Origin of the sequence: Agreia sp. Leaf210 (assembly GCF_001421485.1) — a bacterium.
GTDB lineage: Bacteria > Actinomycetota > Actinomycetes > Actinomycetales > Microbacteriaceae > Agreia.
On the sequence record NZ_LMKK01000005.1, the window covers coordinates 56,901 to 105,817 of the forward strand.

The 48,917-nt window shown below is 66.5% G+C and carries 40 protein-coding genes (1 of these 40 only partly in view); 19 read left to right on the forward strand and 21 right to left on the reverse strand.

All coding sequences use genetic code 11. The annotated features are described in order from the left end of the window. The 4 genes in view from ASE64_RS16810 to ASE64_RS16825 are tightly spaced (at most 30 nt apart) and all read right to left on the reverse strand, a layout consistent with a single transcriptional unit that may run on beyond the window. Positions 1-273: the beginning of an aldo/keto reductase gene (locus ASE64_RS16810; RefSeq protein ID WP_055783388.1), read on the reverse strand. It extends 564 nt beyond the left edge of the window; only the first 273 of its 837 coding nucleotides appear in the window; the start codon lies at positions 271-273; its stop codon lies beyond the left edge, outside the window. Then, complete coding sequence (locus ASE64_RS16815; RefSeq protein ID WP_055783391.1) at positions 270-1,694, reverse strand: aromatic amino acid ammonia-lyase; 1,425 nt, start codon at positions 1,692-1,694, stop codon at positions 270-272. Before ASE64_RS16815 ends, ASE64_RS16810 begins: the two co-directional genes overlap by 4 nt. Further along, positions 1,694-2,995, reverse strand: coding sequence for an NtaA/DmoA family FMN-dependent monooxygenase (locus tag ASE64_RS16820; RefSeq protein WP_055783394.1), 1,302 nt, complete (start codon positions 2,993-2,995; stop codon positions 1,694-1,696). Before ASE64_RS16820 ends, ASE64_RS16815 begins: the two co-directional genes overlap by 1 nt. A gap of 30 nt (positions 2,996-3,025) precedes the next feature. Continuing rightward, a complete protein-coding gene (locus ASE64_RS16825) occupies positions 3,026-4,072 on the reverse strand; it encodes a PLP-dependent cysteine synthase family protein (protein WP_082466492.1) in 1,047 nt (348 codons plus the stop codon). Positions 4,073-4,209: 137 nt separating this feature from the next. On the opposite strand from ASE64_RS16825, the gene ASE64_RS16830 reads away from it, so the two are divergent. Then, positions 4,210-5,073, forward strand: coding sequence for a patatin-like phospholipase family protein (locus ASE64_RS16830; RefSeq protein ID WP_055783396.1), 864 nt, complete (start codon positions 4,210-4,212; stop codon positions 5,071-5,073). A gap of 2 nt (positions 5,074-5,075) precedes the next feature. Then, positions 5,076-5,672, forward strand: coding sequence for a gamma carbonic anhydrase family protein (locus ASE64_RS16835; protein WP_055783398.1), 597 nt, complete (start codon positions 5,076-5,078; stop codon positions 5,670-5,672). Here ASE64_RS16835 and ASE64_RS16840 read toward each other — a convergent pair. Beyond that, positions 5,633-6,862 carry an MFS transporter gene (locus tag ASE64_RS16840; protein WP_055783400.1) on the reverse strand — a complete coding sequence of 410 codons (1,230 nt, stop codon included), beginning with the start codon at positions 6,860-6,862 and terminating at the stop codon, positions 5,633-5,635. The two genes, ASE64_RS16835 and ASE64_RS16840, sit on opposite strands and share 40 nt — an antisense overlap. Positions 6,863-6,901: 39 nt before the next feature. Here ASE64_RS16840 and ASE64_RS16845 point away from each other — a divergent pair, with 39 nt between their 5' ends. From ASE64_RS16845 to ASE64_RS16860, 4 genes are all read left to right on the forward strand, one after another. Further along, a complete protein-coding gene (locus ASE64_RS16845; RefSeq protein ID WP_200920269.1) occupies positions 6,902-7,894 on the forward strand; it encodes a LacI family DNA-binding transcriptional regulator in 993 nt (330 codons plus the stop codon). Between the two features lie 205 nt (positions 7,895-8,099). Beyond that, entirely contained in the window at positions 8,100-9,407 is a 1,308-nt protein-coding gene (locus ASE64_RS16850; RefSeq protein ID WP_055783401.1) for an HNH endonuclease signature motif containing protein, read from the forward strand. A 113-nt stretch (positions 9,408-9,520) separates the two neighbouring features. Then, positions 9,521-9,943 carry an SRPBCC family protein gene (locus ASE64_RS16855; RefSeq protein ID WP_055783403.1) on the forward strand — a complete coding sequence of 141 codons (423 nt, stop codon included), beginning with the start codon at positions 9,521-9,523 and terminating at the stop codon, positions 9,941-9,943. Between the two features lie 33 nt (positions 9,944-9,976). Then, entirely contained in the window at positions 9,977-10,717 is a 741-nt protein-coding gene (locus ASE64_RS16860) for a metallophosphoesterase (RefSeq protein ID WP_055783407.1), read from the forward strand. Between the two features lie 87 nt (positions 10,718-10,804). On the opposite strand, the gene ASE64_RS16865 is transcribed toward ASE64_RS16860, so the two are convergent. Continuing rightward, positions 10,805-11,335: a GNAT family N-acetyltransferase gene (locus tag ASE64_RS16865; RefSeq protein WP_055783410.1), complete on the reverse strand. Its 531-nt coding sequence runs from the start codon at positions 11,333-11,335 to the stop codon at positions 10,805-10,807. A 154-nt stretch (positions 11,336-11,489) separates the two neighbouring features. On the opposite strand from ASE64_RS16865, the gene ASE64_RS16870 reads away from it, so the two are divergent. Genes ASE64_RS16870 through ASE64_RS16900 form a run of 7 tightly spaced genes read left to right on the forward strand, consistent with a single transcriptional unit; the run spans position 11,490 to position 24,568 of the window. Further along, a complete protein-coding gene (locus ASE64_RS16870; protein ID WP_055783412.1) occupies positions 11,490-14,552 on the forward strand; it encodes an FtsX-like permease family protein in 3,063 nt (1,020 codons plus the stop codon). Then, entirely contained in the window at positions 14,549-17,227 is a 2,679-nt protein-coding gene (locus ASE64_RS16875) for an FtsX-like permease family protein (protein WP_055783415.1), read from the forward strand. The genes ASE64_RS16870 and ASE64_RS16875 overlap by 4 nt, the downstream gene beginning before the upstream one ends. After that, positions 17,224-18,123 (forward strand): ABC transporter ATP-binding protein, encoded by a 900-nt coding sequence (locus ASE64_RS16880; protein ID WP_055783418.1) that lies wholly within the window; start codon positions 17,224-17,226, stop codon positions 18,121-18,123. The genes ASE64_RS16875 and ASE64_RS16880 overlap by 4 nt, the downstream gene beginning before the upstream one ends. Continuing rightward, positions 18,120-18,839 (forward strand): ABC transporter ATP-binding protein, encoded by a 720-nt coding sequence (locus ASE64_RS16885; protein WP_055783421.1) that lies wholly within the window; start codon positions 18,120-18,122, stop codon positions 18,837-18,839. Before ASE64_RS16880 ends, ASE64_RS16885 begins: the two co-directional genes overlap by 4 nt. A 12-nt stretch (positions 18,840-18,851) precedes the next feature. Beyond that, positions 18,852-22,688 (forward strand): ATP-dependent RNA helicase HrpA, encoded by a 3,837-nt coding sequence (gene hrpA / locus ASE64_RS16890; protein WP_055783424.1) that lies wholly within the window; start codon positions 18,852-18,854, stop codon positions 22,686-22,688. A gap of 12 nt (positions 22,689-22,700) precedes the next feature. Further along, the gene (locus tag ASE64_RS16895) at positions 22,701-23,912 is read left to right on the forward strand and encodes an MFS transporter (RefSeq protein WP_055783427.1); all 1,212 of its coding nucleotides are present in this window, start codon (positions 22,701-22,703) and stop codon (positions 23,910-23,912) included. A gap of 2 nt (positions 23,913-23,914) precedes the next feature. Continuing rightward, positions 23,915-24,568: a pyridoxine/pyridoxamine 5'-phosphate oxidase gene (locus ASE64_RS16900; RefSeq protein ID WP_156352063.1), complete on the forward strand. Its 654-nt coding sequence runs from the start codon at positions 23,915-23,917 to the stop codon at positions 24,566-24,568. Positions 24,569-24,578: 10 nt separating this feature from the next. Here ASE64_RS16900 and ASE64_RS16905 read toward each other — a convergent pair whose 3' ends face one another. The 7 genes from ASE64_RS16905 to ASE64_RS16935 form a co-directional block, all read right to left on the reverse strand. Then, positions 24,579-25,751: a glycoside hydrolase family 1 protein gene (locus tag ASE64_RS16905; protein ID WP_055783431.1), complete on the reverse strand. Its 1,173-nt coding sequence runs from the start codon at positions 25,749-25,751 to the stop codon at positions 24,579-24,581. Further along, on the reverse strand, positions 25,751-26,602 hold the full coding sequence (locus ASE64_RS16910; RefSeq protein ID WP_055783433.1) for an alpha/beta fold hydrolase: 852 nt from the start codon (positions 26,600-26,602) through the stop codon (positions 25,751-25,753). The genes ASE64_RS16905 and ASE64_RS16910 overlap by 1 nt, the downstream gene beginning before the upstream one ends. Then, positions 26,599-28,269 (reverse strand): ABC transporter ATP-binding protein, encoded by a 1,671-nt coding sequence (locus ASE64_RS16915; RefSeq protein WP_055783438.1) that lies wholly within the window; start codon positions 28,267-28,269, stop codon positions 26,599-26,601. Before ASE64_RS16915 ends, ASE64_RS16910 begins: the two co-directional genes overlap by 4 nt. Next, positions 28,266-29,204, reverse strand: a complete 939-nt coding sequence (locus ASE64_RS16920) for an ABC transporter permease (protein ID WP_082466496.1) — start codon at positions 29,202-29,204, stop codon at positions 28,266-28,268. The genes ASE64_RS16915 and ASE64_RS16920 overlap by 4 nt, the downstream gene beginning before the upstream one ends. Then, positions 29,201-30,262: an ABC transporter permease gene (locus ASE64_RS16925; RefSeq protein ID WP_082466498.1), complete on the reverse strand. Its 1,062-nt coding sequence runs from the start codon at positions 30,260-30,262 to the stop codon at positions 29,201-29,203. Before ASE64_RS16925 ends, ASE64_RS16920 begins: the two co-directional genes overlap by 4 nt. Beyond that, on the reverse strand, positions 30,255-31,907 hold the full coding sequence (locus ASE64_RS16930) for an ABC transporter substrate-binding protein (protein WP_082466500.1): 1,653 nt from the start codon (positions 31,905-31,907) through the stop codon (positions 30,255-30,257). Before ASE64_RS16930 ends, ASE64_RS16925 begins: the two co-directional genes overlap by 8 nt. A 133-nt stretch (positions 31,908-32,040) precedes the next feature. After that, positions 32,041-33,105 (reverse strand): LacI family DNA-binding transcriptional regulator, encoded by a 1,065-nt coding sequence (locus tag ASE64_RS16935; protein WP_055783444.1) that lies wholly within the window; start codon positions 33,103-33,105, stop codon positions 32,041-32,043. A 72-nt stretch (positions 33,106-33,177) separates the two neighbouring features. Between ASE64_RS16935 and ASE64_RS16940 the strand changes: the two genes are divergently transcribed. Continuing rightward, the gene (locus ASE64_RS16940) at positions 33,178-34,002 is read left to right on the forward strand and encodes an aldo/keto reductase (protein WP_055783447.1); all 825 of its coding nucleotides are present in this window, start codon (positions 33,178-33,180) and stop codon (positions 34,000-34,002) included. A gap of 3 nt (positions 34,003-34,005) precedes the next feature. On the opposite strand, the gene ASE64_RS16945 is transcribed toward ASE64_RS16940, so the two are convergent. Continuing rightward, entirely contained in the window at positions 34,006-35,316 is a 1,311-nt protein-coding gene (locus ASE64_RS16945) for a coiled-coil domain-containing protein (RefSeq protein ID WP_055783450.1), read from the reverse strand. Between the two features lie 98 nt (positions 35,317-35,414). Next, positions 35,415-36,398, reverse strand: a complete 984-nt coding sequence (locus tag ASE64_RS16950; protein WP_055783453.1) for an aldo/keto reductase — start codon at positions 36,396-36,398, stop codon at positions 35,415-35,417. Between the two features lie 115 nt (positions 36,399-36,513). Between ASE64_RS16950 and ASE64_RS16955 the strand changes: the two genes are divergently transcribed. After that, the gene (locus ASE64_RS16955; protein ID WP_082466502.1) at positions 36,514-37,347 is read left to right on the forward strand and encodes a DUF4349 domain-containing protein; all 834 of its coding nucleotides are present in this window, start codon (positions 36,514-36,516) and stop codon (positions 37,345-37,347) included. Between the two features lie 60 nt (positions 37,348-37,407). Beyond that, positions 37,408-38,562, forward strand: a complete 1,155-nt coding sequence (locus tag ASE64_RS16960) for a bifunctional 2-methylcitrate synthase/citrate synthase (protein ID WP_055783456.1) — start codon at positions 37,408-37,410, stop codon at positions 38,560-38,562. A gap of 1 nt (position 38,563) precedes the next feature. Here the strand turns inward: ASE64_RS16960 and ASE64_RS16965 are convergent, their stop codons facing one another. The 3 genes from ASE64_RS16965 to ku are packed head-to-tail and all read right to left on the reverse strand — an operon-like array spanning position 38,564 to position 41,812. After that, on the reverse strand, positions 38,564-39,745 hold the full coding sequence (locus ASE64_RS16965; RefSeq protein ID WP_055783459.1) for a glycoside hydrolase family 3 N-terminal domain-containing protein: 1,182 nt from the start codon (positions 39,743-39,745) through the stop codon (positions 38,564-38,566). A 9-nt stretch (positions 39,746-39,754) separates the two neighbouring features. Further along, complete coding sequence (locus ASE64_RS16970; RefSeq protein WP_055783461.1) at positions 39,755-40,909, reverse strand: acyl-CoA dehydrogenase family protein; 1,155 nt, start codon at positions 40,907-40,909, stop codon at positions 39,755-39,757. A 9-nt stretch (positions 40,910-40,918) separates the two neighbouring features. Continuing rightward, complete coding sequence (ku, locus tag ASE64_RS16975) at positions 40,919-41,812, reverse strand: non-homologous end joining protein Ku (protein ID WP_055783464.1); 894 nt, start codon at positions 41,810-41,812, stop codon at positions 40,919-40,921. 71 nt (positions 41,813-41,883) lie between these two features. On the opposite strand from ku, the gene ASE64_RS16980 reads away from it, so the two are divergent. Together ASE64_RS16980 and ASE64_RS16985 are read left to right on the forward strand one after the other, a co-directional pair. Then, positions 41,884-44,331: an ATP-dependent DNA ligase gene (locus ASE64_RS16980; protein WP_055783467.1), complete on the forward strand. Its 2,448-nt coding sequence runs from the start codon at positions 41,884-41,886 to the stop codon at positions 44,329-44,331. Between the two features lie 17 nt (positions 44,332-44,348). Further along, positions 44,349-44,783, forward strand: a complete 435-nt coding sequence (locus tag ASE64_RS16985; protein WP_055783469.1) for a DUF3592 domain-containing protein — start codon at positions 44,349-44,351, stop codon at positions 44,781-44,783. Between the two features lie 21 nt (positions 44,784-44,804). Here ASE64_RS16985 and ASE64_RS16990 read toward each other — a convergent pair whose 3' ends face one another. Beyond that, positions 44,805-45,272, reverse strand: a complete 468-nt coding sequence (locus ASE64_RS16990; RefSeq protein ID WP_055783473.1) for an NUDIX hydrolase — start codon at positions 45,270-45,272, stop codon at positions 44,805-44,807. Between the two features lie 47 nt (positions 45,273-45,319). Between ASE64_RS16990 and ASE64_RS16995 the strand changes: the two genes are divergently transcribed. Further along, positions 45,320-46,816, forward strand: a complete 1,497-nt coding sequence (locus ASE64_RS16995) for an SDR family oxidoreductase (RefSeq protein ID WP_055783476.1) — start codon at positions 45,320-45,322, stop codon at positions 46,814-46,816. An 18-nt stretch (positions 46,817-46,834) separates the two neighbouring features. Here the strand turns inward: ASE64_RS16995 and ASE64_RS17000 are convergent, their stop codons facing one another. Both ASE64_RS17000 and ASE64_RS17005 read right to left on the reverse strand, forming a co-directional pair. Further along, the gene (locus ASE64_RS17000) at positions 46,835-47,014 is read right to left on the reverse strand and encodes a hypothetical protein (protein WP_055783479.1); all 180 of its coding nucleotides are present in this window, start codon (positions 47,012-47,014) and stop codon (positions 46,835-46,837) included. A 65-nt stretch (positions 47,015-47,079) separates the two neighbouring features. Continuing rightward, positions 47,080-48,786 (reverse strand): AMP-binding protein, encoded by a 1,707-nt coding sequence (locus tag ASE64_RS17005; RefSeq protein ID WP_055783481.1) that lies wholly within the window; start codon positions 48,784-48,786, stop codon positions 47,080-47,082. Positions 48,787-48,917: the final 131 nt, after the last annotated feature.

Genomic DNA, 48,917 nt, shown 5'->3' on the forward strand with positions numbered 1-48,917 from the left:
ACCCGATTCGTAGCCCTGGTCGGCGTTCCACAGCTTCGTGGTGATGAAGAGCTCGTCGCGGTCGATGCCGCTGGTCTTGATGGCGTGACCGACGCCCTCCTCGTTGCCGTAGATCTTGGCCGTGTCGATGTGCCGGTAGCCCACCTCGAATGCGTCTCTGACGATGCGCGACGTCTTGTCGGGGTCGACCTTGAAGACACCGAAGCCGAGCTGGGGAATGGTGTTGCCGTCGTTGAGGGTGACCAGGGGAACGGATGATTCGGAAATAGTCATTGATCAATCGTGTCACGTTCACCGGCCGACGCAACGGCCTTGACGGCATCGATCACGAGGTCACGGGCGGTGTCGAGACGCCCGATTCGTTCCACCAACTCGGCGGCCAGTCGACGGGTGCCGCGTCCGAGGCGAGGGGGCGTGTCGAGGCTGCGCACGAGCTCGGCGGCGTGCAGCGCCTCCACGGCGAAGATCTGTCGGCAGAGCCTGATCTGCCGCTGCAGCAGGCGCACGGCCAGGGGCGCGAACGAGGCCTGATCCTCGACCTGCGACAGCGTCGTTCCGGATGCCGACACCGGGTTCGCGAGGTGCCGCACCTCGGCGAGGCTGGCCGCCGCCGCATACCAGCTGAGGCCGGGCACGGCGTTGTCGCCAGAGCGACGGAGCGGGGTGGCGAGGCCTGAGAGCACGGCGATGCGCCGCTCCGAGATACCGGCCAGATGGGCGAGCGCCACGCGCAGGCTTTCGATAGACAACACCAGTCGGAGCGGCTCGAAGTTGCCGTTCGAGAGCATGGCGCCGTCGCCCTGCGTCACGACGAGCGGGTTGTCTCCCGGCGCGTTGAGCTCGTCTTCGATCACCGATGCCGCGAGCGCCGTCGCGTCGCGCACGGCGCCGTGAACCTGCGGCACTGTGCGAAACGACAGCGGATCCTGCACGGATGCGGCGTGCTCCGCGTCTTCGAGGAGTCCCCCGGAGACTCGAGCGCGGAGGCTCCGGGCCGCCTCCCGCTGCCCGGAGGACCGACGACGAGCGTGCACCCGATCATCGAACGGGCTGAGTGAGCCTCCCGACCCCGTGGCGCCCAGTGTTTCGAGCGACAACGCGGCCACCGCATCGGCCTCGCTCACGAGTGCGCGCAGCTCGGCCACGGCGAGGGCGCCCACGCCGATCGAATAGGAGTTCGCGCTGATCGCCGCGAGCGCCTCCCCCGCCGCGAAGGGCAGGCCCTGGCGCACACGGGCGGCGACCTCGGCGAGCAGGGCGAGATCGGATGCGCCGACCGAGCCCGTGGCATACACCTCGGGTAGCGGGCCGCCGTCGAGGAGCCGGGCGTACGCATCCGCGAGCTCTGGGCGCACGCCCGAGCTGCCGAGCGAGAAACCGACCACGCGGGCGAAGATGAGTGCGCGCACCTCGCGCGGGGCGAGCGGGTCACCGATACTGCCGCGGTGATTGTCGATGATCTGGTTCTGAAACGCGGTGATCTCGTCGGCGGAGACACGGGTGTCGCGACCGGCACCCAGGTGGGTGTTCAGGCCGTAGACGGCCGATCCCGATTTCTGCACCGACTCGACGACGCGACGTGCGCGGGCGATCGTGCCCACGACATCCGGTGTCAGCTCGATCGACGCGCCGTCGGCGACGGTCACCACATCGTCGATCGTGATCGGCTGCCCCTCGAGCCGGAGCACACCCATCAGAAGTCCAGGAGGTTGCCGCGCAGCCCGCTATCGCCGAACTCCCGACGGATCAGCCCTCGACGGCGCAGAACGGGAACGAGCGGATCGAGGGTGCGGTGCACGTTCGCGGGATGCACCTGGCCAGCGAAGAGAAAGCCGTCTCCCCCGCTGGCCTCGCCGAGCTCCTCGAGGTGGTCGACGATCTCGTCGGCTGTGCCGATCACGGCGAGCCCGTCTCGGTTCGCACGCACCTGGAGGATCTCGCGCAGCGTCGAGCCGGGGGGCGCAGACTTCACGAAGTTGTCGAGGGTGCCCTGGTTGCTGTTCGTGGTGAGCTCGGGCAGCGGAGCGTCGAGGTCGAAGGCCTTGAAGTCGACTCCGGAGAGGTACGAGATCGACTGCAGGGCTTCGTCGATCGCGGCCTGGTTGAGATCGGAGCGGCGGGCCTTGACGCTGGCCGTCTCCTCGGCGTTGGCGGTGACGATCGGCGTGACCGCGAAGAGCACCTTCACGTGATCGGGGTTGCGACCCGCTGCCAGTGCGATCTGGCGGATGCTGTCACGGAATTCGCGGTTGCGCTCGGGCGTCGACGACAGGGCGATGATCACGTCGGAGTTCTGGCCGGCGAAGTCGCGACCTCGGCCGGACGCGCCCGCCTGCACCATGACGGGTTCCTGCGACATCGGCACGGTGTTGATCGGGCCGCGGACCTTGAAGAACTGCCCCTCGTGGTTGATCGGCGCCACCTTCGTGAAGTCGGCGAACACCCCGCGCTCCGCGTCTTCGAGCACCGAACCCGGAGCCCAGCTGCGCCAGAGCTTGCGGATGACGCTGACCCACTCGTCGGCGCGGTCGTAGCGCAGGTCGTGCTCGATCTGCAAGGCGCGCCCGTAGTTCTGCGCCGCCAGGTCGCTGCCGCTGGTCACCACGTTCCAACCGAGTCGGCCATCGGCGAAGTGCTGCAGCGTCGCCAGGAGGCGAGCCGCCGTGAACGGTTCGTAGAACGACGCGCTGAGAGTCGGCACGATGCCGAGGTTCTCTGTCGCCGACAGCAGATAGGGCACCAGCGGCAGGGGGTCGTGCTTCGGAGCGAAGCGCGCGTTGGCGAGGTTGACCTCGCTCGTGCCGCCATAGGTGTCGGGAACGGTGACGCCGTCTTCGATGATCAGCAGGTCGAGGCCGCTGTGCTCGAACAGCCGCGCGGCGTCTTGGTAGATCTGGGGCTTCTTCCAGTCGTAGCCGATGCCGTAGCTGGGGTCGCCCCAGCCCTGCACGCCGAAACCGGCGCCGAGAAACCATCCGAAATGAAGCAGAGCCATAGCGATAAACCTTTGGAAAGAGAGCGTCGGTCAGATGGAATACGTGCCGACGCCGAGGTCGGTGAGCCACGCATCGTCGAACGCCTTGGTCAGATAGTTCGCACCGGTGTCGGGTGCGATCGCGACGACGACCGAACCCTGCGGGGCTTTCGCGGCCACCCGCAGAGCGACGGCCACGGCGAGCGCAGACGAGGGGCCGAGCAGCAGTGCCTCGGAAGCGGCGAGCGTGTGCACGGTGTCGTAGATCTCCTGATCCGACACCACGACGTACTCGTCGACGACCTCGTGGTGGTAGGTCTGCGGCCAATTCGACTGGGCCCATCTGTTGCCAGCGCCCTCGACGTTGATCTGGCCGGCCGCGTTGCCGCTGTAGGTCGACCCGGTCGGGTCGGCCCCGATGACCCGGATGCGATCGGCCGAGACATCCTTCAGGAAACGGCCCGTCCCACTGATCGTTCCGCCCGTGCCGACGGACGCGACGAGGTGGGTCACCTTGTGGGCGCTCTGGCGCCAGATCTCCGGCCCGGTGGTCTGGTAGTGGGCGCCCGGGTTGCTCTCGTTCTCGTACTGCGACGGACGCCACGCGTTGGGCAGCTCGGCCGCGATGCGATCGGCGATGGCACGAGCATTGTTCGGACTCTCGGGCGGAGCCTCCCAGTCGGCCTCGACCAGGCGGGCACCGTAGGCCTTGAGCACGGCCCGCTTCTCGTCGGAGATGTACGCGCTGTGGATGATCACGACAGGGTGCCCCGTGAGCCGCCCGACCAGCGCCAGGCCGATGCCCGTGTTGCCCGAACTCGACTCGACGATGGTGGCGCCCGGCTTCAGCGCGCCGCTCGCCTCGGCGGCACGGATCATGTGCAGGGCGATGCGATCCTTCGCCGACCCACCTGCGTTGCGACTCTCGAGCTTCACGAGGACTCGCGCCGGAAGGCCGTGCGCCAGGACGTTCAATTCGATCAGTGGCGTGTTGCCGATGAGCGAGACGACCGACGGTGTGATGTCTTCGACGAGGTCGTCACACTGGCCGTCTCCTGACGCCGGAGCGGCCAGGGGTCGTGTGTCGAGGTTCGTCATGAGCCGACACTACGACGACCAAGACGCTTCAGACCGTCGTGTGTCGTCCTGTTACACAGCGGCCCCGGAGGCTCCCGCTCGGCGGCAGGACTAGCATTGCTCGGGTCATTCGGAGTCAGCCAACTGGAGGTAGTCGCATGAGCCAAGGATCACTCGTCTTCGCGGGCGGCGGCGTCGCCGGAATCGCCTGGGAGGTCGGCGTCATGCAGGGACTCTTCGACGCAGATCCGCAGCTCTTCGAGAGGCTGCTCGCCGCCGACACCCGCATCGTCGGCACCTCGGCCGGATCTGCAGTCGGAGCCCAGCTGGCCGGAGACACCGGAATCGCTGAGTCATTCGCCTCGCAGATCGAGGAGGAGACGGCCGAGCTCGGAGCCGACATCGACGCGGTCGAGCTGCAGGCGAAGTTCGTCGCAGCGGTCGAGGGCGCCACGTCTCCAGAGGATGCGCGCCGCCGCATCGGCCGACTGGCTCTCGAGACCCCGTCGGTCGACGAGAGCGTGCGTATCGAGGTCATCCGCTCCCGGCTCGCCGATACCCGGTGGCCGCAGCGCGACCTCAGGGTCACCGCCGTCGAGGTCGAGTCCGGCGACTTCGTGGTCTTCGACCGCACGAGCGGGGTCGAGCTCGCCGACGCGGTCGCCGCGAGCTGCGCCGTTCCCGGCGTCTGGCCACCGGTCACGATCAACGGCTCGCGTTACATGGATGGCGGGGTCCGATCGGGCAGCAACGCCGATCTCGCGGCCGGCTCCGACTGGGTCGTCATCGTCACGCCTCTTCCCGGTGTGGGCGAGCCAGGCCTCGGCACGATTGCCACGGCCGAGCTCGACGCGCTCGGCGGCGTTCCCACCGTGATCATCTACGCCGACCCCGCATCGATCGCCGCCTTCGGCCCGAATCCCCTCGATCCTGCCACCCGCCGCGCATCGGCCGAGGCGGGCCGCGCGGTCGGCCGCGCATCCGCCGAGCGTGTCGCAGCTACGCTCGCGGCGGCGCTCTAGGGGTGCTCTACGAGAGCCGGGGCGCGCGTCCGCGCGTCGATCCGGATGCGCTGGTCGCGGCATCCGCTATCGTCTCTGGCGATGTGACAATCGGGCCGGGCTCACGCGTCATGCACGGCGCCGTGCTGACGGCCGAGGACGGCCCGATCGTGATCGGCGCTAACGTCGTGGTGCTGGAGAACGCGGTGATTCGCGGGCGAGCGGGTCACGCCGCGATTATAGGCGACGAGGTCATGGTCGGGCCGCACGCGCACGTCAACGGATGCACAGTCGGTTCCGGCGCGTTCATCGCCACGGGAGCATCCGTCTTTCCCGGCGCGGTCATCGGTGAGGGCGCCGAGGTGCGCATCAACGCCGTCGTTCAGGTCAACACCCGACTCGCGGCGGGCGCCGTCGTTCCCATCTCCTGGGTGGCCGTCGGCGATCCGGCCCAGCTGTTCTCGCCCGACCGACACGACGAGATCTGGGCCGTGCAGCGCACGCTCGACTTCGTGGGCACGGTGTACGGGGCAGGGAACGACGCGACGATGAAGGACATCATGCGATCCCAGTCCGAGTTCTACGGCGCGCACCGCGAAGACACCGAGCTGGCGGGCTGAGGCCGGTCGCTTTCTCTCAAGGCCCGGTATCGAAGCACGAGCGGTGAGAGCATGCCGAACGCGGCGACGAGCACTGTGACGCCGGTCATCGAGCCACGCAGCCCGACCGCGCTCGACAGCAGACCGACGAAGACAGGACCGAGGAGAAAGCCAATGTAGGCGGTCGTGGCGATGATCGACGTCGTGCTGCCGCGGATGTCGTCGTCGATGCCGCGCACCGCCTGACTCAGCAGAGTGGGGAACAACACGGATGTGCCCACTGCCGCCAGCGCGAGACCGAGGAGGGCGACACCGACGTTCTCGGCAGCCGCCACGATGAGAGTGCCGACGACGGCGGTGGCGGCACCTCCGACAAGGAGAGCGACAGCGGGAACCCTGGCGGAGAAGCCCACGACGAAACGGGTGATCGCCGCGCAGGCCGCAGAGGTCGCCGGAGCGATGGCGGCCAGAGCCGGCGACGCCTTCAGTTCGTCGACGAGGTAGATGGCGCCCCAGCTCTGGTGAGCGTTCTCTGCGGCAAAGCCGAGCGCCCCGACCAAGCCCACGATGATGAACGGCAGAAGCAGGGTCTGCCTGCTGCGCATGGTGTTCGTTGTGCGGCCGGTTCCGGATGCGGCTCGGGTTCCGGTTCTCGCATGGGTTCCGGTTGTCGTACGGGTTCCGCGGGCGAACACCACGACGCCGCTTGTGAGGATCACGAGGCCTGAGACGAGGAAAATCAGGGGCGCCCCACCGCCGCTGGCGAAGATCGCACCCGCTCCGAGACTGCCCACCACGACGAACGAAGAGAAGACGGCGTGTGCGAGCGTGATGATTCGACGGCCCGATCGGGCCTCCTCCCCGCCTGCGAGGGCGTTTGCGGCGACGTCGGATGCCCCCGATGTCGCGCCGACCAGAAGCATGCCGACGCACACGGCCACGATGTCGCGGGCAAATGCGGCCACGATGATGCCCGCTACCGCGAGGGTGACGAGGAGTAGACCGGTAATCCTGGTTCCGAATCGATCGACGGCTCGACCCGTGAACAGCATCGCCGGCAGCGCCCCGAGGCCGACGCAGAGCAGAGCGCCGCCGAGCTGAGCGTCGGACACCCCCGCCGTCTGTCTCAGCGCGGGCAGGGCCGCGCCCCACACACCCCAGAAGATGCCGAACCCGGCGAACGCGACGAACGAGAGCGGAAGTCGATTCATTTGTGTAACGATACACAATAGCAGCGGTAGGGTGGTGTCATGGCTTTGCAACGCGTCACGATGAGGCAGGTCGCCGCCCAGGCCGGCGTCGCCCCCATGACCGTGAGCTACACGTACACCCGGCCCGAGCGCGTCGCACCCGACACCCGCGCCCGAGTGCTCGCCGCCGCTCAGCACCTCGGCTACGCGGGTCCCGACCCGGTCGCGCGCTCTCTACGCAGCGGAGCGACCGGCAATCTCGGCGTGGTGTTAGGCGAGCATCTCAGCTACGCCTTCGAAGACCCCCAGGCCGCCCGATTCCTGGCCGGCGTATCGAGCGTCTGCGTCGAGAAACAGCTCGGGCTCGTTCTCATTCCCAGCACCGGAGCAGCCGACGACGTCGACCGCGTGCGCGAGGCTGCTGTCGATGGCTTTGTCCTCTGGACGACCGACGTTTCAGACCCCGTACTCGCGGCGGTCGCAAGAACGGGCCGCCCCGCGGCCATCCAGGGCGGTCCCTCCGCCCCGGGAGTCTCCGTCGTCTCCCCCGACGACCGGAGCGCGGCGCGGGCCATTGCGTCGCACATGCTCGCTGAAGCCACCTCACCGCTGATCCTGTCGTTTCCCCTCGACCGCGAGCGGAGTGCCGGCATCTGGCTCGGGCCTGATACGTCGGTGGGCTTTCCGATCACGCGAGCACGACTCGAGGGGTACCGAGACGCGATCGGCGAGTCTGGAAGGGCATGGAGCGATACACCCGTCGCCGTAGTGGGTCGAAACACTCGTGACGATGGTCGAGGGGCCATCCGCGATGCGCTCGTGCGCGCGCGCCCCGATGTCGTCATCGCGATGAGTGACCAACTCGCCGCCGGAGCCATCGACATCCTGGGGTCGAGCGCCGCCGTCAGCGGGTGGGACGACAGCGACCTCGCCCAGACGCTCGGGTTCTCGAGCGTGAGCCAATCGCTCTACGATCAGGGCGTCACGTGCGCTCGCATCGCCTCCGGGTCCGCCAGCCCCGAGTCCCCCGCCTGGAGCCTGACGCTGCGCTGACCGGTCGCCGCGTTCGGCGTCGGTGCGCACCCATCATCTGCGTTGATCGAGTAGGCCGCCCGCGGCCGTATCGAGACCCCATCCGGGGTCGCGACTGCTCCTTCACAGGGCACGCCTTCGGATCGTTATCCACAGCCTTATTACCTGATCAACCAACAAATGCCGGTTACTACTCGGTGTCGGTGGGTGCTGTTTGACTTCTCGTATGACATCCACAATCCCGCTCCTCGAACCCGACCCGTACGTGGTCGCGCTCGATGAGGTTGCCGCCCTCGATGCGCAGATAGCGATGCTGTCTGCGGTCAGGGCCAGGCGCGTCACCGAAGCGAGAAACCACCTCCATCGGCAAGCACCGTCAGATACCTCTACGGGCGGGCCGGTGTGGTCGACGGCCAGGGTAGAACGGGTCGAGCTCGTCACCGAGCTCGCACTCCTGACCCGCCGCACCGAACACCGCACCGCCACGCTGGTCGACACGAGCACGGCCCTCGTTGATCGGCTCCCAGCAACCCTCGCCGCGGTCACCTCCGGTGCGGTGTCGTGGGAGCACGCCGAGATGGTCGCGAAACACGCGGACGGCCTCGAAGGCGAGGCCCTTGCCACGTACGACGCGAAGCTGGCTTCTCTGGCCGTCGAGGTGAATCCTCGGCAACTCGAGAAGAAGGCCCGCCACGAAGTCGAACTCGTCCAACCATCGACCGCGGTGGAGCGCGCCGAGAATGCCGCAGCTACCCGGCGCATCTACGTCGACCCGGCTGCGGATGGCATGGCCTGCCTCACCCTGTTCGCCCCCGCCCCCGAGATCCACGCGATCGCGGACAGGGCTATCAGGCTCGCCGCCGGATTGAAGCAGGGTGGTGACCCGCGCAGCATGGGGCACCTGAAGGTCGACGTCCTCACCGACCTGCTCCTCAACGGTGAGACCTCGATACCCGGCGCGACCCGGGGTATTCGCGGCAGGGTGCACGTGATGGTCCCCGCGATGACACTGCTCGGCGTGGGTGACGAGGCCGCGATCCTCCGCAGCTATGGGCCGATCGACCCGGCGACCGCCGCGCAGTTGACGGCGGAGGCGACGTCGTGGCGACGCATTCTCACCGACCCGATAAGCGGGCGCATCCTGACAACTGACCCGCGGGACTACCGACCGACTGCGCGCATGATCGATCACGCAAGGCTCGTGCACCCGACGTGTGTGTTCCCGGGGTGCACGGTCCCGGCGGAACAGGCGGATATGGACCACACCGAGGATCATGCCTACGGCGGCGACACAATCCCTGAGAACCTCGCCCCGCTGAGCACGGAGCACCATCGCGTGAAGCACCACACCAGATGGCAGTTCATCCAGAACGTCGACGACACTCTCACCGCGACGTCACCGGCGGGTCACGCGTATCTCGTCCGCCCGCAAGGACAGATGAAACCTGCGCCCCGGCAACTCGTCGCCCTGGTCGCCGCCACGGCGGCTGCCGCCACCACCCCGGAAGAGGAGCTCGGAGACTGCCCCTTCTAACGCCCTATAGATATCTGCGCCGATCGAGTAGCGGCGCGAGGAACGAGCCCCGCATATCGAGATCACCGGAGCTGGTCTCGCCGCTCGTCTAACGCCGCTGGCAGACTGACGCTATGCAAAGTCGTCACGTCAGCCGCGTCATTTCGGCGAGCCCGGAATCCGTCTACGAATTCGCAGCGAACCCCGACAACCTGCCGAAGTGGGCGTCGGGCCTAGCGCAGTCCGAGGTGACCCGCGAGGGCGACACCCTGTGGGTCGAGTCGCCGATGGGCCGTGTCTCCGTGCGATTTGTTGCGCCCAACGAGTTCGGCATTCTCGACCACGACGTGACACTTCCGTCGGGCGTGACCGTAACCAACCCTGTTCGAGCAATCGCGCACCCCGACGGCGCCGAGATCGTTTTCACCGTTCGGCAGCTCGATCTCGACGACGACGAATTCGAACGCGATGCGACCACCGTCGGGGAGGACCTCGATCGCTTGCGTCGGCTCGTCGAAGACGTCCGCGCCTCAACTGGCGGACCCACCGCCTCCTAGGCTGAGTGGGGTAAACCGTCGAACGGAGCATCCTTGCCTGTTATCGCCCACCTCAGCGACCCGCATCTGGACCTGTCTCCGGAACGATCGCGAAGACTCATCGCCGTCCTCGATCTGGTTCGAGATCTGTCTTTTCTCGACGGACTCCTCGTGACCGGTGACCTCGCTGACCATGGCGCTGCGGCAGAGTACGCGGAGTTCTTCGCGGCTCTTCCGGTCGGGCTCCCCACGCTCGTGGTGCCAGGCAACCACGATCTCTCGGCACCTTTCTTGGCCGCACTCTCCCACGCCGGCCACGAGCAGACACTCAGCGGCACCCTCGATCTCGGCGGCGTGCGAATCGTGGGGATGGATACCCACATCGATAGCCGTGACGATGGCTTCCTCACTCCGGAGTCGATGGCTTCCGCCCGCGAACGAATAGCCAGCGCCCCGGGGCACGTCGTGCTGGCGATGCACCACCCGCCGGTCCCCGTCGGGCACGATCTGGCCGACAGCCTGTACCGGCTCACGAATCCAGAAGCGCTCGCGGCGCTCGTTGCGGAGCACGAGCAGATCATCGGCCTCTTCACCGGTCACGTGCACGCCGGGTTGGCTACGACCTTCTCGGGTGTGCCGCTACTCGGAGCACCCGGGATCGTCTCGACAATGAGGCTGGGAAGCAAGATCGATCCGATCGCCGACACGACAGCCATGCCGGGACTTGCGCTGCACACCATCGACTCGGCTCAGATCCGGACCGTTTTTCATCACCTCAGCCCGTCGGCCTTGTGAACCCCGCGCTGACGTCCGCCCGAGCCAGGGGCGTCCTCTCCATGACGACCTCGGCGGTCCTCATCTACCTCGGCGTGGATCTCGCCATCAGTTCTTTTCGCTGAGAATCCGATACTTGAACCCGACGTGCGACGCCTCGAAACCGAGCCGCTCGTAAAAGCGGTGCGCATCCACCCGCGCAGCGTCTGACGTCAGCTGCACCAGCGGCACGCCAGCGGCACGAGCGTCCTCGATAGCCCAGCGCATCATGGCCGCGCCGATCCCCCGGTTGCGCTGACTCGACGAGACCCGCACCGCCTCGATCTGCAGACGCGAGGCCCCCCGCCTGGCCAGGCCGGGAATCACGGTGAGCTGCATGGTCGCGACGACAGTGCCGGCGCCATCCGAATCGCTCGACCCGTCTGAGTCGACGACCACCAGCAGACGCTGAGCCGGATCGCGGTCAATTGCAGCGAACGCTGCTTCATATGCCTCACGATCGCCGGCATCGGCCGAGTCGCCGCGCGCCGCACTGATCGGGTCGTCGGCGAGCAGGTCGATGATCGTGGGGAGATCCTCGATCGTGGCGCGTCGCAGCAGTGCGGATCCGGCGGGGAGCTCGAGGGTCACGTCATTCATCCGCTCCACGATACCGACGGAACAACGTGAGCCGAACCAGGATCGGGCACCACGCCATCGAACTCCTGCGGCTACCGACCTACCGAACGGACGCATAGACTCACATCTAGCTCCTGTAACGAGGCGGGCGCAACACAATGGGAGTTGTTGGTCGGTGTCGAGACTTCGTGAGAGCGCTCTCACCCTGGCGGCGATCGCACTCGTGGCGGCGGTCGTCTGCGCTTTCTCCGTCGCCACCTCCGCATACATCGATCAGCAGGCCACGGCGGGACTTCGTTCCGAGCTCTCCGCTCAGGCCGGCGAGGATCTCGCACTCCGGGCGTCTCTCGACAGCGTCGAAGACGCCGATCAGCAGGATGCGGAAGTCAGGCGAGCGATCGCGAAGACGCTCGGTGCCGTCGAGGTGACATTCGACACCACTCGCACGCTCGAGGCCGGCGCCATTTTCTCGACCGGAGATCAGTCTGGTCCCGCTGAGACGCTCACCGTTCCTGACCTCGAGACACGCGCTGTCTTCGATACAGGAGCGGCACCCACCGTGGCCGACCAGGTCGCAGTGCAGGCGAATGCCGCCGCCGCCCTGGGTCTCCGTGCCGGCGACCAGGTCTCTCTCAATCAGGTTGTCTTCACGGTTTCCGGCACATGGCGCCCGATAGACCCGCTCGACCCCCGCTGGTACGGCGACGAGGCCGTCGAAACGGGTGGGTCGGATCGACGAGGTCCTTTCGTCATCACCGAGGATGCGTGGGATCGGTTCGACCTTCAGCCAAAAGCAGTGTGGACGGTGGTTCCGACATCGATCGACGACTTCACCTCGAGTAACAGCAGTTCCGTGGGCTCGGCGTGGGCCACGGTGCAACGAGCCTGGCGAGGAGAGGTATCCGGTTTCGATTCGCTGCAGATCCAGAGCCAACTCGCCCGTACCCTCGATGACTTCGACCAGCGAGTCGAGGGACTACGCGCAATAGAACCGGTCGCCGCGGCGCTCATTGCGGGCAGCGCTCTGGTTGCGCTCTGGCAACTCGTTCAGGTATTGGTCGCCAGCCGTGAACGGGATGCCCTCCTGTTCTGGGCCCGTGGTCGATCCACGGCGGCGATCGCCTCGCTGGTGGCGGGTGAGGTTGCGAGTGCCACGGTGTTCGGCGCGGCAGTCGGCGTGTCCGCTGTCGTTATCGCACTCTCCGTGGCGCCAATTGCGGGTCAATCCCTCGTTCTTCGCCCCAGCGCTTTCGTCGTCCCGACGCTCGTGGTGATCGCTGCGATCCTTATCGCCGCGGCGTCGTCCTACCGATCGACGACCAGCGTCACACAATCGACGCGGGGCGGACGCGGCGACAGTAGGGCACGCCGCGTCGCCGCGCCCGGAGCGGTTCTTCTCGTCGCCCTCGGGGCGGCGCTTTCGGTGTGGCAACTGCGGCGGTACGGATCGCCGCTCACGACCAACGCAGACGGGTCAACCGGCATCGATCCCCTCGTGGTCGTCGCGCCAGCCCTCGCTCTCATCGCAGTCGTGCTCGCCGCACTCGCTGCCTTTCCCGCCGTAGTCGGGCTGCACTCCAGGCGAATCCGTGGTTCCGGTGTAGTAGGCATTCACCTCGCCGCTCGCACGCTCGCTCGCCAGACAGCGCGCGTGGCCGCACCTCTCGTCATCGTCGCCCTGGCGGTGGGCTCCGGCACGATGGCAGCGACGTTCTCGGCCACGTGGTCGCATCTCTATGCCCAGAATGCAGCGCTTCATGTGGGCGCAGACGTGCGTGTCTCGTCGCCGCTGGCATCCCTGTCGGCAGCGCAACGCGACGCTGTCGCCGCGACCGACAACGTCGTCGACGTTATTCCGGTCGACGTGCAGACGCTGTCGCTCGGCACCGTCACTGCATCGGTGGTTGCTGCGACCCCTGACGCCCTGCGGCAGGTCGCACACGACGCGGGCGGAGTCTTCGCTCCCGACGAGGCGGCAGACGACATCCAGATGGATGACCCCGGCCCGATCATTCCGGACGGAGCGGATACCCTGACGCTTCGCGTCGAGGCGCTCGGATTCGACGCACCACCAGCCTTGAGCGCATGGATTGCCGATCGGCTCGGGAGCGTACGCTCCGTGACCTTCGCCAGCCCGACAGTCGAGGCGGATGGCGTTCTGGCGTACACCGTCGCCGCCGGAGAACACGCTGCGCCAGGGTCGCTCATCTCGATCGATATCTCGTTCGCGGATCAATCGTTCGATGTGATTCGACCCAGTTTTCGACTGGTGAGTCTCGACGCAGACGTCGGAGGCGCAGCCGAGACCGTACCGCTGGGCCAGTATTGGAGCCTCGACACCCTGAGCGACTTCGCTCTGCCCCCCGAGAGCAACGCTGGCGGCGATGGTTTTGTGCTGGATGCCGGACTCCCGTTTCTGCGGATGACATCGGCCAGTGACGGCGCAGCCAGCGAATATCTGCGACCGAGGGTTGTCATTTCCGCGCCACTGGCACGCGCCCTCGACCTACGGATCGGAGATCTCATCGCGCTGAGCCTGCGCGATGTCCTCGGCGATGCCAACGCCGTGGTCACGGCGATCGTGCCAGCGATTCCTGGCGCCGACAGCGACATGGCCTTGCTGATGGATCTCTCCGCGATCAACCATTTTCACCAACGAACGAGCAACCTCCCCGCCGAATCCTCTGATTTGTGGATGACGACCGTCGACCAGCAGCAGCAGCAGGTGCGCGACTCCGTGCGCGGGGTTGTGCCCGCAAATGCTCAGATCGAGCTTCGCGACAACCCCGAGTCCAGGAAGGTTTTAGGCGCGGCGTCGATCGCGTTGTGGGCCTCCGCCGCGGCGTGCCTGCTGTTCGCTTTCATCGCCATGGGTTCTGCATCGAGTTCACGAATTCGATGGGGCCGCAACGATATCGCAGCGCTTCGAGCCCTGGGAATGCGACCCGCTGAGCAGTCGGCCGTCGTGATGCGAGAGATGTTATTCGTGCTCGCGGCATCGCTTGTCGCGGGTGCGGCCGCCGGCGCGCTCGTCGGCGCACTGACGGTGCCGCAACTCGCCCGCGCCGCGGTAGATCGTGGCTATCTGTCGTCCTCCGCGTCTCTTGCGGTGGACTGGACAGGGCTCGGCCTGCTGCTAGGCGCGCTGGTCGTGGGGATCGCAGCTATCCTCGTCGATCTGAGCAGACGGGTCAGATCGCTCGCCTCGCGGCTTCTGCCGGGTGAGGGGCACGAATGAACGACTTCACCTCGTCGGTGCGCCTGCTCTCCGATCACCTGCGGGCAGGGTTTCGGGCATCCCTTCTCGTAGCCGTTCTTGTCACAGCGACGGTCTTCGTCGCCGCCATCGTGCCGCGCGCTGTCGCCGCGGTGGCTACGGCAGAACTGAGCTTCGAGCTCGGCAACGAAAGCCCTCGCCGTCTGGATCTGAGCGGAGAGGGGCGCATCGGCCTGCCCTCGTCGAGTGTGGGGACGAGCGCCCAGGGCATGCTCGGTGAGACCGACAGCGCGATCGCTCAGGTTCCGTCGACGCTCCCTCATCCCCTCGCCGACGGTCTCGGTGCCGCTGTGTGGGTTGCCAAGAGCTCGACAGGGCAGAGCTCGAGTAGTGCTGACGAGGGTGTGGATCTCTCGCTACGGCTCGCCATAGACCTGGCATTCGACGAACGACTGCATTACGTGTCGGGCGAAGCACCGCGGCCGTGGACCTTCGAAGACGGTACCCCCGCAGTGGAGAATCCGATCGAGATAGCCATCTCGCAGAAGTCGGCGACCGAGATGAAACTCGCGGTCGGCGACGTCGTTCCGTATTCATCGGCGGCCCTGAGGATCGCGGGGGTCTACGAACCCGACGATCCCGAGAGTGCCTATTGGACTCACGCTTACGACCTCGAACACCCCTTGATCATCAGAGAGACCGGCAGGGCTCCGATAATCCAAGCGAGCGTGTACGTCGCGCCCGACTCGATAGCCTCGTTGCGCGAACCGTTCGCAGCGGGCGTTCTCGTCGCGTGGATCACGGCCGACCCGGACGCGTATTCCTTCGCGGATCGGGAACAGCTGGCGACGCAGATTCGCAAGGCGTCCGCGACACCGGTTGCGCTTCCTTATTCCGGCTCTCTCACTCTGAAGACGTCTTTCGCCGACGTGATCGAGAACACCGCGGTGAAGGTCGCTGCAACGGTTGCGCTCGTCGCACTGTCGCTATCCGGTCTTCTCGGCGTGCTCCTGGCGACGTATGCTCTGAGCCTTCAGACCCTCGTTCGCCGCAGGCGCTTCTCGCTGAGTCTCGCGTCGGCTCGAGGCGCCTCGATGGGTCAGCTTCGCGGCGTGATGGTCATCGAGGCGGCGGCGATCTCGATCCCCGGCTCGATCGCAGCCCTCTCGGCCGCCGCGATGGTATTGCCTGAGAGGGTCGGAGTCGATGGAGTGCTCGCGCCGGTAGCGCTGGCCCTGAGCCCGGTCGTGCTCGCGGCGATTCTGGTCTCGCCCGGCGGCCTTCGCGATTCGCGCAACGACATCTCGGTGCGTTCGAGGTCTCGCATCCGGTGGGTTCTCGAGGCAGCGCTCATAGGCGCCGCAATCGTCGCCCTGGTGCTTCTGCAGCGTCGCGGACTCGTCTCCTCGGGTGACGTCTTCGGCGTCGATCCGCTGCTCGCCGCGACCCCCCTGCTGCTGGCAGCATCTGTCGGTCTTCTCGGGTTGAGAGTGTTCCCCATTCCCCTGCGTGCAGTGCGTGCCGTTGTTCGCCGGCGGCTGGCGCCGGTGGCCGAGGTGGGTTCGGCGCGAGCCATCCGTGACCCCGCAATCGGTGCAATCGCGGCGCTGGCGCTCATGATCGGCGTGTCCATGGTCATGTTTTCAACGATCATGATCAGCACCGTCGATGTGAGCCAGCAGCGCGCGGCGACCGAGAGCGTCGGCGCCGACGCCCGCGTCGACGCTCACGATCTGCCCGACACGCTGCTCGACGACATCCGGCACCTGCCCGGGGTCGACGCTGCCGCCGCACTGACAGTGCAGGAGAACGTGACCCTGACAGACGAAGCCGGAACCACCCGGCTCGACGTGCTGCTCGTCGACCCGACCGCGCTCGCGGCGGTGCGCGGCGATCTGCCCGAGCTCGGGTCGGCGAACGAATCGCCGCACCCGGTGCTGGTGTCCCAGTCGTTGGCAGACCTTCTGGTGGGCACGGACATCCGGCTGGGTGACATCTCGATTCAGCCCACCGGCGTCGTCGCCGACTCCGCTGTCCCTGGGATGCCCGACGTCTGGCTGATCATCGGTGACAATACGGCGGCCGAACTGGGCGTCAGCGAGCAGGGGCCGGGCAGCGTTCTCATCGGCCTCGACCAGAACTATGGCCCTGCCAGCATCGATGCGATTCGCAATGCGGTGTTGAGGGTGCAGCCCGACCAATACATCGAGTCCGCGGGCATCTACGACGTGCACTCCGAACTCCGCCAGAGAGAGGCCTCCCCCGCGACCTCCGCGATAGAGATCGCTCTTGTGCTCACCGCGGGGGCCACGTTGATCTTCACGATGCTCATCATCGCGCTGGCAGCCATGGCATCGGCGGCATCTCGAAATCGAGTGGTGGCAGTGATGCGAATCATCGGTATGACGCCGCCCCAGGTTCGCGCCCTCGTGGCCTGGGAGTTCGGGCCGGTCGCGATCTCTGCGCTGCTGGTGGGGGCGGGTGTCGGAATAGTCCTGCCTTATATCGTCACCGCGGTGCTCGACCTTCGCGGGTTCTTCGGCGGCACTACGCTGCCTACTCCGTCGATCGATCCGTTTTGGATCGCTGGCGCGCTCGGCATCTACGCGGTGACGATCGTGGCAGCTGTTCTTATCGCGGCGGCACTCGGAAAACGATTCGCCCCCGCATCCACCCTCAAGATGGGAGAGTCATGACGCGTCAGATCGAATGCGCCGACTTGGTCAAGATCTTCTCGACAGACGAGGTGGAGGTGCAGGCGCTGCAGGGGCTCACGCTCGAGGTCGACCAAGGCGAGCTGATCGCCATCGTCGGCGCTTCAGGCTCGGGCAAGTCGACACTGCTCGCCATTCTCACGGGTCTCGAGGTTCCTACGGCGGGTCGGGCGATCGTCGCCGGTCACGACCTTCTCACCATGACCTCGGCGCAGCGAACAAAGTACCGGCGCCACACTGTCGGCTTCGTCTGGCAGCAGACCTCCCGCAACCTCCTGCCGTATTACACGGCGCGCCAGAACATCGCGATGCCGCTGGTCCTCGCGGGAATGCCCCGCGCACAACGGGCGAACCGCATTGACCAGCTCGTCGAACTGCTCGGTATGGGCGAGTTCGCCGGCCGGCGGCCTTCGCAGCTCTCGGGTGGCCAACAGCAGCGCGTGTCGATCGCCGTAGCACTCGCCAACGGACCGGAGGTTCTCTTCGCCGATGAGCCGACGGGCGAACTCGACGACATCAATTCGCAGCTCGTTCTCGACGCTCTGGGTCACGTGAACCGCGAGCTGGGCGTCACCATTCTCATCGTGACCCACGACGAGGATGTGTCGGCGAAGGTGCGCAGGACCGTTCAGATCAGAGATGGGCGCCTCTCGACCGAAGTGCACCGCAGAACCGAGACCAACGAGTTCGGCGAGGAGCAGCACCGATCGCAGGAGTTCGTTGTGCTCGACCGGGTGGGGCGCCTCCAGCTTCCGCAGGAGTATGTGCGCAGCCTGGGCCTGAGCGGGCTCGTTCGCGTGGAACTGGCCGATACCCACGCGCAAGTGCATCCGACCGAGCAGCCGGCCGCGAGCGAGACAGAGGACGACGAGAGATGAACGACGACGTGGTGCTGCGCTCCGAGGGCCTGACTCGCACCTTTGGCAGTGGCGCAACAGAAGTGCGGGCCCTTGTCGACGCGACTCTCGACGTTCGCGCCGGCGAACTCGTGGTGCTGCGCGGGCCGTCAGGTTCGGGCAAGACCACGCTGCTCAACCTTCTCGGAGGTCTGGATATCCCGACCTCGGGCACGGTCTGGCTGGGGTCACGGCAGGTGACCGGCGCGAGCGATCGCGATCTGGTTGATATGAGACGGCGAGAGATCGGCTACATCTTTCAGACCTTCGCGCTGCTCTCGGCACTCACCGCAGCGGAGAATGTCGAGCTGCCGATGAGACTCGTCGGGGCCGACGCAGACGAACGAGCCGCACGGGTCGACGAGCTGCTCTCGGTCGTGGGTCTGGCAGAGCACGCGCAGCAAAGACCGAACGAACTCTCCGGCGGCCAGCAGCAGCGGCTCGGAATCGCACGAGCTCTCTCCAATAGCCCCCGACTGATCATTGCCGATGAGCCGACCGGACAACTCGACAGCCTCAACGCCGAGACGATGATGTCGTTGATCTCGACACTGGTGCACGAGCGCGATGTCGCCGCGATCGTTTCGACTCACGATCCGAGAATGGCGGCTCACGCAGACCGCATCCTCGAGATCCGCGACGGTCACCTGAGCGCACGACGCGGGCGCCACGCGGGAGCTCTGCGCGAAGGAATCTAGAATGGAATGCCCATGGATCCCATCCTGAACATCACCTTTCCGCCTGAACTCCCGGTCAGCCAGCGTCGCGATGACATCGCGCGCGCGATCGCCGAGAACCAGGTGGTCATCGTCGCAGGCGCCACGGGCTCGGGAAAGACCACGCAGCTTCCGAAGATCTGCCTCGAACTCGGTCGCGAGTCGATCGGTCACACGCAGCCCCGCCGGCTCGCAGCGCGCACGATCGCGGAGCGCATCGCCGAAGAGCTCGGCCAGGAGGTCGGCGGCCTCGTGGGCTACCAAGTGCGCTTCACCGACCGGGCGTCGAAAGACACCCGCATCAAGCTGATGACCGACGGAATCCTGCTCAACGAGATGCACCACGACCGCATGCTCTCGAAGTACGACACGATCATCATCGACGAGGCGCATGAGCGCAGCCTCAACATCGACTTCCTGCTCGGCTACCTCAAGCAGCTGCTGCCGAAGCGGCCCGATCTCAAGCTGATCATCACCTCCGCCACGATCGATCCGCAGAGCTTCTCACGGCACTTCGACGACGCACCGATCGTCGAGGTGTCCGGTCGCACGTTCCCTGTCGAGATCCGCTATCGGCCGCTTGTCGCGGAGACGAAGCTGACCGCAGATGGCGAGCGCGCAGACAGCGACACCGATGTCGACACCGATGACAAGGCTCCGAGCACACCCGACCGCGACGTCTTCGAGGCCATCGGCGAGGCTGTCGACGAGCTGGGACGCGAGAGCGACGGCGACATCCTGGTCTTCCTCTCGGGAGAGAACGAGATCCGCGACGCTGAGGAGTCCCTCAAGGGCAAGTTCGCAAACCGCAGTTCGGCGGGCGGCGTCACCGAGATCCTTCCCCTGTACGGACGCCTCTCGAGCGCCGACCAGCACCGCGTCTTCCAGCGCAGCAGCACGCCCGGCGTGCGCCGACGCATCGTGTTGGCGACCAACGTGGCCGAGACCAGCCTCACGGTGCCCGGCATCAAGTACGTGATCGACTCGGGAACCGCGCGCATCAGCCGCTACAGCGTGCGCTCCAAGGTGCAGCGGCTGCCGATCGAGGCGATCTCGCAGGCGTCGGCCAACCAGCGCTCGGGCCGTTCGGGCCGCACCAGCGATGGAATCGCCATCCGGCTGTATTCGCAGCAGGATTTCGAGAAGCGACCCGAGTTCACCGAACCCGAGATCCTGCGCACCAACCTCGCCGCGGTCATCCTGCAGATGATCTCGCTGGGCCTGGGCGACATCGCCTCCTTCCCGTTCCTGCAGCCGCCGGAGTCTCGCGGCATCAAAGACGGCCTCGACCTTCTCACCGAGCTGGGCGCGCTGCGCACGCCGGCAGACAAAGACACAAAGACACCGGATGCCCAGCCACGGCTCACGAGGATCGGTCGCGACCTCGCGCGGCTGCCCATCGAGCCGCGCTTCGCCCGTATGGTGATCGAGTCCAAAGAGACGGGGACGAGCCGCGAGGTGATGCTCATCGTCGCGGGACTCACGATTCAGGATCCCCGCGAGCGCCCGCTCGAGAAGCGCCAGCGAGCAGACGAGCTGCACGGCCGCTTCACCGATCCGACGAGCGACTTCCTCACCCTGCTCAACCTCTACAACTACCTCGAAGAGAAGCAGGCGGAGCTGTCGTCGAGCGCGTTCCGCCGCCTCTGCAAGAACGAGTTCCTCAACTACCTGCGCATCCGCGAGTGGCAAGACGTGTACCGCCAGCTGAAGCAGCTGTCGCGGCCGCTGGGCCTCACGATCGGCGAGCCCGCGGTGAATCCCGACGGCATCCACCGCTCGATCCTCTCGGGTCTGCTCTCGCACATCGGCCTGAAAGACGCGGTCAAGAAGGACTATGTGGGTGCGCGCCAGACCCGCTTCAGCATCTTCCCCGGTTCGGTGCTGGGCAAGAAGCAGCCTGCCGCGGTCATGAGCGCGGAGCTCGTCGAGACGAGCAGATTGTTCGCTCGCATGAACGCGGCGATCGATCCCGCGTGGGCAGAGAAGCTCGCGGGCGACCTGGTCAAACGCAGCTACTCCGAGCCCCGCTGGGAGAAGAAGCAGGGCTCCGTCGTCGCCTACGAGCGGGTCACGCTGTTCGGCGTCCCCATCGTCGAGAAGCGGCGCATCCAGTTCTCTCGCGTCGACCCGTCGTACGCGCGCGAGCTGTTCATCCGGCACGCGCTCGTCGAAGGCGATTGGGAGTCGCAGCAGGCGTTCGACCGGGCCAACCGCGCGTTCCGCAAGGAGCTGGAGCAGATCGAGGAGCGCAGCCGCCGCCGCGATCTGCTGACAGACGACGAGGCAGTCTTCGACTTCTACAACGAGCGCATCCCCCGCGACGTCTTCTCGCAGCGCAGCTTCGAGGGGTGGTGGAAGACGGCGAAGCACGACACCCCCGACCTCCTCACCATGACCATCGACGCCCTCGTGCCCGAGGGCGCCCCCGAGATAGACGAGAACGAGTACCCGACCACGTGGCAGCAGGAGGACCAGCGCCTGGGCCTGAGCTACCGCTTCGAGCCCGGCACCGAAGACGACGGCGTCACGGCGACCGTGCCTCTCGCACTGCTGCCGCGGCTCAAGCCCGAGTCCTTCGAATATCAGGTGCCCGGCCTGCGCGTCGAGTTGGTGACGGCGCTGATCAAGTCGTTGCCCAAGAACATCCGCCGCAACTTCGTGCCCTCCACCGACTGGGCGGTGCGGCTGGTCGCCGAGACGCCCGAGGGCGGCGGTGACGAAGGATATCTCCAGGCCCTCGCCACGACCATGTCGCGCCTTGCCCACGTCTCGGTCAGCGCATCCGACTTCGACCGCGAGCGACTGCCCTCTCATCTGCGCATGTCGTTCAGGGTCGTCGACGAGCGGGGCAAGACCCTGTCCGTGTCGAAGGATCTGCCGGCCCTGCAGCAGAAGCACCGCGGTGCCGCACGCGAGTCCGTGGCGAAGGCCACGACGCGCGTGTCGAGCGATCTCGAACGCACGGGGCTCACGTCGTGGAGCTTCGGCGAACTGCCCAAGCTCGTCGACACCAAGCAGCACGGCGGTGTGATCCGCGCCTACCCTGCTCTCGTCGACGAGGGGTCATCCGTGGCCCTGAGACTGATGACCTCGCCCGATGAGCAGGCGCTGCAGACTCCGGACGGCATCGTGCGTCTGCTGCTGCTCGCCGTTCCCTCGCCCCTGTCATACGTTCGTGAGCACCTCAGCCAGAACGAGAAGCTGATGCTCGCGACCAGCCCGTACCAGAACGTTCAGGCCCTGTTCGACGACTGCCTGCGGGCCGTCGCGCAGCGCGTGCTATTCGAGATGGCACCGGATGGCATGCTCTGGAACGAGGCTGGGTTCCAGACGGCCCGAGACCGCCTCTCGGCGACGGTCATGGACGAGCTCTACGCGACCGTGGGAGTCGTCACCACGATTCTCTCGGCGGCGCGCGATGCAGAGAAGGCGCTGAAGGGTGTCACGAGCATGGCGCTGCTGGCCGCCCTCGGCGATGCCCGGGAGCAGTTGAAGGGGCTCATCTACCCCGGCTTCGTGTCTGCGACGGGCACGACGCAGCTTCGCCAGCTGCCCCGTTATCTCAAGGCGCTCACGCAGAGACTCGACAAGTTGGCCGAGAACGCCGCACGCGATCGGGCCTGGATGACCGAGGTGCAGACGGCGACGAAACGCTATACCGACGCGGGCGGCCGCATCCCGCTCGCCCCGCACTCGCCCCCGAATATCGTGCGCGCGCGGTGGCTCCTCGAGGAATATCGTGTGAGCCTGTTTGCACAATCGCTCGGAACGGCGGAGCCTGTCTCTATGCAACGTATTCAGAAGGCACTTGTACCGGCTGGACGGTAGAGTGGAGAGGTTGTGAACAGCTACTCGAGTCTCCTCAAAACCCGCGGCGTCGCCCGCATCATCGCCGCGCAGCTGACCGCACGCTTTCCCTTCGGAATGCTGTCGCTGGCCTTCCTGCTGCATATCGAGAAAGTCCACGACTCCTACGGCTCAGCCGGCCTCGTTCTCGCAGCTCTCAGCATCGGCCAGGCCATCGCCGGGCCCCTCACCTCGCGGCTGATGGGTGTCTGGGGCATGCGCCAGGTGATCACGCTCACCATGATCATCTGCGCGTTCGCCATCACGGCCATCGCGCTCCTGCCGCTCACGATCCCCGCCGCCATGGGCGTCGCCCTCGTCGCCGGCCTCACGATGCCGCCGATCCAACCGGCGGTCCGCACCATCTATCCGAAGATGGTCAACTCGAAGCAGCTCACCCCCCTGTTCTCGCTCGACGCCTCCGCGCAAGAGATCATCTGGGTGGTCGGCCCGGTCGTCACCACGTTCGTGGCCACGCAGATCAGCACCGTCTGGGGAATCCTGCTCGCGGCCATTTTCCTCGTCGGCGGAGGCATCTGGTTCATCGCGAGCCCCGAGCTCGGTCGCGTGCGCATCCCCCGCTCCCGACGCAAGCTCGGTGCCGTGCTCACGAAGCCGCCCGTGCTGCTCGCCACGGTCGTCGGTTTTCTCCTGATCGCCACCTGCGCTGCTATCGAGGCGGGCGTCGTCGCGTCGTTCGGCCACGACGGACTGGAGGCGGGCGTCGTGCTCGCCGTGTTCGCGATCGGCTCTCTGGTCGGCGGCCTTGCCCTGGGTCACGTTCCCATCGGGCCGTGGGCGCTGGCGCGTCGCATGCTCATCGTGCTCGTCGGTACGGCCCTGGCCGCCTTCTCGCTGAACATCTGGTGGCTCAGCGCCACCCTGTTCCTCGCGGGCGTCGGCATCGCACCCGCTCTCGCCGTCATGTTCTCCATCGTGTCGGCGAGCGTGCGCTTCAGTGACACGGCCGAGGCCTACGGTTGGGCGGGCACCGGCCAGCTCATCGGCGCCGCCGTGGGTTCGGCTGTCGCGGGATTCATGATCGACAGCCGAGGGGCGTCTGGCGCCTTCGTCGTCGCGGCCGCCCTCGCGCTGATCGGCTTCATCGTGGCCTTCGTCGGAAAGCGCTGGCACCCCGATCTCCGCGGCAAAGACGCCAGCCCCATTCCCGACACCGAACCCATCCAGACAGTGAGCGGACTCTGATCGTGCACCCTCTTCGAGACAGTCTCCGTCCACTCAAGAGTCTCACGAGCACTCCCCCGCCGTTCGATCCGTCGGCGGCCCCTGACAACCCGCTCGAGCTCTTCGTTCAGTGGTTCACCCACGCGGTCGAGGCCGGTCAGGTCGAGCCGCACGCGATGACGCTGTCCACCGTCGACGCCGATGGCGTTCCGGATGCGCGCGTGCTGATCCTGAAAGACCTCACCGACGACGGTTGGTGGTTCGCGAGCAGCTCCGCGAGCGCGAAGGGCGTGGAGTTGACGGCCAATCCGGTGGCCGCGCTCACTTTTTATTGGCCGGCGGTCGGCCGCTCCGTGCGTGTGCGCGGCACGGTCACCCGCGGCTCAGAAGAAGACAACGCGCGCGACTTCTCTCGCCGAGGACTCGGTGCGCGCGCCGTGGCGCTCGGCAGCCCGCAGAGTCAGCGGCTCGCCAGCCACGACGAGAGCGAGGCCGCCATCGAGGAGGCCGCGCGCGAACTCGACGCGCATCCAGAACTCGTGTCGCCCACGTGGACTCTCTGGTGCGTGCGCCCCGAGTCCGTCGAATTCTGGCAGTCGGATGCCGAGCGCAGGCACCAGAGACTGCGGTACAGCAGTCAGGGCCAGAGCTGGTCGACGACGCTGCTCTGGCCCTGACTCCGAGCGCTTAGAGCCCGTTGGCCTTCGCGACCTCGCCGTACCAGCTCGCGCTGGGCTTGGGGGTGCGCTCGAAGGTCTGCTTGTCCCAGGCGATGAGCCCGAAGGTGGGCGCGAAGCCAGACGCCCACTCGTAGTTGTCGAGAGCGGACCAGTGCTGGTAGCCCAGTAGCGTGATGCCGTCTTCGATGCACGCGTGCAGCCCCTCGAGGGCGCCGAGGGTGTAATCGATGCGGCGGCTGTCGTCCTGGGTCGCAATGCCGTTCTCGGTGACCATGACCGGAGTGTGATCGCTGAGCTCCCAGGCGGCGCGAACGCCGATTCCGGCGGCCGGAGGGAAGTACTCCCACTCGGTGAGCGTCTTCTCCACCTCGGCGGCGGGCGGGCGGATGCCCTCCGGTCCGACGATGTTGCGCGTGTAGGCCTGCACGCCGATGAAGTCGTCACCCGCGGCGTTCTCGAGGTACCAGTCTTCGGCCGGGTAGGCGATCTCGCGCTTCTTCTCTTCGGAGCCGGGCTCATCGGCCGCCTCGAACGCCTGGGTGGCGATGGTCCAGCCCGTCTTGAGTCCCGAGACCTGCGACAGCACCTCACGGGAGCGGCGGTGCGACTCGAGCAGCGCATCCGCGACGCCGAGGTCGGGCTTGGGAAGGCCGTACGCGACGAGGTTCGACGCGTCTTCTCCCCCGGCCAGCATCGCGGCGATGTTGGGCTCGTTGATCGTGCAGACGTAGTTCACGCCCTCCGCCACGACGGGCAGAGCGAGCTCGGTGTAGCGGGCGAACAGATCTGCCGCGTCGGACGCACGCCAGAAGCCGTCGTTCTCGAACCAGCGCGGCACGGTGAAGTGCATCAGCGTCACGATCGGCTCGATGCCGAACTCGTGGCAGGTGTCGACCATGCGCCGATAGTGATCGACCGACGCGCGCGAGTAGAGCCCGCGCTCGGGTTCGATGCGCGACCACTCGATGCTGAACCGGTACGAGTTCAGCCCGAGCTCTGCGAGCAGACGGATGTCTTCGCGATAGCGGTGGTAGCTGTCGGCCGCGTCTCCGGAAGGCTCGACGATCGTGGTGCCCGGCTCGTTCTCGTGAACCCACCAATTGCTGTTGACATTGTTTCCCTCGATCTGGTGCGCAGCGGTAGCCGCACCCCACAGAAAGCCGTCGGGGAAGGTGAGCATCAGGATTCTCCTTTGTGGTTGGTGCTGGGGTCTTGTAGGCCCGGCTGCTGCGACCAGAAGCCGTCGAGCAGCTCGGTCGTGTATTCCGGGTTGTCGATGTTCGGCAGGTGCCCGGCGTTCGGGATGATCTCGTAGCGGGCACCGACGTGGCGGGCCATCGCGAGCTGATCGGCGATCGGCCACGCGTCGTCGGCATCTCCATGCGCCACGAGAACGGCAAGCCCGGTGTCGCGGAGCGCGTCTCCGGTGTCAGGGGTGTCGCGCAGGATGGCGGCGAGGGCGAGGAAATTGTCGTCGCTCGAGGCCGCGGCACGTTCGCGAACGAAGACCTCGTCTTCGTTTCTCGCACCGAGCAGGTTGTTGTGCTCCCACCAGGCGAGCGTGCCGTGTCGAGCCACGAACGCCGCGTCGTCGCGGTGGTGCTCGGTTCCCTGGCCTCCCGGTCCCGAGCACAACATGGTGAGATCGGCGAAGACCGACGGGCTCAGAATGGCCGCCGCTCGGGCGACGAGCCCACCGAGGCTGTGGCCCACCAGGTGCACGGGGCGGCCTCCAGCGATGCGCTCGGCCACGGCGACCGCGTCGGCCGCGAGGGTGTCGAGAGAGTACTCGTCGATGCCGTGCGGAGCGATCGAATCGGCCTGGCCCCGCTGGCTGTATGAGTAGGCCTCCCACCCTCGACGCGCGGCGAGGTCGACGAGAAATCGGTGGTCTTCCTTCGAGCCGGTGAATCCCGGAACGAAGAGAACGACTCCTCGCTCGGGGCCGTCGGGCATCGCGCGAAATGCGGTCAGGCCGTCGATCGAGAAGACGGTGAGCGATTCGGGCAGCGCGAGCCCGCCGAACGTCACGCCACGTCCCGTCGGCCGGGGTTCGGAATCGCGTCGAGCAGACGGATCGTGTATTCGTCGCTCGGGTTGCGCAGCACCTCCGCCGTGTTGCCGCGCTCCACCACCCGTCCGCCGTTCAACACCATGATGTTGTCGGTCACGACGCGCGCCGACAGCAGATCGTGGGTGATGTACAGCAACGAGACCCCCCACTGCTGACGCAGATCTTCGAGAAGAGCGAGCACGCCGGCGCGCAACGACACGTCGAGCATCGACACGGGCTCGTCGGCGATGATCACCTGCGGGTTGCTCGCCAGGGCTCGTGCGATCACCACGCGCTGACGCTGGCCTCCCGAGAGCTGGTGTGGGAGCTTGGCCGCGAACTCCTCGACGGGCGACAGGCCGACGGTGTCGAGCAGCTCGAGAACCCGGCGCCGCGCATCGAGGCCCTTCAGCCCCGTGAAGTTGACGACCGGCCGCGTGAGCGTGTACTCGACGGTGTGCAGCGGGTTCAGTGCGGCGTACGGATCCTGGAAGACCATCTGCACGTCGCGGTGCAACTGCCGGAATCGGCCTCTGCGCAGAGAGCCCACGTCGAGGTCGCCGAAGCGCACGCTGCCCGCAGAGGGTTTCTCGACCGCGGTGATCAGTTTCGCCAGCGTCGACTTGCCGCTTCCGGATGCGCCGACGAGCGCGAGCGACTGGCCCGGCTCGAGCGTGAACGAGACGTCGTCGACCGCGGTGACCTGCGGCTCGCCCCGGCGCGGCGCCGGGTACACCTTCGAGACGTGTTCGACGACGATGGCCTTCTGATCCTGGCGCCGGGTGCGAGACGACACGGTCGGCGGTGCCGCGGCGGGTGCACGGCGAGTGCGGCCCTCGAAGCCGGGCAGCTTCACGACCTCGGCCCGCGGATCCGCGTAGTGCGACAGCAGCATCTTCGTGTAGTCGTCGCCGGGGTTCTCGAGGATCTGCCGAGACGGCGCATCCTCGACGATCTCGCCCTCGTGCATCACGAGCACCCGCTGCGCCGACTCGAGGACGATGCCGAGATCGTGGCTGATCAGCAACGCCGTGAAGTTCTCTCTCTTCTGCAACTCGATGATCGTGTCCATCACGGCGTGCTGCACGAGAACGTCGAGCGCGGTCGTCGGCTCGTCGAACACCATGAGCTTCGGCTCGAGCGACAGGGCGAGCGCGATCGATACACGCTGACGCATTCCTCCCGACAGCTCGCCGGGGAACCGGTCGAGAACGCTGGAGGGCAACTCGACCTTGGCGACGAGTTCCGCCGCCCGGGTGCCCCAGTCGGCTCGGTCGATGTGGCCATGGGCACGGAAGATGTCGACGAAGTGGTTGCGGATGCTGCGCACCGGGTTCAACGCGTTCATGCCCGACTGCAGCACCATGGCGATGCCGCCGTGGCGCTGCTCCCGCAGATCGTCACTCGAGAGGCTCGCGATGTCGACTCCGTCGAGCAGGATCCTGCCGCCCACGACTCGGGCCGGTGGTTTCGAGAGCCCTGTGACGGCGAAGCCCAGGGTGGACTTCCCCGATCCCGATTCGCCTACGAGCCCGACGAATTCACCGTGCTCGAGGGTGAACGACACATGGTTCACGGCATGCGTGCTGTCTGCACCCTCTCCATAGTCGACGGAGAGGTCTGTGATCTCGAGCAGGGCGGTCATCGCTGCTTTCCTTCCCGGAGGCGCGGATTCGAGATTCCGTCGACGCCGAAGTTGATGAGGGTGAGGCTCGTGGCGAGCAGGGCGATGCACAAGCCGGGCGCGAACAGCAGCGCCCATTGACCGGTGAGCAGGGCGTTGGAGTTCTGCGCCCAGAAGAGCATCGTTCCCCAGCTGACCACCGTGGTGTCTCCGAGGCCCAGATACTCGAGCCCGGCTTCCGCCAGAATCGCCGCTGTCGCGGCTCCGAAGAAGTTGCCCACGATGAGAGAGGTCATGTTCGGCAGGATCTCGCGGAACACGATCCGGAACGGACGTTCGCCGCTGAAGACGGCGGCCGTGACGAAGTCACGAGAACGCAGCGACTGCGTCTGGCTGCGCAGTACGCGCGCACCCCACGCCCATCCGGTGATCACGACGACCACGATGATCATGCCGATGCCGCCACCCGAGAGGTACGCGGCGATGACGATCATCAGCGGCAGCCCGGGAATCACGAGGAACAGGTTGACGATGAAGTTGATGACATCGGCGCCGAAGCCTCGCACGTAACCCCAGCTGAGGCCCACGAGAACTGCGATCACGGTCGAGAGCAGTCCGGCGATGAGTCCGACGAAGATGCTGATCTGCGCGCCCCAGATGAGCTGGGAGAGCACGTCTTCGCCGGCGGCTGTCGTGCCGAGCCAGTGCGCGGCCGAGGCATCCGCAGAGCGGTCGAAGCCGTTCTGCCTCGCGCCGTACGGAGCCAGCAGCGGCGCGAAGACCGCGATCAGGATCATCAGTCCGAGGATGATGATGCCGATGCGGGCCTTGCCGTTCGACCACACGGTCGATGCGACGCGCAGCACCACCTTGAGCGGGCTCGGTGCGGGCGCGATCGACGCTTCCTCGATGGCGCGCACAGCGCGGGTCGAGGGGGGAATGCTCTGGGTGCTCATCGGCGGGTCCTCGGGTCAAGCACGCCGTACAAGATGTCGACGAGGAAGTTGGCGATGAGCACGCTCACGGTGATCATCAGGAACAGGGCCTGCATCAACGGGTAGTCCTGGTTGGTGACCGCGTTGAAGAGCAGGTAGCCGATGCCGGGGTATCCGAACACCCGCTCGACCAGGATCGATCCGCCGACAACGCCGCCGAGTGCGAGCCCGAACGAGGTGAGGTTCGGAAGGATCGCGTTGCGTGCCGCGTAGCGCAGGGCGACGGTGCGAGGCTTCAACCCGTTGGCCTCGGCGAAGGTCACGTAGTCGTCGCCGATCGTCGAGATCATCGTGTTGCGCATTCCGAGAATCCAGCCGCCGAGCGAAGTGATGAGGATCGTCAGCGCGGGGAGAGCGGCGTGATAGATCGCGTCGCCGAGGAAGCCGATCGTGAACTGCGGTGATGCGGTCGGTCCGTACGCGCCGGAGGTGGGGAACAGCCTGCCGACGTACCCCGCGAAGAACAGCAGAAGCAGAGCGGTCCAGAAGTACGGGAACGCGCTGGCGAACGACCCCGCGAGGGTGGGCAGGGTGTCGAGCCAGGTTCCGCGCTTCCACGCGGCGAGCACGCCGAGCAGGGTGCCGAGCACAAAGGCGATGATCGTCACGACGCCGACCAGCACGAGCGTGTACGGCAGCGCGGTGCTGACCAGCTCGGAGACGCTCTGCGGGTAGAACGTGTACGAGACGCCGAAGTCGAGCGTGATGACCTGATGCAGGTACGCCACATACTGCTCGAGGATGTTGCCGGTCGGCACTCCCAGTTGGGCCTCGATGGCCGCCTTGGTCGCGTCGCTGACCGGACCGTTCTGTGCCAGCTTCGCGAGGGCCGCGTCGGCCGGCGAACCGGGCATCAGACGGGGAAGGATGAAGTTGAGCGTGATGGCCGCCCACAGCGTGAGTAGCAGCAGGCCGGCCTTGCGGGCCACGTAGCCCCATGCCCTCCCTCCGCCTGATCCTGATGTGCGGGGCGCGGCAGAGACATCGGCGCTGCCGGGCGCGATCGTGACGCTAGTCATCGTTGACCTTCTTCAGATGGGTGAGAACGAGCAGGGGTGTGGAGTCGTAGGTCTTAGGCGAGGCATACGGGTCGGCTTCGCTCGGCCAGCCGGTGAACTTCGCGTTGCTCACGAGGCCCCATGATCCGCCGTAGTACAGGCTGAACACGGGCAGATCGTTGTAGACGATGTTCTGCAGCTGATAACCCAGCTGCTTCTGCTTCTCCGGATCGATGGCGAGCTTGTACTGGGTCAGCAGATCGTCGGCTTCGGGGTTGTCGTACCGCTCGAAGTTGAACACGGCCTCTTCTCCGACCGGCTTGAGGTAGTCACTCGAGAGGAGCCCGTTGAAGTCGCGGAAGATCGAGCCGGTTCCGCCCGTTCCGCCCATGGCGAGGTCGTACTCTCCGTTGCGCAGAGCCAGTTGGTAGGCCGCGGGCTGCGGGCTCGCCACCTTCACGTCGATGCCGATGGCGCCCCACTGCTTCTGCACCTCCTGCACGCCCTTGAGCCAGTCGTTGTAGCCGTTGGCCGTCGTGATGGTGAAGCTCAGCTGGGTGCCGGAGGCATCCACGAGCTTTCCGCCCTGCTGGGTGTAGCCGGCCTGAGCGAAGTACTCGAGCGCCTTCTGCTGGTTCTGGGCCACGAGCCCAGAGTCGGGGATCGAGGGGTCGAGCAGGTTCTGCTGGTACGGGAGCAGGATGTTGGTCTGGCCCGCCACATCCATGTATCCCTCTGCAGCCGAATCGCCCACGGCCTTGCGATCGAGCGCGAGCGATAGCCCCTGTCGCACGTTCAGATCGTTGAAAGGAGCCTTGGTCAGATTCGGGAACAGGGCGACCGTGCCTCCCGGCGGGAACCAGTAGGTGTTCTTATTGCCGGCCCCGACCCAGGCGCCATCGACATCGGAGATGAACGAATAGGCCCAGTCGTAGCCCTTGGTGGCCACGTCGAGCTGGGTGTTGGTCGCGGGCAGGATGATGTGCTCGGCGGCGACCTTGTCGGCCTGCCAGTAGGTGGGGTTCTTGTCGATCGTGTACTGCTGAGCGGCGAAGTTGCCCAGGGTGTACGGACCGGTGCCGACGGGATCGGGGTTTCGGAACGTCGACGGGTCGGGCACATCCTTCCAGATGTGCTCGGGCACGATGAGCGTCGTCGCGATGAGCTGCGCGGCCGGCACATCGGGTGCCTTGAGGTGCACGGTCACCGTCGTGTCGCTCGTCTCGACCGTGTCGATGTAGCTCCAGATGCCCTGCAGGTCGAAGGTGGGGTACTTCTTGAGGAGATCGAAGCTGAATGCGACGTCCTTCGGTGTGAAGGGCTTGCCGTCGCTCCACGTGACGCCGTCGCGAATGGTGAACACCACCGTGGAGGGATCGGGGAGTTCGTAGCCCGTGGCGAGCCACGGGTGCTCCTCGCCCGTCACGTTGTCGAGAACGACGAGCGGCTCGTACATGTAGAAAGCGGCCGTGCGCTTGTTCGTCATGTAGGGGTTGAAGTTGCGCTCGAACAGGGGCGAGCCGTTGTCGGCCGCGACGAGCATCGTGTCTTTCGGGATCGAGGGATCGGGTGCGCTCTCGATCTGGATGCTGCATGCCGCGAGCCCCGTGGTCAGCATGATGGCTGCGACGAGGGCGCCCAATCGGCGTCGGGTTGGGTGCTTCATTGGAACCGCTTTTCTCAGGTCGACGATGAACTGACGTGAATGGTGGTGACGTGCACGTTCACCACACTGTATGCGCTTACAGTTTGCAAATGCAAGCGGAATGCCCAGAGCGCTGCGAGCTCGCAGGCGACAGCTACGGGCAGCTCTCCCGCAGCACGACCTGCACTGGAAGCACGAGCGACCGCGCCTCCATTGACGGGTCGTCGAGCCGCGCGGTGAGCGCCTGAATGGCCGCTCGTCCGAGCTCGACCATCGGCTGATGCACGGTCGTCAGTCGTGGCGACGAGTGCCGCCCGGCCGCGATGCCGTCGAATCCGGTGACCATGACGTCGTCCGGAACGCTGATGGATCGGCGACCCATCGCATCCAGAACGCCGAGGGCCGTCTGATCGTTCGAGCAGACGATCGCGTCGGGCAGCGTGTCGACCCCGAGCGCGATCTCGCGCCCCCGCACCCGACTGAAGTCACCGCGGATCAGCTCGACCGTCACCTCGGAGACACCGTCGACAGCCGCCCGGAATCCCTGCAGTCGCTCGGCATCGTCGGGCGAGTCCTCCGGACCGGCGATGTACAGCAGTCGCCGGGCCCCCGTGCCCAGAACGTGTTCGGTCATCGCGCGCATGCCGGGAGCGTTGTTGACGCTCACGTGATCGAACTCGTCCGTTCCACGCGTTGCGGCGAGAACGACCACGGGGATGCGCCGGGCCACATGGGTGAGCAGCTCGTCGGGCACAGTGCGCGCGAGCACGGCCAGGCCGTCGACCCGGCCCGCGATGTCGTTCACGATCGCCTCGCGCGACGCGCCGCGGCCGGCGGCCACCATCAGGGCGAACCCGCGTCGCCAGGCCTCGATCTCGGCCCCGCGCAGCACCTCGTCGAAATAGAAGTTGTTCGTCTCGGGTTCGGTCGTCGGGTCGTCGCGCACGATCGTCACGCCGCCGGATGCCGCCAGGGGCTGAGCGTCGGATCCCGCCACATCGTCGTGGCCGGGAAAGAACAGCCCGATCACGTTCGTTCGGCGCGCCGCGAGCCCCCGGGCGTTCGCGCTGGGAACGTAGCCGAGGTGTCGTACCGCCTCGAGCACCCGCTCCCGGGTCTGCTCTTTCACCGAGTCGGGACTGCGCAGCACGCGCGACACGCTGGCGATCGATACGCCGGCGCGCTCGGCCACGTCGTAGACGGTAGGCGCTTTCGCCATGCTCGTTTCCCCCCTCGTCGCCCTCTAGTCTGCACGACGGGCGCCCGCCACCGAGTCGTCGATAATGGTCGGGTGCCTACTTCTCCCCTTGTGACCCTGTCCGACGGACGCGCCATCCCCCAGCTCGGCCTGGGCGTCTACAAGGTGTCAGACGCCGAGGCGACGGATGCTGTCGCTCACGCCCTCGACGCCGGCTACCGCCACATCGACACGGCCGCGTTCTACGAGAACGAGAGGGGCGTCGGTCAGGCGGTCCGTGCGAGCGACGTTCCGCGGCATGAGGTGTTCGTCACCTCGAAGGTCTGGCAGAGCGACCACGGATACGACGAGACTCGACGGGCGTTCGACGCCAGCCTCTCGAAGCTCGGCTTCGACTACCTCGACCTCTACCTCATCCACTGGCCTGCCCCGCGGCAGAACCGCTACGTCGAGACCTGGCGTGCGCTCGAGAGCCTCAAGGCCGACGGCCTCGTGCGCTCGATCGGCGTCTCGAACTTCCACCCGCACCACCTCGAGAGGCTCGCAGCGGAGGGTGGAGAGACGCCGGTGATCAATCAGGTCGAGCTGCATCCGTGGCTTCAGCAGGCCGAGGTGCGGGAGTATGACGCCGCACACTCGATCGCGACCGAGGCGTGGTCTCCGTTGGCACGCGGCCGCATCCTCGACGATCCGACGTTGGCGGCGCTCGCCTCGAAGCACGGCCGTTCAGCGGCTCAGGTCGTGCTGCGCTGGCAACTCGACCTCGGCAACATCGTGATCCCCAAGTCGATCACACCGGCACGTATCCGCGAGAACGTCGACGTCTTCGACTTCGAACTCGACGACGATGACCGCGCGCGCATCGCCGCGCTCGACAGCGGCCAGCGCACGGGAAAAGACCCCGACGACCTCGGTTGACGCTCAGGTCAGGTCGTCGACGTGCAGGTGGGTGCAGGTGTCGGCGAAGTCGTGGAAGTTCGCGAAATCGGGTTCATCCCCGGCATTGATGCGGCACTGGCGCTGGCCGAGTCCGGAGCCCGAGGGCATCACCTGGTCGAGCACCGCGATCAGGCGCAGCGAATTGTCGTCTGCTCCTGAGAGGCCCTGACCATCGAGCGCGTTGAAGTCCACCGCATGGCCTCCCCCGCCCACATAGTGCGCCGAATAGATGCCGGCACCCTCGATCTGGCCGGTGCACTTGCGATTGATATCGCTCACTCCGGCCGAGCCGAATGTGCGCACGGCGACGACGATCGCGGCGAGGATCTGCGTGTCGATGCCGCAGTTCTCCACGGAGTCACCGGCAGCGATCCACTCGATCTCCTGAAGGTGGTCGGGCTGGGCGCCCGTCAGACGACCGGCCTGGATGTCGCCGACCAGTTCCAGCGCGAGCGTGCGTGCGTCGTCAGAGATGGGCGCTCCGGGCGCGGACCCCGCCTGGGCGGCGGCCGCAGCCGCAGCAGCCGCGGCCGCCTCCGCCGCCGCGATGCCTGCCTGGTAGTCCGCTTCTGTGGTTGCGACGTTCTGAGTGAGCGAGGCGAGTTGAGCCTGCAGCTCCGACTCGTGGGCGGACTGGGCGTTCACCGCGCTGACCGCAGCCTTCTGAGCAGAGAGGGCGTCGGAGAGCGAGGACGCCGCCGTGTTCGCCAGCGACGTCAACGCGTCTTTCGCGACCTGCGCCTGATCACTCATCGCCGCCGCGTCGTTGCTCTGCGTCTTCGCGGTGGCATACACGCCGGAGACCGTTTGACTGAGTTTGCTCAACGACCCCAGCTTGCCGAGCAGATCGTCGCTCTCGCCGGAGGAGCTGGTCAGCAGCATCGACGTGACGTCTTCACCACCGCCCAGGCGAGCGAACTGCGCCGCGAGCTGCGCAGCCTGCTTCTTCGACGCGTCCGCGGACGCTTGCAGGGTGGCCGCGCGATCCGCGAGCGAATCCGCCGTCTTCTGTCCGTCTTCGAGCGCCTTCTGCGCCTTCTCGTTGAGCGTCCACCTCTCGTTGGCCTGCTGCTGAGCTGCCGACGCCTCGTCTTTCAGCTGCGCGAGGAGTTGGGTGATCTGGTCGACCTCGCTCTGCTTCGCCGATTCGCTCGCCTTCGCGGCCTGCACGTCGTCCCATGACGGGTAGTCGTCGGCCCGTGCGGCCGCGCCGCCAGACAATGTGGTCGCGCCGACAATCGCGGCGACGACCAGGGCCGTGATCGTATGGTTCGTACGACGTGCTCTGCTCACCGATGTCCTCGTTCTCTTGGGCCGCCTACGAAAGTAGACCCGAGTTCGCGAGCATCGACGCAGCAACACGCCACCGGCGCATCACCCACGGCAACTTGTCACCAGCGGCCGTGCACGGCCTCGCGGAAGTAGCGATCGTAGATGTCGTTGACGCCGTCTTCGAAAGCCTCGCCGAGATAACCGACAGAGCCGGCTGCGGCGTTCGCACGGGCCTGAGCCACATTGCGCGCACCGGGAATGACCGAGCTGACACCGGGACGCGACGCGACCCACGCGAGGGCCGCCGCGGCAGGTGTCGTTCCGTCAGGCACGAGCGCCGCGAACTCGCGGGCGGCAGCGACGCCGGCCTCGAAGTCGACACCGGAGAAGGTCTCGCCCACGTCGAACGCGCTGCCGTCGCGGTTGTAGTTGCGGTGGTCGTCGGCCGCGAACACCGTGTCGGCCGAGTACCGCCCACTGAGCAGACCGGATGCCAGCGGAACCCGCGCGATGATGCCCACTCCGGCCTCGATGGCCGCGGGCAGGACGGCATCGAGAGGCTTGAGACGGAAGGCGTTGAGGATGATCTGCACCGTTGCGGTGCCGGGGCGAGCGATGGCCGCGAGGGCCTCGTCGCACGTCTCGACGCTGACGCCGTAGTTGGCGATGACACCGTCGTCGACGAGCGTGTCGAGCGCGTCATACACGGCGTCGGAGCTGAACACCGCGGTGGGCGGGCAGTGCAACTGCACCAGATCGAGCGTCTGCACGTTGAGGTTGCGCCTCGAGCGGTCGGTCCACTCGCGGAACTTCTCGAGCGTGAAGTTCGACGGGTCCTGCGCCTCGCGTCGACCCATCTTCGTCGCCACGGTGACCTCGCTGTCGGGGTGTGCCTCGAGGTACTCGCCGATCAACTGCTCACTGCGGCCGTCGCCGTAGACATCGGCGGTATCGAAAAACGTGACGCCCGACTCGACGGCCGCATCGAGAACCGCGTGGGCCTCGGCGGCGCTCACGTCGCCCCAATCCGCTCCGAGCTGCCAGGTACCGAGTCCGATGCTCGATACGGTTCGTCCAGTGCGTCCGAGAGTGCGATAGTCCATGCATCGAGCCTAGGTGCTCGTCCCCACGCAAGGTCCGTAACGGCGCGATAACGAGAGGGTAACCATCGCATCTCGCTCACTCTGCTCGCAGCCAACCGTCCCTAGCGTGACCCTCATGAAGAGATTCGCGCTCGCAGCCGTCGCCACCGTCGCCGCCGCATTGCTGTTCACGGGGTGCTCCAGTTCGTCCGGGGCGCCGGCCCCTGCCTCGCCCCAGCAGGAGAGGTCCGCGCCAGGCACGCCTCGAGACGGTGCCGTGTCGGCCGATGCGCAGGTCATCACGACGGGGTGGGTCTCGATCACCGTGGATGACCCTGCCGAAGCCAGCGGGTCGGCGGTGAGCGTGGTCGAGCAGCACGGCGGGCGCATCGACAATCGTTCAGAACAGGCAGAAACGGGTTCGGAGTCGGCGAGCGCGGCGCTCACGATCCGGGTGCCTCAAGACGAGGTCACAGAAACGCTCGACGACCTGAAGAAACTCGGCACCGTCGAGTCTGTGTCGATCGCGTCGACCGACGTCACGACCCAGACGACCGACCTCGATGCCCGCATCACGGCGATGCAGGCATCGGTCGACCGGCTTCTCGACCTCATGACCGCCGCCACTGACACTGACGACCTGATCACGCTCGAGTCCGCGCTCTCCACGCGTCAAGCCGAGCTGGATTCCCTGACGTCGCAACGCGACCTACTGGGCGACCAGATCTCCTATTCGACGATCGATCTGCAGTTGCACACCGCGGGTGCGATCGCCACCGGTGCGCCCCGGGACTTCTGGGGTGGATTGCTCGTCGGCTGGCGTTCCTTCGTCGGCGCTCTCAACGGTTCCCTGGTGGCCTTCGGCGTGGCCCTGCCCTGGCTGGCCGTTCTGACAATCCTCGCGTCGGTCACGATCGTCATCATCCGCGCGGTGTCCCGACGCAGAGCTTCCCCTCCGCCGGCCTCCTGATTCATCACCCCGGTTCGATAGCATGGCGACCGCGTCCCCCGTTCGGGAGGGCGCAGCCTCATGCGAAGGAGCCCGCCCGTGTCAGATTCGTCCGCGATCGTCGAAGAACCTCGCATCCACAAGGGCCTGGCCGGTGTCGTCGTCGACACGACGGCCATCTCCAAGGTCAATCCCGAGAGCAACTCGCTGCTCTACCGCGGCTATCCCGTTCAAGAACTGGCCGCGCTCTGCTCGTTCGAACAGGTGGCGTATCTGCTCTGGCACGGCGAGCTCCCCACCGACGAACAGCTCGCGGAGTTCGAGCGCGTGGAGCGCGCTCAGCGCGCGCTGCCCGTCGCGGTCCGGCGCATCATCGACGAGCTGCCGCTCACCGCTCACCCGATGGATGTGCTGCGCACAGCCGTGAGCGTCATCGGCGCAAGCGACCCACGAGCATCCGACGACTCGCCCGAGGCCGACCTCGAGAAGGCGATCGGTCTCTACGCCAGGATCCCCGCGATCGTGGCCTACGACCAGCGACGTCGTCACGGAGACGACGTCGTCGAACCGCGCGACGACCTCGGCTACTCGGCCAACTTTCTTCACATGACCTTCGGAGATGTTCCGGAGCTGGTCGTGGTCGATGCGTTCGACGTCTCGATGATCCTCTACGCGGAGCATTCGTTCAACGCGTCGACCTTCACTACCCGGGTCATCACCTCGACTCTCGCCGACCTGTACTCGGCGGTCGTCGGAGGGATCGGCGCGCTCAAAGGACCCCTGCACGGCGGGGCCAACGAGGCCGTGATGCACACCTTCGACGAGGTGGGCCGCGCCGACAAGGCTGCCGCCTGGCTCGACACCGCCCTCGCCGAGAAGCGCAAGATCATGGGCTTCGGCCACCGCGTCTACAAGCACGGCGACTCGCGAGTGCCCACGATGAAGACCAGCCTCGACGCACTCCTCGAGCACTACGACCGCCCCGATCTCGGCGCCCTCTACGACGCGCTCGAGACCGCCATGACCGCGCGCAAGAACATCCTGCCGAACCTCGACTACCCGTCGGGCCCCGCGTATCACCTCATGGGATTCGACACCGAGACGTTCACGCCACTGTTCGTCGCGAGTCGCATCGTGGGCTGGACCGCTCACATCATGGAGCAGCGCGCCTCGAACTCACTGATCAGGCCGCTGAGCGCCTACTCCGGTCACGACGAGCGACACCTCGAGGGCTGAATCAGAACGCAACGTCGGGATGCTGCCGGAGCCAGAGGGTTCGGCGCAGCTCCAGGTCTCGTTCGACCGCGTCGTCGATGACGGCGGGGTCGATGCGCCCGGCCTCGACGGCGCCGACGACAGCGGAGATGGTCGCGTCGATGTCGCCCGGTGTCACGTAGAGAAGCAGGTCGTTGCCGGCGGCGACCGCTCGGATGGCGTTCTCGCCCGGATTCGCGTACTCGGGAAGGCCGGTCGCCTCGAGCATGCCCATATCGTCGGTCACGGTCACGCCCGTGAACCCCAGTTCGTCTCGCAGGACGGCGTGCCAGGTAGACGACAGGCTCGCCGGCTGCGGATCGACGGGCGTGTAGGCAAGGTGACCGAACATCACGAGTTCGGCTCCTCCGTCGATGCCCGCTTCGAAGGGTGGCGCGTCTCGAACACGCCATCCGTTCAGGTCGACGTCGATCTGCGGCACGCTGGTGTGCGAATCGCCCGTCGACTCCCCGTGCCCGGGAAAGTGCTTGAGCGTGCTGAAGACGCGCCCTTTCTCTCCGGCGACCGCGGCAGCGACCTTCGGCGACGCCGACGCGGCATCCGGTCCGAGCGCTCGACTGAAGATGAACGACGTGGGATCGGCCGTGACATCGGCGACGACGCCGAAGTTCACCGAGATTCCGGCGTCATGGAGTAGTGCCGCCCGACCGGTGAAGGCGTCGAGCGTCGCCGTTTCCGGCTCGGCAGCGAGAGTGTCGGCTCCGGCGAAGCCGTCGTACGGAAGCCGGGTCACGTCGCCGCCCTCCTCGTCGACCGCTATCAGCGGGGCGAGACCGTCTTCCGAGGCGACTCCGCCTGTCAGGGCAGCCAGCTCCTCTGGCGTTGCCGGAATGTTCTCGCCCATGAGGATCAGCCCGCCGAGGCCTCGCGACGACACGGCGGCCTGCCACGCCGCCCCGTCGACCCCGGGCGCACGAACGATGAACATCGAGGCGACTTTCTGCTCGAGCGTCATGGTGTCGGCGCGCACCGACGCATACTGCGCCGTCATCTCCTCGACAGAGGGGGCAGGGGCCGGCGTCGCCTGCGCGGTCTTCGTCGGGGTCTCGGTAGGAGTGTCTTGCGTCTCGCCCGCCCCAGCGCACGACGTCAGCAGCAGGCCGAGGCAGACGAACGTCGATATGGCGGCGGCTCTACGACGCATCGGACGCGATCACTCGGTCACCGGGCCGAGGAGCGAGTTGGCCACGGTGGCATGTGCGGATTCGTCGTCTGACGGGTGGAACATGCCCGCCAAGACGTCGCGGTAGAGACGGCCGAGCTCGCTCGAGTTCGACATCGCCGACCCTCCCGTCACTCTGATCGCCTGGTCCACCACGACCCGAGCGGTCTCAGTCGCACGCACTTTCACACCCACGAGCTTCGAGAACCAGCGGGTGCCGTGGTCGACGAGTTCGTCGACATCGCGGCCCAACGCGTCGATCTGCGGTTCGAGCGCGTCAAGCGCGATCGCGGCCTCGGCAACGCGATGCCGGATGTCGGGGTCGGATGCGTAGGGTCGGCCGCCCGACTTCAGGCTCGTTCTACGGTGGGCAGCCTGCACCGCCAGCTCGAGGGCGCGGTCGGCGATACCGGCGTAGACGGCTGCCACGAGGATCTCGAAGTTCGCGAAGATCGCGAAGACGAGCGGGTCTGCGCTCGGCCCCGGCGCGATGCGTCGGAACACGCGATCGGCCGGCGCCGTGACTCCCTCGAGGATCGTGGTGTGGCTCTGCGTCGCGCGCATGCCGAGCGTGTCCCAGTCATCCTCGATTCGATACCCGCCGGCCGCCCGATCGATGAAGGCGTGCACGAGCTGGGGCGCATCCGGGCTCGTATCGTCGCGACCGAAGACGCCGAGTCGCGTCCAGACCGGCGACAGCGACGTGAAGATCTTGCGGCCGGTGAACGAATACGACCCGTCCGGATGTCGGTCGGCTCGGGTGCGAGAGTCGAGGAGCACCAGGTCGTTGCCCGGCTCGCTGTTGCCGAAGGCGAAGATCTCACCGGCGACAGCCTCGTCGAGCACGAAGGCGAGCGACTCGTCTCCGCGATCCCGCAGGGCCTTCGCCACGCCCGTCCAGACGAGGTGCATGTTGATCGCGAGCGCCGTCGCGGGCGCGGCCGCTGCAAGGCGCCTCTGCTCACGCGCGACCCCGGCGAGCCCCAGGCCGCGTCCGCCCTGATCCGTAGAAGCGAAAAGTCCGAGATACCCGAGCCTGATCAGCTCCGCAAGATCCTCGTGTGGAAAGACGTTGTCACGGTCGTATCCGGCGGCGCGCGAACGGATGCGCGCGATGACGTCGTCGGGGATCAGCGGGGAATGCACGCCCCCACATTACGCCCGGCGCTTCTTGGTCGCCGCCGGCTCCTTCTCGGCAGCAGGCTTCTTCGCCGCAGCCGTCTTCTTCGCCGCCGGCTTCTTCTTCGGTGCCGGCTTCTTCTTGGCCGCATTCCGCTCGACGCTCCGGCGCAGAGCCTCCATGAGATCGATGACCTCTCCCCCGGACTCCTTCTCGGGTTGCTCCCCGAACGTCGCGTCGGTGTCGAGGGCCTCGCCCTGCTCGAGCTTCGCATCGATGAGCGTGCGGAGCTGTTGCTGGTAGTCGTCGGTGAAGTCCTCGGGAGAGAAGTCGCTGGCGAAGCTGTCGACGAGCGCGCTCGACATCTCGAGTTCTTTCGCCGTGATGCGCACCCGCTCGTCGAGGGCGGAGAAGGATGCATCGCGCACCTCGTCCGACCAGAGGAGGGACTGCAGCATGAGCACATCGCCGTGTACGCGCAGGGCGCCGAGGCGCGTCTTCTGCCGGAGCGCGAAGTGCACGATCGCGGTGCGGTCGGTCTGCTCGAGCGTTCGCCGCAGTAGCACGTACGACTTGGCGCTCGACGAGTCGGGTTCGAGAAAATAGCTGCGGTCGAGCATGATCGGATCGATCTGCTCGCTCGGCACGAACTCGACCACATCGATCTCGCGGCTCTTCTCCTCCGGCAGACTCGAGAGGTCGTCGTCGGTCAGCACCACGGTGCGCTCCCCGTCGTCGAATGCCTTGTCGATGTGGGCGTAGTCCACGACCTTGCCGCAGATCTCGCAGCGTCTCTGATACCTGATTCGCCCGCCGTCTTCATCGTGCACCTGGTGCAACGAGATGTCGTGGTCTTCGGTGGCCGCGTAGACCTTCACGGGCACGTTCACGAGGCCGAACGTGACGGCGCCTTTCCAGATGGCTCTCATACATCCGAGTGAACTCCTCTCGAAGCGCAAGCACTAGCCCTTGACCCCCGGATCGTGCAGAGAATGTCAGCATGAGCGCGACGAAACAGGTGGTGTCCGTGGGCGGGCAGAGACTCACTCTGACCAACCTCGACAAGGTGTTGTATCCCGAGACCGGAACCACGAAGGGCGAGGTCCTCGACTACTACGCGTCCATCGCGCACGTGTTGATTCCGCATGCCCGCGAGAGGCCCGCCACCCGCAAGAGGTGGGTCAACGGCGTGGGCACCGCGGAGCATCCGGGCGAGATGTTCTTCCAGAAGAATCTCGACGACGGCACTCCGGACTGGGTCACCCGCGGCACGATCGAGCACAAGAACCATTCGAATGACTATCCGCTCGTCAACAATCTCGCCACGCTCACCTGGCTGGGCCAGATCGCGGCACTCGAGATCCACGTGCCGCAGTGGCGGTTCGCTCGAACGGGCGAGCCCAAGAATCCCGATCGTCTGGTGCTCGACCTCGACCCCGGCGAGGGTGCGGGTCTGCCCGAGTGTGCCGAAGTCGCCCGCCTCGCCCGCGAGATCCTGCGCGACATGGGACTCGATCCCATGCCCGTCACGAGCGGGTCGAAGGGCATCCATCTCTATGCGGCCCTCGACGGCCGACAGACGTCAGACGAGGTGTCCGCCGTGGCGCACGAGCTCGCCCGCGCCCTGGAGGCTGCCCACCCCGATCTCATCGTCAGCGACATGAAGAAAGAACTCCGGCAGGGCAAAGTGCTCGTCGACTGGAGCCAGAACAATGGCTCGAAGACGACGATCACCCCGTATTCCTTGCGGGGCCGGTCGCATCCGATGGTCGCGGCGCCCCGCACCTGGCGCGAGTTGTCGAGTCCCTCGCTCGCCCAGCTCGACTTCCACGAGGTGCTGCGGCGCGTGAAGCGGCGCGGCGACCCACTCGCCGACCTGACGAAGGGCCACCTCGACGCGCTCGAACCGACGGCCGACCGCCTGTCGACGTACAGGCAGAAGCGCGACGCCTCGAAGACGCCGGAGCCGGTGCCGAGCGAAGCCGCGGAGCCCACCGAGGGGCGCTCGTTCGTCATTCAGGAGCATCACGCGAGGCGGCTGCACTACGACTTTCGCCTCGAACACGACGGGGTGCTGGTGAGCTGGGCGCTGCCGAAGGGGGTGCCCACGTCGGGAAAACAGAACCACCTTGCGGTGCAGACCGAGGACCACCCGCTCGCCTACGGTTCCTTCGAGGGCACGATTCCGGCCGGTGAGTACGGTGGCGGTGAGGTGACGATCTGGGATGCCGGCACGTACGAGCTCGAGAAGTGGCGCGACGGAAAAGAGGTGATCGCCACCCTGACGGGAACGAAACCGTCGGGCCTCGGCGAGCCACGACGATTCGCCCTCATCCACACGGGGGGCGCCGGCCGCGCCGAGAACAACTGGCTCATTCATCTGATGGATCCGGCTCAACCGGCAGCGGCGCCCTCGACCACTCCTGCAGCGGATTCTCGGCGCTCGGCGACCTCGGAGCGATCCATCTCACCGATGCTCGCCACCCTGGGCACCAGGGAGACCGTTCTCGCCGACGACTCCCCCGCAGGATGGGCATTCGAGATGAAGTGGGACGGTATCCGCGCCATCGCCCGGCTACGAGATGGCGAGGTCCGACTCACGAGCCGGAACGGGAACGACCTCACGCGCAGCTTCCCCGAGATCGCCGAGGCGGTGGCGCAGTCCCTCGACGAAACGACCGACTGCGTGCTCGACGGCGAGATCGTCGCGCTCGACGCGCGGGGCCGTCCCGATTTCGGACGCCTGCAGAGCAGGATGAAACTGACGAGGAAATCTGAGGTCGAGCGTGCAATCTCGTCAACCAGGGCACACTTCTTCGTCTTCGATGCGCTCGAGCGGGGCAGCGAGTCGCTGAGCTCCCGAGACTACGACGAGAGGCGCGTGGCGCTGCAGGAGATCGTCGTGCCCGACGCGAGCTCCCTCGTGCAGGTACCTCCCGCCTACGAGGGCGACCTCGACGAGGCACTCGCGGCGAGTGCAGAGCTGCACTTGGAGGGCGTCGTGGCAAAGAAGCGCGACTCGACGTATCGATCAGGCAAGAGATCGTCGGCGTGGATCAAGCTCAAGCTGCACAAGACGCAGGAGGTCGTGGTGGTGGGTTGGAGACCCGGGGCCGGGCGACGGGCGAACACGATCGGTTCGCTGCTCGTGGCCGTGCCTCGAGACGGCGAGCTCCGCTACGCGGGTCGGGTCGGAACGGGCTTCAGCGAACGGGATCTCGCCGAGCTGGCCACACGGTTCGCCCGTATGGAGCGCAAGACATCGCCGGCGACCGACGTGCCTGCGGCAGACGGCCGCGACGCGCACTGGATCACCCCGTCCGGCGTCGGAGAGGTCGAGTTCGCCGAATGGACGTCGACGAACCGGCTCCGTCAGCCCGTGTGGCGGGGATGGCGCACCGACAAGAACCCGGCGGATGTCGTGGTCGAAGAGCCGCGTCCCGCGTAGACCCCTAAAATCGATCCATGACCACGCCCCTCGACGCAGCATCGCTGGTCGTGGAACTGCTCTCGTGGATCGGGCTCTGCCTCGGCATACCGCTGCTGATCGCGGGCTACGTGCGCCGACTCGCTTTCAGCGGCTGGACCGAGACGATGGCCGTGATCGTGGCTCGTCGCCCGGTCCCGGATGCGCCGCGCGGCGACACCGACGACACCCACGTCTTCCGATGGCTGGGCGACGACGGCCACCTGTACGAGCTGCCCGCAGACACCGAAGAGACCGCTCATCTCGTCGAGGGCGACGACGTGACGGTGTTCGTGAACCCCCGGCGTCCGGAGCAGGCTCGCACCGACCCCGCCCACCGAGAGGGGCATCTGCTGAGGCTTCTCGGCTATATCTTCGCGGGTGTCGGCGTGGTCAGCGTCGTGCTCTCGATCGTGATCGCCGTCGTCGAGTAGCTCAGCGCTCCCGAACCGGCCTCACAGTTCGAAGCGAGCGGCGGGGATCTCGTCGAGGGCGTATCGGATGCGCGTGCGCATATCGAGAGACATCTCCGGCAGCTCGTGGAGGGCGAACCAGCGGGCCTCGGTGTTCTCACCGTCGGCCGGGTAGGGATCACCGGACACGTAGCGCATGCGGAACGTGAGGTCGAGGTACTCCGACTGGTCGCCGTTCTCGTAGGTCAGCATCGGGAGCGTGTGCACCCATGACAGACGCTCGGCCACGGCGACAACGCCGGCCTCCTCGAGAACTTCGCGAGCGGCGGCCGTGGCGGGCTGCTCGCCCGGATCGATGATGCCGGTCACGGGGGTCCAGGCACCGTTGTCGGAGCGCCGAACCATCAGCACGCTGTCGTTGTGTGTGACCACGGCCGTGATGCCCGACAGCCACAGCGGAGCGTGACCGATCTTCTCGCGCAGGGCCAGTACGAAATCAGGAGTCGCCATAAGACGAGACTATGGTGCCGAGCGGCCGCGGGTAGAATCGTTCGGTTATGACAGACCTGCCGAACGAACCCGAAACGCCGCCCGCCGGCTTCACCGCCGACGAGCTCGAGGTGACCCTTCGGGTGCTGGCACAGCTGCACACGCTCGAGCAGGAGCATCCTGATTTCGTGGCCGTGCGTCGAGCGACCGCCAAGATGTTCAAGGCCGTCAAGAACCACGGCCGGCAAGAGAAGCGCGCGCGAATCGCCGCCGCCGACAGGGCTGTCGTCGCGGCCACGGCTACCGGGGCATCCGATCGCATCGACGACGAGACACGCGGCATCCCCCTCGCCAGCACCATCGAGGCGCCCACCGCGGGCACCCTGCTCAAGTCGCGGGCCTGCTACATCTGCAAGCAGCACTACACGCTGGTCGACGCGTTCTATCACCAGCTGTGCCCCGACTGCGCGGCCATGAGCCACGAGAAACGGGATGCCCGCACCGACCTCACCGGCAAGCGCGCGCTCCTCACCGGCGGTCGGGCGAAGATCGGCATGTACATCGCCTTGCGTCTCCTGCGCGATGGGGCCCACACGACCATCACGACGCGCTTCCCCCGGGATGCCGTGCGTCGCTTCTCCAGCCTGCCCGACGCATCCGAGTGGGTGCATCGTCTGAAGGTCGTGGGAATCGACCTGAGAGATCCCGCGCAGGTGATCGCCCTCGCAGACGCCGTCGCCGCAGAGGGGCCCCTCGACATCCTGATCAACAACGCGGCTCAGACAGTCAAGCGCTCCCCCGGCTCGTACGCACCGCTCACCGACGCCGAGCTGGAGCCGTTGCCGACGGACCGGCCGCTGCCCGAGTTGGTGACCTTCGGGCATACCAACGACGCGCATCCGCAGGCGTTGGCGGCGTCCGTCGCCGCGCACCCGATTCTGGGATCCACCGCACTGGTCGCCGACAAGCTCACAGCGTGGGAACTCACGAATCTCGCCATGGCACCGGGTTCGAGCTCGCTCGACCGCCTCGCCGCGGGAACCGCGATCGACGCGGGAGGGCTGGTGCCCGATCTGCACGACGTCAACAGCTGGACGCAGAACGTCGAGCACGTCGATCCCCTCGAGATGCTCGAGGTGCAGCTCGCCAACACGACGGCGCCCTTCATCCTCGTGAGCCGCCTGCGCCCCGTGATGGCCGCTTCCGAGGCACGCCGCACGTACATCGTGAACGTCTCGGCCATGGAAGGGCAGTTCAGCCGCCGTTACAAGGGGCCCGGGCACCCGCACACGAATATGGCCAAGGCGGCGATGAACATGCTCACTCGCACGAGCGCCGGCGAGATGCTCGAGTCGGATGGAATTCTGATGACCAGCGTCGACACCGGCTGGATCACCGACGAGCGTCCTCACCCCACCAAGGTGCGTCTGGCGGAAGAGGGCTTCCACGCCCCGCTCGACCTCGTCGACGGCGCGGCACGGGTCTACGACCCGATCGTTCGAGGCGAAGCCGGTGAAGACCTGCACGGAGTCTTCTTGAAGGACTACAAGCCCGCAGCCTGGTAGCTGCAGCCCGCTTCGGGGCTATGCCCGGTCGAGCCAGCGCAGAACACTCATCGGCACGAAGACGGCGGCCGACGACAGCAGCACGCCGCCCACGAACACCTCGGCGAGGAAGCCTCCGTCACCGGGGAACGAGTACGCCATCACAACCATCCCGGCGACGAAGACAGCCAGGCACAGGATGAAGACGATGACTCTCATGAAAACAACTACCGTTCGATCGTGGCGCCGCCGAGGCACCGCATGAAAAAGACTGTGCACCCAGACTATCGTGAGGCCGAGTCGCCCGGTTCCCTCAGCTCGCGTCGCAGGATCTTGCCGACATTGGTCTTCGGCAGCTCGTCGCGGAAGACGATGTACTTGGGTCGCTTGTAGCCGGCCAGGCGATCCTTGAGATAGCCGCGGATGTCGGCCTCGGTGAGCGACGGATCCTGGCGCACGACGAACAACTTGACCGTCTCGCCCGAGTGCTCGTCGTCGACGCCGATGACGCCGGCCTCCTTTACTCTGGGGTCGCTGAGCACCGCCTCTTCGACCTCAGCGGGATACACGTTGAAGCCACCGACCACGATCATGTCCTTCATGCGGTCGACGATCGTCACGTAGCCGTCAGCATCCATGATCGCGACGTCACCCGTGTGCAGCCAGCCGTCGGGTCCGATGGCTTTCGTAGACTCCTCTGGCTTGTTCCAGTAGCCCTTCATGATCTGGGGGCCGAAGACCACGAGTTCTCCCCTCTCGCCCAAGGGAACGGCCACATCGTCGTCGTTGCGGATCTCGACGTAGGTCGACGGAAGGGGAAGGCCGATCGTTCCGAGGCGAGCCGTGCCGATGGTGGGGTTCACTGACACCACGGGAGAGGCCTCGGTCAGCCCGTAGCCCTCCACCATCTGCGAGCCGGTCCTGCGCTCCCACTCCTCGGCGACCTGGGTGCGCAGCGCCATTCCACCTGCGACGCTCAGCTTGAGCGGGGCGAAGTCGAGTGTGTCGAAGCCCGGCCGGTCGAGCAGCGCCGCAGCGAGGGTGCTCACGAGGATGAGAACGCTCGGTCGGTACTTGGTCACGGTCTTGATGAGCGCATCCGTCTCGCGAGGGTTCGTGATGAGCACGTTGTGGGCCCCGAAGTGGAAGAACCCCAGGCAGTTCACCGTGAGACAGAACACGTGATACAGCGGCAGGGCGGCGATGACCGTCTCCACGCCCTCCTGCAGAGCCACCCTGATCGGTCCCATGATCTGGAACTGGTTCGCGAGCATGTTGTGGTGAGTCAGCATGGCGGCCTTCGTGCCGCCGGTGGTGCCTCCGGTGTACTGCAAGAAGGCCAGGTCCTCCGGTGCGATGCTGGGTGCGTCGAAGACGAGCTGCGCTCCCCTGCTGAGCGCGTCGCGGAACGAGATCGTGCCCGACAGCGAATGAGCGGGAACCATCTTCTTCACGTACCTGACAGCGAAGTTCGTGAACGCGCGTTGGGGCAGCGGCAGCAGGTCGCCCACCGAGGTCAAGATGACGTGCCGGATGTCCGTGCCGCCGATCTCCTGGTCGAGCGTGACGGCGAAGTTCTCGAGCACGACGATGGCGACGGCGCCGGAGTCGACGAGGATCGCTTTGAGCTCGTGGGCCGTATAGAGCGGATTGGCGTTGACGACGACGAGGCCCGCCTTCAGCGCGCCGAACATGGCGACGGGAAACTGGAGGAGGTTGGGCAGCTGAATGACGATGCGATCGCCGGGAACCAGGCCAAGTTCCTTCTGATAGAAGGCCGCCATACGGTCGGAGAGCACATCGACGTCGCGGAACGACAGGGCGTGGCCCATGTTCGAGAACGCCGGCTGATCACCGAACTTCGCGCACGTGGCGGCGACGAGTTCGGGGATCGATCGGAACGTGATGTCGGGGATGTCCGAGTCCTGGCCAGGAGGGTAACTCGCGAGCCATGGTCGGGCGGACTGGGGATGATTCTCTGCTCTGAGCACCCTACGACTTTACCGTCCTACTGAGAAGGTCGTTAAACAGCGAATGGCCACCCCTAGGGGGTGGCCATTCGTGTAATAGGAGTCCGGCGGTGTCCTACTCTCCCACAAGGTCCCCCTTGCAGTACCATCGG

Coding starts and splice junctions, on each gene's coding strand:
- ASE64_RS16815 (WP_055783391.1), bottom strand. CDS start 1,694: ATGGGTGTGCTCCGGCTCGAGGGGCAGCCGATCACGATCGACGATGTG.
- ASE64_RS16820 (WP_055783394.1), bottom strand. CDS start 2,995: ATGGCTCTGCTTCATTTCGGATGGTTTCTCGGCGCCGGTTTCGGCGTG.
- ASE64_RS16825 (WP_082466492.1), bottom strand. CDS start 4,072: ATGACGAACCTCGACACACGACCCCTGGCCGCTCCGGCGTCAGGAGAC.
- ASE64_RS16830 (WP_055783396.1), top strand. CDS start 4,210: ATGAGCCAAGGATCACTCGTCTTCGCGGGCGGCGGCGTCGCCGGAATC.
- ASE64_RS16840 (WP_055783400.1), bottom strand. CDS start 6,862: ATGAATCGACTTCCGCTCTCGTTCGTCGCGTTCGCCGGGTTCGGCATC.
- ASE64_RS16845 (WP_200920269.1), top strand. CDS start 6,902: ATGGCTTTGCAACGCGTCACGATGAGGCAGGTCGCCGCCCAGGCCGGC.
- ASE64_RS16850 (WP_055783401.1), top strand. CDS start 8,100: ATGACATCCACAATCCCGCTCCTCGAACCCGACCCGTACGTGGTCGCG.
- ASE64_RS16855 (WP_055783403.1), top strand. CDS start 9,521: ATGCAAAGTCGTCACGTCAGCCGCGTCATTTCGGCGAGCCCGGAATCC.
- ASE64_RS16865 (WP_055783410.1), bottom strand. CDS start 11,335: ATGAATGACGTGACCCTCGAGCTCCCCGCCGGATCCGCACTGCTGCGA.
- ASE64_RS16875 (WP_055783415.1), top strand. CDS start 14,549: ATGAACGACTTCACCTCGTCGGTGCGCCTGCTCTCCGATCACCTGCGG.
- ASE64_RS16880 (WP_055783418.1), top strand. CDS start 17,224: ATGACGCGTCAGATCGAATGCGCCGACTTGGTCAAGATCTTCTCGACA.
- ASE64_RS16885 (WP_055783421.1), top strand. CDS start 18,120: ATGAACGACGACGTGGTGCTGCGCTCCGAGGGCCTGACTCGCACCTTT.
- hrpA (WP_055783424.1), top strand. CDS start 18,852: ATGGATCCCATCCTGAACATCACCTTTCCGCCTGAACTCCCGGTCAGC.
- ASE64_RS16905 (WP_055783431.1), bottom strand. CDS start 25,751: ATGCTCACCTTCCCCGACGGCTTTCTGTGGGGTGCGGCTACCGCTGCG.
- ASE64_RS16915 (WP_055783438.1), bottom strand. CDS start 28,269: ATGACCGCCCTGCTCGAGATCACAGACCTCTCCGTCGACTATGGAGAG.
- ASE64_RS16920 (WP_082466496.1), bottom strand. CDS start 29,204: ATGAGCACCCAGAGCATTCCCCCCTCGACCCGCGCTGTGCGCGCCATC.
- ASE64_RS16925 (WP_082466498.1), bottom strand. CDS start 30,262: ATGACTAGCGTCACGATCGCGCCCGGCAGCGCCGATGTCTCTGCCGCG.
- ASE64_RS16930 (WP_082466500.1), bottom strand. CDS start 31,907: ATGAAGCACCCAACCCGACGCCGATTGGGCGCCCTCGTCGCAGCCATC.
- ASE64_RS16935 (WP_055783444.1), bottom strand. CDS start 33,105: ATGGCGAAAGCGCCTACCGTCTACGACGTGGCCGAGCGCGCCGGCGTA.
- ASE64_RS16950 (WP_055783453.1), bottom strand. CDS start 36,398: ATGGACTATCGCACTCTCGGACGCACTGGACGAACCGTATCGAGCATC.
- ASE64_RS16955 (WP_082466502.1), top strand. CDS start 36,514: ATGAAGAGATTCGCGCTCGCAGCCGTCGCCACCGTCGCCGCCGCATTG.
- ASE64_RS16960 (WP_055783456.1), top strand. CDS start 37,408: ATGCGAAGGAGCCCGCCCGTGTCAGATTCGTCCGCGATCGTCGAAGAA.
- ASE64_RS16965 (WP_055783459.1), bottom strand. CDS start 39,745: ATGCGTCGTAGAGCCGCCGCCATATCGACGTTCGTCTGCCTCGGCCTG.
- ku (WP_055783464.1), bottom strand. CDS start 41,812: ATGAGAGCCATCTGGAAAGGCGCCGTCACGTTCGGCCTCGTGAACGTG.
- ASE64_RS16980 (WP_055783467.1), top strand. CDS start 41,884: ATGAGCGCGACGAAACAGGTGGTGTCCGTGGGCGGGCAGAGACTCACT.
- ASE64_RS16985 (WP_055783469.1), top strand. CDS start 44,349: ATGACCACGCCCCTCGACGCAGCATCGCTGGTCGTGGAACTGCTCTCG.
- ASE64_RS16990 (WP_055783473.1), bottom strand. CDS start 45,272: ATGGCGACTCCTGATTTCGTACTGGCCCTGCGCGAGAAGATCGGTCAC.
- ASE64_RS16995 (WP_055783476.1), top strand. CDS start 45,320: ATGACAGACCTGCCGAACGAACCCGAAACGCCGCCCGCCGGCTTCACC.
- ASE64_RS17000 (WP_055783479.1), bottom strand. CDS start 47,014: ATGAGAGTCATCGTCTTCATCCTGTGCCTGGCTGTCTTCGTCGCCGGG.